The organism is Lysinibacillus sp. GW821-FHT14F06, from assembly GCF_058803665.1.
The window spans coordinates 1-57,671 of record NZ_JBXAPF010000017.1 but is presented as its reverse complement, the minus strand read 5'-3'; the positions used below and the strand labels follow the sequence as shown (position 1 = coordinate 57,671).

57 protein-coding genes and 2 pseudogenes (1 of these 59 running past the window's edge) are annotated in these 57,671 nt (G+C 38.2%); 9 read left to right on the top strand and 50 right to left on the bottom strand.

Annotated elements, in window-relative coordinates:
* Both AC1RNS_RS15605 and AC1RNS_RS15600 read right to left on the bottom strand, forming a co-directional pair.
* Positions 1 to 827 carry the 5' portion of an aminoglycoside 6-adenylyltransferase gene (locus AC1RNS_RS15605; protein ID WP_492993927.1) on the bottom strand. It extends 52 nt beyond the left edge of the window, so 827 of the gene's 879 nt are visible here — the first part of the coding sequence; its start codon is at positions 825 to 827; its stop codon lies off the left edge, out of view.
* A gap of 61 nt (positions 828 to 888) precedes the next feature.
* Positions 889 to 1,563: pseudogene (locus AC1RNS_RS15600) on the bottom strand (SDR family oxidoreductase).
* Between the two features lie 509 nt (positions 1,564 to 2,072).
* Between AC1RNS_RS15600 and AC1RNS_RS15595 the strand changes: the two are divergent.
* Positions 2,073 to 2,690, top strand: a complete 618-nt coding sequence (locus AC1RNS_RS15595; RefSeq protein ID WP_492993925.1) for an HAD hydrolase-like protein — start codon at positions 2,073 to 2,075, stop codon at positions 2,688 to 2,690.
* Between the two features lie 47 nt (positions 2,691 to 2,737).
* Here the strand turns inward: AC1RNS_RS15595 and AC1RNS_RS15590 are convergent, their stop codons facing one another.
* From AC1RNS_RS15590 to AC1RNS_RS15575, 4 genes are all read right to left on the bottom strand, one after another.
* On the bottom strand, positions 2,738 to 3,562 hold the full coding sequence (locus AC1RNS_RS15590) for a methyl-accepting chemotaxis protein (protein ID WP_492993923.1): 825 nt from the start codon (positions 3,560 to 3,562) through the stop codon (positions 2,738 to 2,740).
* A gap of 219 nt (positions 3,563 to 3,781) precedes the next feature.
* Positions 3,782 to 4,774, bottom strand: coding sequence for a VanW family protein (locus AC1RNS_RS15585; RefSeq protein ID WP_492993922.1), 993 nt, complete (start codon positions 4,772 to 4,774; stop codon positions 3,782 to 3,784).
* A 172-nt stretch (positions 4,775 to 4,946) separates the two neighbouring features.
* Positions 4,947 to 5,555 carry a CAP domain-containing protein gene (locus AC1RNS_RS15580; RefSeq protein ID WP_492993920.1) on the bottom strand — a complete coding sequence of 203 codons (609 nt, stop codon included), beginning with the start codon at positions 5,553 to 5,555 and terminating at the stop codon, positions 4,947 to 4,949.
* Between the two features lie 229 nt (positions 5,556 to 5,784).
* Positions 5,785 to 6,423 (bottom strand): transmembrane-type terpene cyclase, encoded by a 639-nt coding sequence (locus AC1RNS_RS15575; RefSeq protein WP_492993919.1) that lies wholly within the window; start codon positions 6,421 to 6,423, stop codon positions 5,785 to 5,787.
* 146 nt (positions 6,424 to 6,569) lie between these two features.
* Here AC1RNS_RS15575 and pgeF point away from each other — a divergent pair, with 146 nt between their 5' ends.
* A complete protein-coding gene (gene pgeF, locus AC1RNS_RS15570; RefSeq protein WP_492993917.1) occupies positions 6,570 to 7,334 on the top strand; it encodes a peptidoglycan editing factor PgeF in 765 nt (254 codons plus the stop codon).
* Between the two features lie 96 nt (positions 7,335 to 7,430).
* Here pgeF and AC1RNS_RS15565 read toward each other — a convergent pair whose 3' ends face one another.
* The 7 genes from AC1RNS_RS15565 to AC1RNS_RS15535 form a co-directional block, all read right to left on the bottom strand.
* Positions 7,431 to 8,795, bottom strand: coding sequence for an amino acid permease (locus AC1RNS_RS15565; protein ID WP_492993915.1), 1,365 nt, complete (start codon positions 8,793 to 8,795; stop codon positions 7,431 to 7,433).
* 289 nt (positions 8,796 to 9,084) lie between these two features.
* Positions 9,085 to 9,294: a hypothetical protein gene (locus AC1RNS_RS15560; protein ID WP_492993913.1), complete on the bottom strand. Its 210-nt coding sequence runs from the start codon at positions 9,292 to 9,294 to the stop codon at positions 9,085 to 9,087.
* Between the two features lie 30 nt (positions 9,295 to 9,324).
* The gene (locus AC1RNS_RS15555) at positions 9,325 to 10,836 is read right to left on the bottom strand and encodes an NCS1 family transporter (protein WP_492993912.1); all 1,512 of its coding nucleotides are present in this window, start codon (positions 10,834 to 10,836) and stop codon (positions 9,325 to 9,327) included.
* Between the two features lie 125 nt (positions 10,837 to 10,961).
* On the bottom strand, positions 10,962 to 12,224 hold the full coding sequence (gene preA / locus AC1RNS_RS15550) for an NAD-dependent dihydropyrimidine dehydrogenase subunit PreA (RefSeq protein ID WP_492993910.1): 1,263 nt from the start codon (positions 12,222 to 12,224) through the stop codon (positions 10,962 to 10,964).
* A gap of 13 nt (positions 12,225 to 12,237) precedes the next feature.
* Complete coding sequence (locus tag AC1RNS_RS15545; RefSeq protein ID WP_492993908.1) at positions 12,238 to 13,605, bottom strand: NAD(P)-dependent oxidoreductase; 1,368 nt, start codon at positions 13,603 to 13,605, stop codon at positions 12,238 to 12,240.
* Positions 13,606 to 13,702: 97 nt separating this feature from the next.
* Entirely contained in the window at positions 13,703 to 15,106 is a 1,404-nt protein-coding gene (gene hydA, locus AC1RNS_RS15540) for a dihydropyrimidinase (RefSeq protein ID WP_492993906.1), read from the bottom strand.
* Positions 15,107 to 15,150: 44 nt separating this feature from the next.
* Positions 15,151 to 16,395 carry a Zn-dependent hydrolase gene (locus AC1RNS_RS15535; protein ID WP_492993904.1) on the bottom strand — a complete coding sequence of 415 codons (1,245 nt, stop codon included), beginning with the start codon at positions 16,393 to 16,395 and terminating at the stop codon, positions 15,151 to 15,153.
* A gap of 139 nt (positions 16,396 to 16,534) precedes the next feature.
* On the opposite strand from AC1RNS_RS15535, the gene AC1RNS_RS15530 reads away from it, so the two are divergent.
* Entirely contained in the window at positions 16,535 to 17,704 is a 1,170-nt protein-coding gene (locus tag AC1RNS_RS15530; protein ID WP_492993902.1) for a PucR family transcriptional regulator, read from the top strand.
* Between the two features lie 266 nt (positions 17,705 to 17,970).
* Positions 17,971 to 18,149: pseudogene (locus tag AC1RNS_RS15525) on the top strand (methylmalonate-semialdehyde dehydrogenase (CoA acylating)); the annotation flags it as partial.
* A 74-nt stretch (positions 18,150 to 18,223) separates the two neighbouring features.
* Here the strand turns inward: AC1RNS_RS15525 and AC1RNS_RS15520 are convergent.
* From AC1RNS_RS15520 to AC1RNS_RS15500, 5 genes are all read right to left on the bottom strand, one after another.
* Complete coding sequence (locus AC1RNS_RS15520; RefSeq protein WP_492993900.1) at positions 18,224 to 18,574, bottom strand: DUF378 domain-containing protein; 351 nt, start codon at positions 18,572 to 18,574, stop codon at positions 18,224 to 18,226.
* Positions 18,575 to 18,814: 240 nt separating this feature from the next.
* Entirely contained in the window at positions 18,815 to 19,300 is a 486-nt protein-coding gene (locus tag AC1RNS_RS15515) for a methylated-DNA--[protein]-cysteine S-methyltransferase (protein ID WP_492993898.1), read from the bottom strand.
* On the bottom strand, positions 19,284 to 20,201 hold the full coding sequence (locus AC1RNS_RS15510) for a DNA-3-methyladenine glycosylase family protein (RefSeq protein ID WP_492993897.1): 918 nt from the start codon (positions 20,199 to 20,201) through the stop codon (positions 19,284 to 19,286). Before AC1RNS_RS15510 ends, AC1RNS_RS15515 begins: the two co-directional genes overlap by 17 nt.
* Positions 20,198 to 20,764, bottom strand: coding sequence for a bifunctional transcriptional activator/DNA repair enzyme AdaA (locus AC1RNS_RS15505; RefSeq protein WP_492993895.1), 567 nt, complete (start codon positions 20,762 to 20,764; stop codon positions 20,198 to 20,200). The genes AC1RNS_RS15510 and AC1RNS_RS15505 overlap by 4 nt, the downstream gene beginning before the upstream one ends.
* Before the next feature lie 13 nt (positions 20,765 to 20,777).
* On the bottom strand, positions 20,778 to 21,554 hold the full coding sequence (locus tag AC1RNS_RS15500; RefSeq protein ID WP_492993894.1) for an isocitrate lyase/PEP mutase family protein: 777 nt from the start codon (positions 21,552 to 21,554) through the stop codon (positions 20,778 to 20,780).
* Between the two features lie 229 nt (positions 21,555 to 21,783).
* Between AC1RNS_RS15500 and AC1RNS_RS15495 the strand changes: the two genes are divergently transcribed.
* On the top strand, positions 21,784 to 23,562 hold the full coding sequence (locus AC1RNS_RS15495; protein ID WP_492993892.1) for a sensor domain-containing diguanylate cyclase: 1,779 nt from the start codon (positions 21,784 to 21,786) through the stop codon (positions 23,560 to 23,562).
* A gap of 70 nt (positions 23,563 to 23,632) precedes the next feature.
* Here AC1RNS_RS15495 and AC1RNS_RS15490 read toward each other — a convergent pair whose 3' ends face one another.
* The 7 genes from AC1RNS_RS15490 to AC1RNS_RS15460 all read right to left on the bottom strand — a co-directional run bounded on the left by AC1RNS_RS15490 (position 23,633) and on the right by AC1RNS_RS15460 (position 30,810).
* Positions 23,633 to 23,839, bottom strand: a complete 207-nt coding sequence (locus tag AC1RNS_RS15490; protein WP_492993891.1) for a hypothetical protein — start codon at positions 23,837 to 23,839, stop codon at positions 23,633 to 23,635.
* Positions 23,840 to 24,010: 171 nt separating this feature from the next.
* A complete protein-coding gene (dinG, locus tag AC1RNS_RS15485) occupies positions 24,011 to 26,782 on the bottom strand; it encodes an ATP-dependent DNA helicase DinG (protein ID WP_492993889.1) in 2,772 nt (923 codons plus the stop codon).
* Positions 26,783 to 26,910: 128 nt separating this feature from the next.
* Positions 26,911 to 27,294, bottom strand: a complete 384-nt coding sequence (gene panD / locus AC1RNS_RS15480) for an aspartate 1-decarboxylase (protein ID WP_492444845.1) — start codon at positions 27,292 to 27,294, stop codon at positions 26,911 to 26,913.
* Position 27,295: 1 nt separating this feature from the next.
* Complete coding sequence (panC, locus tag AC1RNS_RS15475; protein ID WP_492993888.1) at positions 27,296 to 28,150, bottom strand: pantoate--beta-alanine ligase; 855 nt, start codon at positions 28,148 to 28,150, stop codon at positions 27,296 to 27,298.
* A complete protein-coding gene (gene panB, locus AC1RNS_RS15470; RefSeq protein WP_492993887.1) occupies positions 28,150 to 28,986 on the bottom strand; it encodes a 3-methyl-2-oxobutanoate hydroxymethyltransferase in 837 nt (278 codons plus the stop codon). The genes panC and panB overlap by 1 nt, the downstream gene beginning before the upstream one ends.
* 388 nt (positions 28,987 to 29,374) lie before the next feature.
* Positions 29,375 to 30,136: a CPBP family intramembrane glutamic endopeptidase gene (locus tag AC1RNS_RS15465; RefSeq protein WP_492993885.1), complete on the bottom strand. Its 762-nt coding sequence runs from the start codon at positions 30,134 to 30,136 to the stop codon at positions 29,375 to 29,377.
* Positions 30,133 to 30,810, bottom strand: a complete 678-nt coding sequence (locus AC1RNS_RS15460) for a TetR/AcrR family transcriptional regulator (protein ID WP_492993883.1) — start codon at positions 30,808 to 30,810, stop codon at positions 30,133 to 30,135. Before AC1RNS_RS15460 ends, AC1RNS_RS15465 begins: the two co-directional genes overlap by 4 nt.
* Before the next feature lie 208 nt (positions 30,811 to 31,018).
* Between AC1RNS_RS15460 and AC1RNS_RS15455 the strand changes: the two genes are divergently transcribed.
* The 3 genes from AC1RNS_RS15455 to AC1RNS_RS15445 are packed head-to-tail and all read left to right on the top strand — an operon-like array spanning position 31,019 to position 32,771.
* On the top strand, positions 31,019 to 31,339 hold the full coding sequence (locus tag AC1RNS_RS15455; RefSeq protein ID WP_054770306.1) for a PadR family transcriptional regulator: 321 nt from the start codon (positions 31,019 to 31,021) through the stop codon (positions 31,337 to 31,339).
* Positions 31,332 to 31,934 (top strand): DUF1700 domain-containing protein, encoded by a 603-nt coding sequence (locus AC1RNS_RS15450; protein ID WP_492993881.1) that lies wholly within the window; start codon positions 31,332 to 31,334, stop codon positions 31,932 to 31,934. Before AC1RNS_RS15455 ends, AC1RNS_RS15450 begins: the two co-directional genes overlap by 8 nt.
* Positions 31,935 to 32,771 carry a DUF4097 family beta strand repeat-containing protein gene (locus AC1RNS_RS15445; RefSeq protein ID WP_492993879.1) on the top strand — a complete coding sequence of 279 codons (837 nt, stop codon included), beginning with the start codon at positions 31,935 to 31,937 and terminating at the stop codon, positions 32,769 to 32,771.
* A 43-nt stretch (positions 32,772 to 32,814) separates the two neighbouring features.
* On the opposite strand, the gene AC1RNS_RS15440 is transcribed toward AC1RNS_RS15445, so the two are convergent.
* The 6 genes from AC1RNS_RS15440 to AC1RNS_RS15415 are packed head-to-tail and all read right to left on the bottom strand — an operon-like array spanning position 32,815 to position 37,677.
* Entirely contained in the window at positions 32,815 to 33,798 is a 984-nt protein-coding gene (locus AC1RNS_RS15440) for a biotin--[acetyl-CoA-carboxylase] ligase (RefSeq protein ID WP_492993877.1), read from the bottom strand.
* On the bottom strand, positions 33,776 to 34,954 hold the full coding sequence (locus AC1RNS_RS15435) for a CCA tRNA nucleotidyltransferase (RefSeq protein WP_492993875.1): 1,179 nt from the start codon (positions 34,952 to 34,954) through the stop codon (positions 33,776 to 33,778). The genes AC1RNS_RS15440 and AC1RNS_RS15435 overlap by 23 nt, the downstream gene beginning before the upstream one ends.
* On the bottom strand, positions 34,941 to 36,086 hold the full coding sequence (bshA, locus tag AC1RNS_RS15430) for an N-acetyl-alpha-D-glucosaminyl L-malate synthase BshA (protein WP_492993874.1): 1,146 nt from the start codon (positions 36,084 to 36,086) through the stop codon (positions 34,941 to 34,943). The genes AC1RNS_RS15435 and bshA overlap by 14 nt, the downstream gene beginning before the upstream one ends.
* 34 nt (positions 36,087 to 36,120) lie before the next feature.
* Positions 36,121 to 36,525, bottom strand: a complete 405-nt coding sequence (mgsA, locus tag AC1RNS_RS15425; protein WP_283871548.1) for a methylglyoxal synthase — start codon at positions 36,523 to 36,525, stop codon at positions 36,121 to 36,123.
* A 19-nt stretch (positions 36,526 to 36,544) separates the two neighbouring features.
* Positions 36,545 to 37,342: a 4-hydroxy-tetrahydrodipicolinate reductase gene (gene dapB, locus AC1RNS_RS15420; RefSeq protein WP_492993872.1), complete on the bottom strand. Its 798-nt coding sequence runs from the start codon at positions 37,340 to 37,342 to the stop codon at positions 36,545 to 36,547.
* The gene (locus AC1RNS_RS15415) at positions 37,342 to 37,677 is read right to left on the bottom strand and encodes a nucleotide pyrophosphohydrolase (RefSeq protein WP_492993870.1); all 336 of its coding nucleotides are present in this window, start codon (positions 37,675 to 37,677) and stop codon (positions 37,342 to 37,344) included. Before AC1RNS_RS15415 ends, dapB begins: the two co-directional genes overlap by 1 nt.
* A gap of 114 nt (positions 37,678 to 37,791) precedes the next feature.
* Between AC1RNS_RS15415 and AC1RNS_RS15410 the strand changes: the two genes are divergently transcribed.
* Positions 37,792 to 38,661 carry a YitT family protein gene (locus AC1RNS_RS15410; RefSeq protein WP_283871545.1) on the top strand — a complete coding sequence of 290 codons (870 nt, stop codon included), beginning with the start codon at positions 37,792 to 37,794 and terminating at the stop codon, positions 38,659 to 38,661.
* Between the two features lie 136 nt (positions 38,662 to 38,797).
* On the opposite strand, the gene AC1RNS_RS15405 is transcribed toward AC1RNS_RS15410, so the two are convergent.
* The 19 genes from AC1RNS_RS15405 to AC1RNS_RS15315 all read right to left on the bottom strand — a co-directional run bounded on the left by AC1RNS_RS15405 (position 38,798) and on the right by AC1RNS_RS15315 (position 57,246).
* Positions 38,798 to 39,472 carry a zinc metallopeptidase gene (locus AC1RNS_RS15405; protein WP_492993985.1) on the bottom strand — a complete coding sequence of 225 codons (675 nt, stop codon included), beginning with the start codon at positions 39,470 to 39,472 and terminating at the stop codon, positions 38,798 to 38,800.
* A gap of 60 nt (positions 39,473 to 39,532) precedes the next feature.
* Positions 39,533 to 40,129, bottom strand: coding sequence for a lipoprotein heptaprenylglyceryl N-acetyltransferase LhaT (gene lhaT, locus AC1RNS_RS15400; protein WP_492993868.1), 597 nt, complete (start codon positions 40,127 to 40,129; stop codon positions 39,533 to 39,535).
* A gap of 334 nt (positions 40,130 to 40,463) precedes the next feature.
* Positions 40,464 to 41,258: a c-type cytochrome gene (locus AC1RNS_RS15395; RefSeq protein WP_492993866.1), complete on the bottom strand. Its 795-nt coding sequence runs from the start codon at positions 41,256 to 41,258 to the stop codon at positions 40,464 to 40,466.
* A 41-nt stretch (positions 41,259 to 41,299) separates the two neighbouring features.
* Positions 41,300 to 41,974: a menaquinol-cytochrome c reductase cytochrome b subunit gene (gene qcrB / locus AC1RNS_RS15390; RefSeq protein ID WP_492993865.1), complete on the bottom strand. Its 675-nt coding sequence runs from the start codon at positions 41,972 to 41,974 to the stop codon at positions 41,300 to 41,302.
* Between the two features lie 19 nt (positions 41,975 to 41,993).
* The gene (locus tag AC1RNS_RS15385) at positions 41,994 to 42,500 is read right to left on the bottom strand and encodes a Rieske (2Fe-2S) protein (protein WP_492993863.1); all 507 of its coding nucleotides are present in this window, start codon (positions 42,498 to 42,500) and stop codon (positions 41,994 to 41,996) included.
* Positions 42,501 to 42,654: 154 nt separating this feature from the next.
* Entirely contained in the window at positions 42,655 to 43,104 is a 450-nt protein-coding gene (locus tag AC1RNS_RS15380; protein WP_492993862.1) for a DUF2487 family protein, read from the bottom strand.
* A 631-nt stretch (positions 43,105 to 43,735) separates the two neighbouring features.
* On the bottom strand, positions 43,736 to 44,293 hold the full coding sequence (locus tag AC1RNS_RS15375; RefSeq protein ID WP_427544396.1) for a ReoY family proteolytic degradation factor: 558 nt from the start codon (positions 44,291 to 44,293) through the stop codon (positions 43,736 to 43,738).
* Positions 44,294 to 44,307: 14 nt separating this feature from the next.
* Entirely contained in the window at positions 44,308 to 45,576 is a 1,269-nt protein-coding gene (locus tag AC1RNS_RS15370; protein WP_492993860.1) for a tetratricopeptide repeat protein, read from the bottom strand.
* A 96-nt stretch (positions 45,577 to 45,672) separates the two neighbouring features.
* Complete coding sequence (aroA, locus tag AC1RNS_RS15365; RefSeq protein ID WP_492993859.1) at positions 45,673 to 46,959, bottom strand: 3-phosphoshikimate 1-carboxyvinyltransferase; 1,287 nt, start codon at positions 46,957 to 46,959, stop codon at positions 45,673 to 45,675.
* 84 nt (positions 46,960 to 47,043) lie between these two features.
* Entirely contained in the window at positions 47,044 to 48,141 is a 1,098-nt protein-coding gene (locus AC1RNS_RS15360) for a prephenate dehydrogenase (protein ID WP_492993857.1), read from the bottom strand.
* Positions 48,138 to 49,238, bottom strand: coding sequence for a histidinol-phosphate transaminase (hisC, locus tag AC1RNS_RS15355; protein ID WP_492993856.1), 1,101 nt, complete (start codon positions 49,236 to 49,238; stop codon positions 48,138 to 48,140). The genes AC1RNS_RS15360 and hisC overlap by 4 nt, the downstream gene beginning before the upstream one ends.
* Before the next feature lie 21 nt (positions 49,239 to 49,259).
* Complete coding sequence (gene aroH / locus AC1RNS_RS15350) at positions 49,260 to 49,625, bottom strand: chorismate mutase (RefSeq protein ID WP_492993854.1); 366 nt, start codon at positions 49,623 to 49,625, stop codon at positions 49,260 to 49,262.
* On the bottom strand, positions 49,622 to 50,713 hold the full coding sequence (gene aroB / locus AC1RNS_RS15345) for a 3-dehydroquinate synthase (protein ID WP_492993852.1): 1,092 nt from the start codon (positions 50,711 to 50,713) through the stop codon (positions 49,622 to 49,624). Before aroB ends, aroH begins: the two co-directional genes overlap by 4 nt.
* 3 nt (positions 50,714 to 50,716) lie before the next feature.
* Complete coding sequence (aroC, locus tag AC1RNS_RS15340) at positions 50,717 to 51,898, bottom strand: chorismate synthase (RefSeq protein WP_492993850.1); 1,182 nt, start codon at positions 51,896 to 51,898, stop codon at positions 50,717 to 50,719.
* Between the two features lie 425 nt (positions 51,899 to 52,323).
* Complete coding sequence (locus AC1RNS_RS15335) at positions 52,324 to 53,094, bottom strand: CheR family methyltransferase (RefSeq protein WP_492993848.1); 771 nt, start codon at positions 53,092 to 53,094, stop codon at positions 52,324 to 52,326.
* Positions 53,095 to 53,177: 83 nt separating this feature from the next.
* A complete protein-coding gene (locus AC1RNS_RS15330; protein ID WP_283871531.1) occupies positions 53,178 to 53,408 on the bottom strand; it encodes a hypothetical protein in 231 nt (76 codons plus the stop codon).
* Positions 53,409 to 53,570: 162 nt separating this feature from the next.
* On the bottom strand, positions 53,571 to 55,196 hold the full coding sequence (locus tag AC1RNS_RS15325; protein ID WP_492993846.1) for a long-chain fatty acid--CoA ligase: 1,626 nt from the start codon (positions 55,194 to 55,196) through the stop codon (positions 53,571 to 53,573).
* 118 nt (positions 55,197 to 55,314) lie between these two features.
* Positions 55,315 to 56,082, bottom strand: a complete 768-nt coding sequence (locus tag AC1RNS_RS15320; RefSeq protein WP_492993844.1) for a 3-hydroxyacyl-CoA dehydrogenase — start codon at positions 56,080 to 56,082, stop codon at positions 55,315 to 55,317.
* Positions 56,083 to 56,097: 15 nt separating this feature from the next.
* A complete protein-coding gene (locus AC1RNS_RS15315; protein ID WP_492993843.1) occupies positions 56,098 to 57,246 on the bottom strand; it encodes a thiolase family protein in 1,149 nt (382 codons plus the stop codon).
* Positions 57,247 to 57,671: the final 425 nt, after the last annotated feature.

Sequence of the window (57,671 nt, the reverse complement as noted above, 5' to 3'; positions counted from 1 at the left end):
TCATCCACATACGCTCTAATATTCTTTTCGTATACTGGATATTCTACTTCGAGTCTTGCAGCCACATGCTGTGATGCCTTTGCGAATAAATCAAAGGCTTGAAATAACGCCTGCCATATAGCTTTTTTAGAGGTTAGCTCAAAGGTCCCCATTAATTGAGAAACTTCCTTTGCCTGTAAATATTGAGATAAATACTTATAACTTTTGCCAACACTTAAGCTAAATTCTGTTTCAAAGCCAACGCGCCACGATAGCATTCGAAGTAATTCTTCACGTAAAATATGTTCAAAATGGTAATTGGCAAAAAGAAGTTCATTGCGACAAATGCCTTTTACAACATAAGTTGAAACCATCCAAAATTCATTGCAACAATCATCAAATGAACGTGCACTTGGCTTTTGTACATGGTACGTAACATCTGTTGCCTCAGGAACATTTATACAGCGCTGGTCTTTATCCAGAATGATTTCTAAAAGTCCATCACTTTCAAGATAAAGCTCCAATTCTTCAATAGGAACTAGTGTCAAATCAATTTTTGAATGATCGGTAAATAACATTAAATAGGAAAACCAATTGCCTAGTTCTGGTGGAAATAATTCCATATCCTCTGGTGTTTGCGTTATTAATCGCTCGCCTAAGAAATCGATCCATTTATTATTTCCAAGAAAGGTAGCCATATCAGTTACAACAAAGGAAATATCATAATCCTGAAAATCATTTCTTGGCACATTGTGATTTGCTCTTGAGCCCTCCATTCCGACTACTCGAACTCGTTCATCATTATTGGCAAAATTTAACAGTTTATCAATAGGTCGATTATTTTCCATATACTTTCTCCCTTGCTAATATATCTATTATTATAGTAGCAAATATTCACTTACGTTTCCGTCATAATGCCACATTGACATGCAGTACCTGACCAGTAACAAAAGAAGAATCATCAGAAGCTAAATAAATATAGGTAGGTGCAAGCTCAAATGGCTGACCTGCTCGCTTCATCGGCGTTTCTAAGCCAAATGTTTTGACATATTCTGCTGAATAGCTTGAGACAATTAGTGGTGTCCAGATTGGACCAGGAGCAACTGCATTCACTCGTATTCCCTTACTCGCTAACTGTAAGGACAAAGATCTAGTGAATGAAACAATCGATCCTTTGGTGGAGGAATAATCGACAAGTAACGGAGCTCCAGCGTAAGCTGTCACGGAAGCAGTGGAAATAATTGCCTCACCCTGCTTCATATAAGGTAATCCTGCCTTTGTCATATAAAAATGCGAAAAAATATTGGTTTCAAACGTATCATACAATTGTTCATTTGAAATATCCAAAATGCTTTGCTGCGGAAATTGGTCACCTTGATATAAAATCAAGTATATCTAGCTTACCAAAACAGTCAATCGTTTTTCTTACTACTTTCTTAGAAAACTCAGGATGACGTAAGTCACTTCAATCAATAGAATGGACTGCCCATCTGCCTCCACCATTTGCTTTGTTGCTTCTGCATCAGATCGCTCATGTGGCATATAGGTAATAGTCATATGGGCTCCTTCCTTTGCAAACCCAATAGCAATAGCACGACCAATTCCACTATCTCCCCCAGTAATTATAGCGATTTTCCCCTGTAATTATCCGCTTCCCTTGTAGGCCAGGTTGTCAGAAATAGGAACTGGCTGCACAAGGAGCTGCAGCAACTGGCTCATCCTTTGTCTTTAAAATAAGCTTTGTATTAGCCCTAGTTAATGTAATACTTTCATTGTTTATGAAGAAAACACAGTAAATGAAACTCATATATGCAAAAACCAAAGACTTTTATTTGAAGTTCTTTGGTTTTTTGCATTTCAATAAAGGTATTTTTCTGTATTTCTTTAAAACGAAGCTTTTCATTATTCAATAGAGGCATTTTTCGATACAATATTTACCACAGTGATACATACTCAAAAAAATTACGCATCCAGAGTCATTTACCACCACCTGCTTCATATGCTATAGAATCATGTCATTATACGTTAAAGGTACGTAACATTTTCAAGCACTAAGCGTCTATACAACTAGAACATAAAGGAGAACATTTTCAATGAAATATATCATCTTTGATTTTGATGGAACATTGGCTGATTCTACGGCTGTATTTGCATCAGCTTGGAATACACTTGCACAAAAATATAAATTTAAAGGAATAGAGTTAAAGGAAATCGAATCATTGAAAAAATTATCCATAGCGGAGCGCAGTAAATTATTTGATTTTCCAATGTATAAATTACCCATGATTTTACCTCAATTTTATCGTTTGTATCGTCAGTCTTTAAATGAGGTACATCTTTATGAGGGAATCAAGGATGTGCTAATGGAAATTGATAAAAGAGGCTATAAAATCCTTATTATTTCGTCCAACTCTCAGGAAAATATTTTAGAATTTCTAAAAATGAATGACATTCATTGTGTATCAAATGTACTTTGCTCAAATCGTATTTTTGGGAAGGATAAAGTGTTGAAGAAATTTTTAAAGGACTCTAGTAGTACTGCATCAGACGTTTTATATATAGGGGATGAACAAAGAGATATTGTAGCATGTAAAAAAGTCGGGGTACCAATTATTTGGGTTTCCTGGGGATATGATTCTATTGAGGTGATTCAACAGGAAGAGCCTGAATATAAAGTAAATGCTCCACAGGAAATTTTAGATATTATTTAATCAAGAAGGGGGTATAGCCGTTAAATGAATTGGCTATACCCCTCTTTTTAATTTTTCACTTCACTAATGTGCATTAATTTTTCTGCTGTGCTATTAACACCTTTATAGGCATCTGTTAATTCATACATACTCGTAGAAAATTGTTGAGTAAATGCTGCAATTTGATTTGCTGATTCGTTAACTTGATCTATAGCTTGTTTAATACTCTCTAATTGGTTTGTAATGCTATCCGCACTTTCGGTACTACTTTGAGACATTTTTTGAATCTCAGTAGCTACTACTGCAAAGCCACGTCCATGCTCACCAGAACGAGCTGCCTCAATGGATGCATTTAGTCCAAGAATTTTTGATTTCATGGCTAAATCTTTAACTAAATCTACAATGGCATTAATTTGTTGAATATCACCAGTCATGGACTCTGAGAACCTAGATAGTTCCTCTAAGCGATTGGAAACATCTACACTTGCCTTTGCTAATTCTTCATTCGTTGCAGTCATTTCTTCCACTGAGCTCGATAGCTCGGTTGCTAGTAATCGCATATGATCCATTTTTTCATTTGAAAGGATGGCACTGATAACACCGATTACTTGTCCACCTTCAAAAATAGGCTGTGCAGATGCAATATAGGCCATGCCAAAATCCTCAGTACTTCGTTCTTCTCGAATAAATCTGCCCGAGCTAAGCGCCTTTTCAGTTGTTGTTCCACGATATTTATCTACAGGATCACCAACACAAACCTTTAAATCCACTTGTTTACCTGGCTTATAGGCAATGACTCTCTCTGTGTCTGCAACAATTATACAAGCATCTTCTGGATAGGTTACCTGGTAAAAATCGATTGAATCTATTGCTGCCTGTAGCTTTGCATGCATTGTCTTTTCCCCTTCCCCATTCACACGATTAAGGTTCATCCATCATATGAGGTGATAAAAAGCGTCAAAATATTTTTTAAGAACCATCAATAAAATATCCCCAACACATCTGCATGGCATATATGCTGGATGAACCACCATTATACTGAAATACCTCAATTTAACTATAGCATGACACTTTTAAAAAGACACCTTTGGCAGAGGTGTCTTAAGCATTAATTATGTTTTTTTCAATAATTCTACATATTTTTTTGCTGTCCTTATCTCCACAGTTAAAAAATTATCCCCATAAATAGATTTGATTAAAAATGGTACGTCACTTGTATTGTGAAACCTAAAATCTAAGCCTCCATAGGAAACCGTAGCATCCCTTCCCTTTGGCACATAGCCAACATCTAAGGAATGATGATGTCGTTCCACAAACTTAATTGGCAACTGATCTACTGCATTAAACAAGGTCGAAGAGGTTTGACAAATACCACCACCAATACCCATCACCACCTTCTTATTGATGATTTCTGGTGCAGGCTGATAACCATTGTCTTCATCTCTTGGTCCAACAACAGTGTTAAATGAAAAATAATCCTCGCTTCCGACAATAACATTATGAATTGCTTTAGCAGATAATTCGATGTTTTTATTTCTTCCTACATCAGCACGATTAAAATAAGTGGTATAGGATGCGACAATGGTTTCCTCCAAATAAGGAATATCCTCCAGATAATAACCGCTTTCTGTTATATAAAGCGGCATCACTACTTTACCACCAGATGCTGATGCCTCTAATATTCTAGCTACCAATTCTTTTTCTTTTAAAACCATTAAAGGACTGCCCTTTATTATTTTTCCATTATCATCCAGCCTATCAAGTATCATGCGTTGATCATAACCAGCTGTTTCTCCATTGCCTCTTGCCAATGCTCTTGCTAATTGTTCAATTTCCTTTGTATACGATGGCATATTTCTTTCGAAGCCCATTTCATTTGGAGTAATGGTCTGTATAACCGCATTTGTAGAGGGATCAACAATTTCTACAACAGTCTCCAATTGTTGCTTTTGCTCATACGTAACAGCCTGTTTGTTTTCCTTTTGTTCCTGCTCTAAATCTTGTACTTCTTGCACTTGTTGTTTCTCATTCTCTGGTTCTCCTTGACAACCGATTAGTCCAATAGTGCATAACATAAACAGTGTGACCATCCACTGTTTTTTCAATAGCAAGCACCTACCTCTAACGTTATAGTACAGAGACATCTTATTCGTTTAATAGTGATAGTGTGTTACTTTTTGTATTTTTTTATTTATTTTCAATATGTATGCGTACCTGAACCTTACATGTTTAAAAGAACTGCTCCTGCTTCAGACAGCAGAGAACAGTTCTATATTTTTATTGTTGAATAAACATTTGTGTCCAGTAGTTACCATCCTTCACATATCCTACGCCGATATGTGTGTAGTTTTTATTTAAAATATTAGCTCTATGACCAGCACTATTCATCCATGCTTTTACAACTTCCTCTGCTGAACGTTGTCCCATTGCAATATTTTCGCCAGCCGATTTATACGTTATTCCAAAGTTTTTCATCATTGTAAATGGTTTACCATAAGTTGGACTTGTGTGATCAAAGTACTTTTTATCGTGCATATCTTGAGATTTATATTTTGCCACTCGAGAAAGCTCCCATTCTTCTTTTAAGGCTGGTAGACCTTCTTTAGCTCGCTCTGCATTGACTAATGTTACAACTTCCTGTTCAACGCTTGCTTGCTCTTTCGTAGGAATATTAATTATTTGTCCTGGATTAAGTTGATCTGGATTTGCAAGTTGTGGATTTGCATCAATTAGTTCTTGTACACCTGTTTGTGTTTTCACAGCAATTTTCCAAAGAGAATCACCTGCTGCAACTGTATATGAATCGGCTGCCATCGCCCCGACTGGGATTAATAAGGATGCAGATAATACGGACACAAGTGCTGCTTTCTTTACTCTTTTAAACATGTTATTCATTCCTTCCTGATTGGCTCTATATTTATCGTAAATAGTTTCTAAGTATTAATCATCACTAAATATTTGGAAGGAATTTTACAATTGTATGACATAAGCTAAAAACAGGTACACAATGACTTATACAACGCTGTTCTCACAGTTTAGCTTTGTAACATTGTTGCAATATAATTGTAATTAGCATAAATTGCTAAAGTTTATTTAAACAAAAACAGACTATTCATTACCTTATTTTGGGTAAAAAAATCTTTTTTCGATATAGCCTATATATTAAAACAATATAGAGCCCATCATAAAAAAGAGTTGCAAGTGAGATAATGGTAATTAGGGGAGTTCGAAAGTACATATAAAAGCCTACTGCTGCAAATACAGTACCAAGCATTTTACAAACTGCTATGCTCATCGATTGACCACTGAGATTTCCTCGTTGTAGTAATAAGGCAATAAACAGCCCTGACATCATCAGATTTTGTGAGAATGCTGCATATTTTCCAGCTATATCATTAAATTCATGCATCATTACTAAAATAATAAAAAAGCTAGCACCGAGTGTTATGAAAAATGATGCATAAAATACTTTACTTGGAATTAATTTTCGATATTCTTTATGACCATACCTTAAATACTGCATCATTATAATAATGTCTAACATAAACCAAAGGAAGGTAATCATCCTTTGGAGATCGTTTTGTGGATACATAAAGGCAAAGATAAATTCCCATGAAATATTGGCACAAATGGCAGCCATCGGCATACCATACTTCTTATCCTTGAATCCCTGCTTGATAATGAGTATATATGTAATAATCCAAAATAGCCCCATGCCTAATTGACAAATTAATAAAAACTTTTCTTGAGCCATTTATACACACTCCTTCTATTCATGATTCTTCGATACTATATGTGAAGAAATCTATTCTTTATGTCTAAAAATATAATAGAAGGGTATAAGTATGAAGTGCCTATACATTCACAACTCAATCCTATATAGTAAGACGAGGTGATGATATGAAAACTAAAATTTATGTGGATAATGCCCCTTTTATTGCCGGCATTACCTTAAAAGATCAGCTTGAGCTAGAACAAAATAATATGGCATTGCATACTTGTGTGAATATTGCAGATGTGCTTGAAAATCGCAAAAATTTAGTAGCTTCGCTGCATTGCGACCTCAATCATTTTGTCTGTACACAGCAAACACATAGTGCTAATTTTTATTGTGTTACAGCCTCCGATAAAGGTCGTGGAGCTGAACAATTGGATACTGCCATTGCCAATACTGATGCACTTTACACACGTGAGCCGAATTTACTTTTATGTAGCTTTACTGCCGATTGTGTACCAGTTATTTTTTATAATGAAGTCAATGGGCTCATCGGTGTCGTGCATTCAGGCTGGCAAGGGACTGTTAAGGAAGTGACGTTGAAGCTTTTCCAGCATTTAATCAAGCAGGAGCATTGTCAGCCACAAGATTTTTATGTACAAATCGGTATGGCGCTGAGTCAACAAAAATTTGAGGTAGATACGGATGTCTATGAGAAATTCCACAATCTAGGCTACGCTGAAGATTTTATGTATTATAATGCTCAAACCAATAAATATCATATTGATAATCAACAAACCGTCAAAAAACAATGCGAGCTTGTTGGTATTCCTTCTAAAAAGATTCACATTGATGCAACCTGCACATATCTCAGCCCAAATGGTTTTTCCTACCGCCAAGACAAACAAGCTGGCAGACATTTAAGCTTCATTATGCGAAAAGAACAATAGTGAAAAGGGACAATCCACAATCGATTGTCCCTACTCTATTTATAATATGTTCTAGCAATGCAAGTAGTATATCCAAATAGACACACCCTTCTCACACTATTGACGCTCATGACGGTTTTTACCAATGCCAAATACATAGTAGCTTATCGTCACTAAAGCTAAGAAGATAATTCCCACGATTAATGAAACGCGGGTATCATCATTAAACCACATTCCGATTAGTACCATTACTAAAAAAGCGATTGTCAAATAGTTTGTAATCGGAGCAAATGGCATTTTGAACGGGTGCTTAGATAACTCTGTACCATGTATTTTTCTGAATCCTATTTGACTAATTAAAATAATAAACCAAGGTACCATTCCTGGTAAAACACTTGCACTATAAACATAGACAAATAAATTTTCTGGCGCTAAATAGCTTAAGATGACGCCTATCACTAGACCTACTAAAACACCTGCCGTCCCGAATAATGGTACACCATTATGAGAAAGCTTGGCAAAAAACTTCGGAGCTTGTCCATTCATAGCCAATGTATACAACATTCGACCAGCACTATAAATCCCACTATTACAGCCCGACATTGCCGCTGTAATGACGACAAAATTAATTATACCAGCAGCTGCTGTGATACCCACCTTAGCAAACGTAGCAACAAAAGGACTACCAATTGTCCCTAATTCATTCCATGGATAAACCGTCACGATGACAAAAATGGCACCGATATAAAAGATTAAAATACGCCAAATAATACTCTGAATCGCATTTGTAATTGTTTTTTGAGGATTTTTCGCTTCTCCAGCTGTAATACCAATTAGCTCGACCCCTTGATAGGCAGCAACTACTAATGATAAGGCAAAGAAAAAGCCTGTCCAGCCACCTGTAAAGAAGCCTCCATGATTCCATAGATTAGATAGCCCAATAGCAATGCCATCATTACCTATTCCAAAGAAAATAAGACCGATTCCCGCGATAATCATTAGAATAATTGTAACAATTTTAATCATCGCAAACCAAAATTCAAACTCACCAAATGATTTTACTGAAATAAAGTTAGCGACACCTAAAATGACCATTGCAATGAATCCTGGAATCCATGCTGGTAAATCTGGATACCAGTATTGCATATATGTACCCACCGCAATTATTTCTGACATACCAACAATAATCCATTGAAACCAGTTACTCCATGCTGTTAAATAACCAGCCAATGGATGAATATATTTATAGCCAAATGTTGCAAAAGAGCCTGTGCTTGGCTCCATATACAGCATCTCTCCCATAGCCCGCATTATAAAAAAGATAAAGATACCAGCTATGGCATAGGCAAGAAGCACGGAGGGACCTGTCCACTGAATAGCACTGGCTGAACCCATAAATAGACCAACGCCAATTGTACCACCTAGCGCAATCATTTGGATATGACGAGCCTCTAACCCTCTTTTTAATTCTTTGTTTACCACTCAAATAACGCCTCTTTCTTTGATGTTTTTCTAAGTTGAATAATTACTTTTTCTATAATAATAAATACACTCTAAAAATACAATTGTATTTTTAGGAAAAACATATATAAATCAAAATAAAAAAAGCATGAATTCGATTTAATATCGAAATCATGCTTAGCAATTAAGGGACACTTTATAAAGATATTCCACTTGAGTCAAATATTTTTCTTATTATATGAAGAAAGAAGTCTATATTTATTTTCTAAAAATGATGGAAAGTTCTAATTTACTAACACGCTTTTCTTTATTATTGTAACAATGTTTGCTCTTGAAGTTTGGCCGAGAAGTATTTACGGGCATCAGCAGTTAGAATTTGTTGCAAAACAGTTTCCTCCTGACGTGCAAACTCCACAAACATTCCACTTAAATTTTCATACACATATTTAATTTTGTAGCCGCTATCTAAAAAATCATCTATTTTTTGAATCTCCTCAGTGCTTTGTAAATGTTCTGACATGCAATCACCTCGTCCTCTCCGTTGTCTTATTTATTCAGCACCTTTTATCTCTAATAGTGGATCCGTTATGTCACCCTCATTTGGGTCAACTGATGGCGTAGGCATTTGTGACTGGGTGAAAAGTTCATCCAAATTATGCCCGACTGTTATCCCTAAATATTTTGCATCATTTGGGTCTTCTATTTCTGCTTGAGGATATTTTTTAAACCACCAATACTTTGCTAACACATAATAAACAAAAGCACCTACAAAGAATCCAACTAATGAAGAATAGGTTGAGAAGATATTTGCTACTGCACCACCTATCACCCAGGCAATCAAACCAGCTATGTTAAATCCATTGAAATATTTAAACTGCCCATCTAACTCATAAAGTGCCTTCACATGCACACGACGTTTACGAATTAAATAATAGTCAGCAAATAGAATACCAACTATTGCAGTTAAAATACCCCCAATAATTAATAGAACATTTACCATCACATCAAATAGGCTCCATGGTTGTGCAAGAATACCGATGATTCCAGCGATGACAACCCCTACCCAGAACGGTACTTTTGGTCCGCCAATATTGGAGAAAATAGTGGCTGCTGGCACAACATTGGCAGAGGTGTTTGTTGACCACTGGGCTAACACAATCATTAATAGTAAGATGCCTAATATAAATCCACTTGCGCTTTGCTGTAAAGCATTGATTGGATCAGCCGAGGCAACAGCCATATAACAAACAGCTCCAATTGTAACAATGAATGTGTTCGTAATTGGCATTACGATTAATGAGCCCACGAGCTGTGTTTTATTCCGTTTGAACCAATTACGCTCATTTTTAGGTGCTTTAAAAAAACGAGATAATGATGGCATATCAGCTGCGAGCGTTGACCAAAAGCCCATGTTTGCCATGACCACTACCATAAAAGCTGTAAAGGCAGCAAAGCCAGTTGTTGGGGTTTCTACCCACGTCCAAATATTTTTCCCTTGCGACGTGGCATTATCAGCCAATGTGTAATACATCCAGCAAGAAATCAAAATAATGACAGGTGCTGCTAAATCAGCGAAGCGCTCAATGGACTTAATGCCGAGTGATGTATTAAAGAGCTGAAGCGCCGCAAATACAAGGAAACAAATAAACCAATTATCAAAATCAAATAATAAATTTAAAATGCCATTTATTGCTAATGCTCCAAAATACGTATTAAGACCAAACCAACATGCGGCTGTTATGCCCCTTACAAGAGAAGGAATATGAGTTCCAAATGTGCCGAATGGTGCACGCATATAAACAGGGAATGATAATCCATGCTCAATACCTATATCACCAATTAACGTCATAAAGACACCAATCAAACAGGAACCTACCAACGTAGCTAAAATAACCATAGGTAAGGATAAATTCATAATTGCCGAACCGCCTATAGCAAAAGCTGCTAATACAATCGCCATTCCAATCCAAATCACCGCAAAACCAAATGTTCCAATATTTCTTTGTTGATGTGTCACTGGAAGTAAATCGGGGGATTTTAAATAATTCCCTTCACGTTCCATAATGTTTCTCTCCTTTTTTCTCTAATTTCCGTGACAACTTACTTGAAGTGCCTTCCTTCACCAAAAATACTGAAGGAAGGTGGAATTTCGATTTTTAATCTTTATTTAGAATAGATCAAAGGTCTTTATTTTGATAGACTGCTAAGAAGTGATTGGCGTTCATTCCATGTCATTGGCGGAATTGTGGATGTACGTTCAACCATCGAAATGGCACCATCGACAGGACAAACAATAGAGCATAAATTACAGCCTACACAGTCTTCCTCACGAACCTTTAACATTGGGCGACCATCCTCCGTATAAAGATCAATACATTGATGGGATGTATCCTCACAAGCAATATGACACTTATTGCAATTAATACAGACATCATTATTAATTTCTGCGACAATTTTATAATTTAAGTCTAAATCACCCCAGTTAGAATATCTTGGAACGGAGCGACCAACCAGATTCATCACTGAAGCTATACCCTTATCATCTAAATAATTATTCAGCCCATCCATCATATCCTCAACAATACTAAAGCCATGATGCATCGCTGCTGTACATACCTGTACGCCTGTGGCACCCATTAAAATAAATTCCGCGGCATCTTGCCAATTAGAGATACCACCAATACCTGAAATTGGGACATTGACTAAAGGATTGCGGGCACACTCTGCAACCATATTGAGTGCTATCGGTTTCACAGCTGGACCACAATACCCTCCATGTGCCCCTTTGCCAGCAACATGTGGAACTGTATTCCATGTATCTAAATCTACACCCGCTAAGCTGTTAAACGTATTAATCATACTAACAGCATCTGCTCCACCTCTTGTGGCTGCTTCTGCCGTTACTGTAATATCCGTAATGTTTGGCGTTAGCTTAACAATCACAGGTGTACGCGCCGCTTCCTTTACCCAGTATGTTTGCTTTTCCACCAATTCAGGGACTTGACCAGAGGCAGAACCCATGCCTCGTTCTGCCATCCCATGTGGACAACCAAAGTTAAGCTCAAGACCATCAACCCCCACATCTTCTACGCGTTTCACAATTTCATGCCACTTTTCCTGCTTTGGCTCCACCATTAAAGAGGCAATAATCGCGTGATTAGGAAACTTCTTTTTTGTCTCATAAATTTCTTGTAAATTCACTTCTAACGGTCGATCCGTAATCAATTCAATATTGTTGAAGCCTGCTACTCGCTGCCCATTATAACTAATAGCCGCAAAACGAGAGGATACATTTAAAATTGGCTCCCCTAATGTTTTCCACACTGCACCACCCCAGCCTGCTTCAAATGCGCGCTGTACTTGATAGCCTGAATTCGTTGGTGGTGCTGATGCCAGCCAAAATGGATTCGGTGATTGGATGCCCGCTAAGTTAATGCGTAAGTCTGCCATGTAAGTTCCCCCTTTATGCAATCTCACTTGGTTTTCTTAATCGTTCATGAATCTTGTATGCTGCATTTTTTCCTTGTTGCACAGCGGTCACCACCATCGCTTCACCCTGTCCATTGCCAAAAACAACATCTCCACATGCAAATACTTTGTCATTAGACGTTTGCATTGTCGTCTCATCAATATCGACAACTCCGTTTGTATGTGCCAAATCAAAGGCTTCAATTAATGAAACAAAACGAGTTTGCCCAATAGCTTTAATGACAGCATCCACTTCAATAATAAAGTTAGAACCCTTCACTTCTTCTGGTCTTTGTCGACCATCAGGACCTGCCTCACCAAGCTTCATTTTCACACATTCAATGCCAGTTACCCTGCCTGCCTCATTGCCAATAATTTTCTTCGGTGCAGTCAGCCATTTAAATTCCACACCATCCTGTTTCGCAAATTCATATTCAAATTTATACGCCGTCATTTCTTTTTGCGTTCTTCGATAAAGAATTTGAACATTGTCAGCACCTAAACGCACCGCACATGTTGCGCCGTCAATGGCTGTATTTCCAGCACCGATAACAGCTACTCTTTTCCCTACAATATCATTTGTAAGCGATTCCATTTTTGTTTTACGAACAAACTCAATTGCATCATGGACACCTTCTAAATCTTCACCTGCTATGCCTAAATTCGGCACAGCCCCCATACCAACAGCTAGAATAACACTGTCATATTGTGCCAAAATTTCATCTGCTGATATATCCACACCTATAGCTATATTTGTTTGAATATCCACGCCGAGCTGTTCAATTTGCTCTACTTCCCAATCTACAACATCATTTGGTAATCGGAACGCTACAATACCATATCTTCCTAAACCACCAGCCTTTTCTTCAGCCTCATAGATGGTTACTTGATAGCCAAAAAGACTAAGTTCACGTGCTGCCGATAAACCAGCAGGACCTGCTCCAACAATAGCTACTTTCTGTTCATTCCTTTGCTCTGGTTTAAGGAGCTGAGCGTTCGTTTCCATTGCCCAATCCGTCGCATAACGCTGTAACTCACCAATTTTTATTGGCTTTGTTGAAGAATGTAAGACACACGCCCCTTCACATAGTTCTTCCGTTGGACAAACCCTTGCACAGCTTGCGCCAATCGGATTTGCTTCTAATATAGTCGTAGCAGATCCCTTCATATTACCAGATGCGATTTTTTTTATGAAATTAGGGATTTGAATACTTGTCGGACATGCTTTAATACATGGTGCATCATAGCAATAGAGACAACGATTGGCTTCCTCAATAGCCTCATTCTTTGCCATCTTGTTTTTTAATTCCACAAAATTACGTCTAAGCTGCATGGTCATCGCATTTTCTTGAATCGGAACCATTCCACATCCCCCTTATGTGTTCATTTTTTCCGTACCCCATTACTAGACCGATTGCTTTGCTCTCCATCCAAAACAATCGGTCCTTTACTGAAGCAAGCTAAATATTTAGCGCTTCCGCTGCTACTTTTTTTAATGGACGTTTGATATATTGTCCGCTACCTAGTACACCTACAAATTCTTTATTTTTAATAACATATTCCCCACGTACTAGCACACTTACAGGCTCACCTGTTACTTCCCAGCCTTCATATGGATTATAGTCAACATTCATATGATGTGTTTTAGCTGATATTTGGCGTTTCGCTTCTGGGTCAAAAATAACGATATCTGCATCAGAACCGATAGCAATTGTCCCTTTTTGCGGAAATAGCCCAAATATTTTTGCGGCACTAGTAGAAATCATATCGACAAACTCATGGATAGAAATTCTGCCTTTTGCTACGCCTTCAGAATATAAAATACTAAAACGATCCTCAATGAATGGCCCACCATTTGGAATTTTCGAGAAATCATTTAAGCCTAGCTGCTTTTTGCCCTTAAAGCTAAAGGAGCATTGGTCAGAGCCAATTGTCTGAAGCTGTTTCGCCTTTAAGGCATTCCATAAATGTTCTTGATGATATTTCGGACGAAGTGGTGGTGACCAAACATATTTTGCTCCCTCAAAGCCCGGCTGTGCTAAGGCTGATTGATCGAGCGTTAAATATGGTGGACATGTTTCACCATAGACATCATAGCCTTTTTCACGAGCAGCAATAATTTCATCCATTGCTTCTTTACATGTTACATGTACAACATATAGCTTTGCTCCAGCAATATGAGCTAATTCAATAGCACGCTTTGTTGCCTCTCCCTCCAGTTCTGCTGGACGAGTCAGCGCATGATAAATCGGCTCCTTATGACCTGCACGTCTTGCTTCCTCTACTAGCTCATCAATAACAGAGCCATTCTCACAGTGCACCATCACTACTGCTCCAAGACCTTTGGCAATTTTAAAGGCTTTAAACAGTGTACGATCTGTCGCTTGAAATTCCTTTGCATAAGCCATAAAGACTTTGACAGAGGTAATACCCTCTTGCTCTAAAATTTTAGGCAGTTCAGCTTCGGTTTCAGGTGTTAAATCGCCAATCATCAAATGGAAGCCATAGTCAATCGCTGATTTTCCTTTGGCCTTGTCATGCCATTTTTTCACTGCTACTGATAATTTTTCTTCACCTGCTGTTAAGCAAAAATCTAAAATAGTGGTTGTCCCACCAAAGGCCGCAGCAATCGTTCCTGATTTCCAATCATCATCTGTCACCGTATTATTAAATGGCATATCTAAATGCGTATGGGGATCAATTCCACCAGGTAACACGAATTTACCAGTGGCATCAATTATTTCAGCGCCTTCATCGCTTAAATGTTGTCCGATTTGCACAATTTTTCCGTTATCAATTAAGATATCAGCCTCAAATACATCCGCAGCAGTAGCTACACGTCCGCCTTTAATGATTTTTTTCAAAGTGCCCCTCACCCTTCATCACAATATTAGAGATTTCTTGATTTTTAACGCAATGTATAGGTTTCACCTATACTAAACTTTGTTTGTAGTGTTAGAACTGTTTCTAGTAAAATATCAGCTCCCTTAGCACAATCCTCAAAGCTTGTTTTCTCCTCCTCACAATGACTTCTCCCTTGAATACTTGGAACAAAAATCATTGCGGAGGGAATCAAACTAGCCATATACTGGGCATCATGTCCTGCTCCACTAAACATGCGATGAGCAGAATAGCCAAACCTCTGACAAGCACTTTCTACTTCATTGCAAATAGCTACGTCAAAAAATACCGTATCCCTGCCCCAAAGCTTTACTGGCTGAATGCTACAACCCTCTGCCGTTGTGGGGAGTGCTTTAAGAATATCCTCCACCTGTTGCATTACCTCTGCCTTTTGATGGCGTGAATCGATTGTAAATGTTACTGTATTCGGGATTACTGTATGAATATTTGGTGAAACATTCATACGGCCAAAGGTATAAACTAGTTGTTCATCAATTTTTCCTAACTGGTCATGTAACTCCGTAATAATTGTCGATGCAACAATCATGGGGTCCTTCCGCATGGACATCGGCGTAGTACCAGCATGATTGGATTGCCCTGTAACCATAATTTCATAACAAATCATGCCAAGTACCCCCTCGACAACACCAATTTCATGCTTCATTGCCTCCAATACAGGTCCCTGCTCTATATGCAATTCTAAATAGGCAAGCGCTTTATTCAGACGATTTTCCTGCTTTCCCTCATAGCCACTTGCTCGTAATGCTTCTTGAAAGCGAATGCCATTTTTATCAGTGGATTGTAGCATCTTTTCTTTATCAAATTTCGACGTAATCACACCCGAGCTCATCATGGCCGGATCAAAACGAGCGCCCTCTTCATTCGTAAAATTAACAATCATAAGGGGAATGTCTAGCTCAATATCGTTTTCCTTAATTGTTCGAATGGCCTCAATCGCTGTTAATACCCCTAACACACCATCAAACTTCCCCCCCTTTTCTACTGAATCTAAATGTGAACCCATAACAATTGGAGGAATATCCTTTGTTCCTGGTAGAACGCCATAAATATTTCCCATATCATCAATCTTTATATCCATTCCTAAATCCTCACAACAATCGCAAAAATAGTTTCGTGCTAAAACATCTTCATTCGAAAGAGACAAGCGGGTTACGCCACCATTTTCAGTTGCTCCAAATTGACTAAATTGTTCAATTAACTCTTGCAATCGTCTACTATTACACTTATACATATGCAAGTCCCCTCTTTCACAGTAGTTAATAAACATTCTAAAATAGATAAAAATTGTGAGATATGGATAGTAAACTAAAAAAATCTGTGCATCTGCACATGATATATGGTAAGTTATGTTCATAATAAGGGGGGAAAATATGGGGACGATTCGCAAAATTGTAGAGGGAGTTCAATTCCCAATGCTCACATTAGTAGCTGGCCATAGCGGAACGTATCGAAGAGTGACTGGGATTAACGTAGTAGAGAGTAGCGATTTAATTATGTTTTGCAGACCCAATGAATTAGTCGTCACTACTGGTATTCATTTATCTTCACAGGGAGAATCATTAGAACAGCTTGTTAAACTAGCATTCTCTAAAAAAGTAGCAGGTTTTATCATTAATCTTGGACCATACATTCCAGATATACCAGAATCAGTCATCACTTTTGCCAATGAACATGATTTCCCTATTTTTCAAATGTCATGGAGTTATCGGATCGCCGATTTATTCAAAACAACCTTTCAATTTATCGCCAATCATCAGCAAGAGCTTTCAACTGAAGAAAAAGTCCTTTACAACTTACTTTTTCACTACAAGGACAACGACAACTTGCTAAAGAATCAATTATTACAGTTAGGATTTCCACAGGGAAGAGAGCTAGCCATCATCTCTTGTACAACCGTTGGAGGACAAGCTAGTATTGATCGCTATGAGGTCATGCTCCAATTTGCATTTCAAAATAGATATCACCGCTTCCTAAAACTAAAGCATAAAAATCACCTCATCTTTCTAATTGACAAAGCACAAATTCATACACCGAATACACCCTTCTCAAAAATAGTTGAAGAAATCTACGAAAAAATCACACTAAAAAATGGTTACTTAGATCTTATTATTGGTAAAGGAAACTACTATAAAGAGCTTGAAAATTTTTACAAAAGCTATGAAGAATCCTTAACTGTGATTCAATTAGCCAAGCTTCATAACAACCGTTTCTTGTACAAATATAAAGAAATAGGTGCCTATCAAATAATCATGGCTGTACAAAATCAAACGTTAATTAAATCTTTTAGCCAAGACATCTTGGGGCAACTCTATCACTACGATGATTTGCATGGTACAGATTATGTACAATTTTTACGCATTCTTCTTGAGGAAAACGGTAGTACTAGTAAGATTAGCGAACGTCAATTTATCCATCGAAATACTGTTCTGTACAAAATAAAAAAAATAGAAACTCTATTAGATATGGATTTGAACAATCCATTTACAAAAACAAATCTCTATATCGCATTTTTAATTGAAGATGTACTTACACATCATTAGCTTTTAACATATCAGAATTTTCAATTAATAGATTCCCCTTCTAAATCAATCTATGTATTCATATAAAGTACAAATGGGGGAAACTTTGTATGTTGTTGCCTCATAATAAATGAATGCTTGAAAACTACCTGTTTAGAAGGTGTGAGTATAGTGGCAAATGTAACAGGTCAAAATTGGCATACCAAAGATGAGCAGTACGTCTGACTGGGCTGTTGCATTGAAAAACATTGACATTATGGAAGAGGAAAATTTATTTGCATGCTCTTGTTGGCTATCATTATTTAGATGGCTGGAAACGCTCTAAATTCGGTGAAGGACATACGTTTGGACCTGATCAGGTTCCCTTCTTAACAAAAGCCAAAACTATTTCCGAAAAATGGCTAGAACAGGACAATGAATCTCTTCCTTCGACTTTCCAAGTAATAATAGCAAAAGCAGGACGTAAGCTCTTTTGCTTACGCCCTGTCTGGCACAAAAAAACTGAAGAACCAAAGGGTCACCAGTTTTTTAATTTTGCAACTACTTTTTGTTTTTAGACTTATTTACAGGCTCTCTTTTTTCTACTTTCTTCACTTCAGTTGTTTCTACTTCTGTGAAATCCGCCTCTTCTCCAGCCTCCATACCGTAACTTGGATTTCTGTCTATACGAGTATGTGGATCAAAGTCTTCATCCTCTTCAAAACGCTTCACAAGAATCGGTATGGTTATGATTCCGGCTATCCCAACTAATGCATAAATCCATCTTGACAATACCGCCGTTTGCCCACCGAACAAATAAGCCACTAAATCGAACCTAAAGAATCCAATGAGTCCCCAGTTGATGGCACCAATAATGACTAACACTAAGGCAATTCTATAAACTACACTCACGTCTACACCTCCTTCACTTGTAATAAGAAACCCTTATTGCTTCTAGACAAAAAAGTCCAGAAAAATTGTCATAACAGAGATCAAACTACAAATACTGATTGTAATCAAATCATTTATTTTGACGGTCTTATTTTTTGCAATAACCGCTGTTTTATACAAACAGCATAAAGGCTAAGTTCTGACTACAAGTAAAGATAGGTATAAATTTTTCCTTTCACATAATATCCTGAAATTTAGGAGTTATTTCGGCTTTTGCTTTGAGTTTTCATGCTGAAGTAGCCATTCTTTTCTCCATAGCCCGCCTTCATAGCCTGTTAATGTTCCATTTGAGCCAATTATGCGATGACAAGGAACAACAATACTCAATTTATTTTTTCCATTTGCACTGCCTACAGCTCTTACCGCTTTTTCATTGCCAATTGATACAGCAATGTCCTTATAGCTTGCTGTTTCACCATATACAATACTTGTTAAGGCATTCCATACACCTTTTTGAAAGACTGTTCCCTCAAAATCATAGGAAATGTTAAATTCTTGACGCTCACCAATAAAATACTCATGTATTTGCTGATGACACTCAATCAAGATTTGTGGTGTATCTTTATGAGGAACATTTATGAGCTGCTCCTGCTCTGAAAACATAATAGAAACTATATGTGTAGCTGTTCCCTCTATTTCAAGGATGCCAATAGGCGATTGATAATCTAATTTAGAGCGTTTCATCATATAAAGACCTCCATAGATAGAAAGTGGCATATGCCTGCCAGCCTGTCCAATGCATAGCGTAACTAGTTATTTCTTCAATCGTTGGCTTCTGATTTAGTGCTAATTGCTTTTTTAAAGCATTATGAAGCCCAACATCAGCAATGGGAAACGACTCAGGTTGCTGTAAGCATTTCATTAGCACATAATCAGCCGTCCATGCACCGACTCCCCGAATCGTTACTAAATATTTTTTCTTTTCTTCATAGTCTGTTTTTAAAAGTAATTTTTCTTTCAATAATTGTCCGCTTGCCATCATCTTAGCGATATCAATAATGTATTGTGATTTTCTAAGGGTAAATTGTAATTGACGTAAATCATCCACCTGAATTGTTGCAATCCTTTCAGGCGTTGGAAACAGCCAGTAGGTTTCTCCCTTAAACATCACGCTTTCTCCAAATTGCTCTACAAATCTTCTCTTTAATGTGTACGCGAATGATAAATTAATTTGCTGCCCACTAATTGCCCATACGAGTGCCTCAAATAAATCAGGCATACCAATTATGCGTAATCCATAATAGTTTTGTACAAGTGGCTTCAATATAATATCCTCTTTAGCCATTTTATAGAAACCGTTCAAATCTTTTTCTAAATCAAACCATTCCCAAATATACTGAGCAATTTCCTCGTGACTTCTTTCAGATGGAACTTGCATTGGAAACTCGACTTTGATTGAGTTTGATTGTAATTTTATTTGACATAAAATCGTAAGCTCTTTTATTTGCAGCAATTTATATAAAAAGTCATTCTTTATCCGATGCAGCACTTCCTGATTAGACCTTTTTAAGAAAATTAAACACTCTTGAGCATTGAATTCTTTTGGTGGATAAATTTCAATAAAGGTTTTCTGACTGATCCAATTCATTCTCTTAGCTCCTTTTCACGATATTCACTAGGAGAGCAATGTTTAACATGTCGAAACACTTTATAGAAGTTATAGGAACTTTGAAAGCCCGCTTCATAGCAAATTTCAAGATTAGAATAGCATGAGTTTTTTAAAAGATATGTTGCCTTATCTATTCGGATTTTTTCTAAATAACTTCGAGGTGTTTCACCAGTTTCTTGTTTAAATAGTCGCTCTAGATGAAATGGACTAATCCCAATATGATTCGCAATATCCCGCAAGGTTAGTCTTTGTTTATACCCATTGATTAAGTAGGATGTTACCTCTTTAATGAGCTGGGCATGGGGGGAATGCTCTATCTCAGGCTGGCATCTTTTACATGCACGAAAACCAGCATTCTCAACCATTTGTATTTCATCGTAAAATTCTACATTTATTTTTTTGGGCTTTCTCGATTTACACGAGGGACGACAATAAATTTTAGTGGTTTTGACAGCCGTATAAAAAAGACCGTCATATGTTTGATCACAAGCTATAATTTTTTCCCACTTTTCATCAAATGAAAGGTTAATTTTCGTGCCCACTATATTTCCTCCTTTATGTTAATTTTTCATATAAACATGCTGTATTTTTTTCCTCTAGTAATCGGGAAGCATTCATTTTCAAATAGGCGATTAGTTTATCTGATAACACATTGCTGAAGCTAAATCGTTTAACCCCTAATGCTTTCAGTTTATGACAATCCGTTAGTCCTGGTAAAGAGAGTAGATTAATAGGGGCATTTGTATTAGAAGTTATCTCCTTTATTTCCTCTTCATTGGATAATCCCGGAATAAATATACCACTCGCTCCACTCTCCACATAGGACTTAGCTCTTTGCATCGTTTCATTGAATGGCTCGTGCATCTGAAAATACGTATCTGTTCTAGCATTAATAAAGAAATTGTTATAACCTCGATTATCTAACATCATTCTCATTGCTTCCAGTAGGTGACAGTGCTCCTTTACATTTCGTAATCCTTTTTGCTTTTTTAATGAATCCTCAATGTTGATACCCGCAACACCGACATCTGCTGTTCTTAAAACATTTTCTAAAACGGTTTTCTGATCACTACCATAGCCTGCCTCAATATCTGCAGATACAGGTATTTTCAAATTGTCTGTCATGGTTTTAATAATAGACAAGTGGCGATCAAAATCAATTAACTCACCATCTGCATACCCCAATGAATTTGCAATGCCCCAGCTTGTTGTACCAATCGCTTTGAACCCTACTTCTTCTAATAGTAATGCAGATAATAAATCCCAGGCATTTCCTATTAATAAAAGCTCCTTATCTGCATGTAGTTGATGGAATTCCTGAATTTTTGACATTATGTAGCCTCCTACTATTATATTAGTCATCATATTATCAAGAAATATACATTCAACTCGTCCTCAATCTTGCTCTTATGGTCTGTTCATCTTTATGTTTTATTTCTTTTATTGTCGTTACTAACATAGAATAGAATATGATATATTTACATAAAAAACTTGATTGTTAGTAATCTTATTAAATTTATTTGCAAACTTTCTAGTATCAGAATGACAGGAGAAAAGCTGAATGATGAAAAATAAAATGGTGAAAAATAGCTTGATATTTTATTTTTTAATCACACTACTATTTTTGCCTATTTCGACAGGTCATGCTGTAGAGCAAACAGACCGTATTATTCTAGGTCAACATTATGATATTTTTCGTGATACTACCAATAAAGCTACCATAGAGGATCTAGTAAGTGGTACATATGACAATTCCTTTATTGCGAGTCATCAGGACTATTTATTTTTTTGGCATACAAAGGATACGATTTGGTTAAAACTATCAATTCAAGAGTTAATAACGGATAAAGAAGATTACTGGATTGAGATAACTGATAAGCTGGATAATATTGAGCTTTTCCTAGTAAAAGAAGACGGTTCCTATCATGTTCAAAAGAGAGGAATATCCAATATTGACGAACGAAACATTCAATATCGCTCCAATATATTTCATATCAATGATCCATCTATAAAAGAAATTTATCTAAAATTAGATGGGGTTATGCCATTAAGCGTAATCTCATATCTGTATACAACGGATAGCTTTATTAATAGTGTTATTGACTATAAACATTTAACAGGAACCTTTTATGGCTTTCTATCTGCACTCTTAATTTATAATCTATTTTTATACTTTTCATTAAAGGAGAAAGCTTATTTATATTATGTTTTATATATGTTTAGCTTTATTCTTTATCAAGCAACATTGAATTCTTTAGATATTGAATTAGTAGGGCAATTAGTACCTTCCTGGATTTTAATCAAATCCTTAGTCATTAGCGGTAATCTATTATTTTTGTTTATGCTGCTATTTTGCTTAGAATTTCTTGAATTAAAAAAATATTTACCAAGATTCCACATGGTAGGAAAGCTTCTTTTAGGAATAACTTTCCTTTCATTAATAGCTGTGTTTATTATTCCTGATGTTTCGATTGTTAATAATTTTACAACAACTTTTGCGGTAGTCGTCTTTGTATTTCTATGGATATGTGGTTTATTTGTATTGTTAAAAGGTCAAAAAATGGCTAGATTTTATATGATAGGTTGGACTGTTTTGCTCGGCTCCGTCATAGTTCAGGCATTAGCCTTTTTAAATATGATTCCTTTCCATCCACGAATTTTTGAGGATATTCCTGCTATTGGTGCCATGTTTGAATCCATATTTTTATCATTAGCATTGGTTGATAAAATCAATATTATTAAAAAAGAGCATCAAGGAATGCAGCAGATACTGAATGAAACTCTTGAACAAAAGGTACAAGAACGAACCCAAGAACTAGAAAAGGCAAAGTTGGAGCTTGAACACTTAGCAAACACAGACCGACTTACCCAAATTCCAAATCGAGTACGGTTAGATTATGTTTTAGAAGAAGCATTTGAACATGCGCAGCAGCAAGACATACCGTTATCCATCATTCTTCTAGATATTGATTATTTTAAAGCGGTAAATGATGGATTCGGTCATCAAGTAGGTGACATGGTATTAAAAGAAGCTGCTGGACTTCTTCAAGCCATCATCCGCGAACAAGATACCATTGGAAGATGGGGAGGCGAGGAATTTTTAGTGATTTGCCCCAAAACAACTCTTGAACAGGCAGTGCAGCTTTCAGAAAAACTTCGTCAGCAATTAGAAAATTATTCATTCCCTATCGTTAAACGAAAGACTAGTAGCTTTGGGGTAACTAGCTATCTTAGGGGAGATTCACTTCATACCTTATTATCAAGATGTGATAAAGCATTATATCAAGCAAAGGAACGTGGTAGAAACCGTGTGGAATTTTTAACAGATGATCCCCAGTAGAGGTTAAAATCACGCCATGCCAACTACAATATAAGATTCTTGCCCTCATTGGTTCTTTGAGGGCTTTTTATTATACAGAGTTCCTGCGCTTTTTGATCGGCTTTACCCGCTTTTTGATCAGCTCCTCTCGCTTTTTGATCAGCCCCTCTCGCTTTTCGATCGGCTCCTCCCACTTTTTGATCAGCCCCTCTCGCTTTTCGATCGGCTCCACTGCTTTTTGATCAGCTCTTCTCGCTTTTCGATCGGCTCCTCTCGCTTTTTGATCGGCTCCTCCCACTTTTTGATCAGCTCCTCCTGCTTTTTGATCGGTTCCACTCGCTTTCGTTCCCCGACGTATTAATCAGCATCACCTATTTTCTAATCAGAAACCACCTTTCCTTTATTATCAAACCCTCTTTCTTTCCATAAAAAAACCCCTTTAGCAATGGACTAAAAGGGGTTGTATCATTTATTTCTGCCAATGATTCAGTTCTTTCAACAGCTCTGGTAGCTGCAATTTTTTTACATCAATCGGTGGTAAAGCTTTGATAAATTCCTTACCATACGATTTTGTCGTAATGCGGCGATCAAGTATGATAAAGGCTCCTTTATCTTGAGATGAGCGTATCAGACGGCCAAAACCCTGTTTGAAGCGCATGATTGCTTCAGGTAATGATAACTCATTAAAGGAATTGCGACCTTGAGCGGTAATATGTTTTGCCCGTGCCTTAAATACAGGCTCTTCAGGAGAGGAAAATGGCAAACGTACCACAATAACGGATGCGAGCGCATCTCCTGGTACGTCCACACCTTCCCAGAAGCTGTTGGTGCCAAAGAGGACAGCATGGCTAAACTTTTGGAATGATTTTAGGATTCGCATGCGACTGCCTCCAGTTACGCCTTGTGCAAAGAGCATATAATCTTCAAGAAGTTCACTATCCTGAATCAACTCTACTGTTTTACGAAGCATATCTTGAGCAGTAAAAAGGACAAAGCATCGTCCCTCTGTCATACGCACTGTCCGAGTAATCGCGTGAGCAACCGCTTCAATATATTCATCCTGTGATACAAGTTGAATATCAGGCATATCTGTGACAATAAAGGCCTTGGCACCGGCATAATAAGCTGGGGGTGCTTGTAGCTTTGTTACTTCAACACTATCAGCAATGCCGAGCTGCCGTGTCACAAACCGCTCATTGCCTGGCACTGTTAACGTTCCTGAAGTCCAAATAATACTTGCCTGCTTACGAAGCGGTGCAAGCACTTTTTCGATAATCGGCGTAACATTTACTGGCTTCTTAAAAGCATGAAGACTGCCCGGAACACTTCGTACATCAAATTCTAGCCATACAGAATTTTCAGTCTGAGGGGATAGGAAAATTTCTTCCCATTCAGCAATTTTCACCTTCATCTCACGAATCCAATAATGCCACTCCGATAATAGGTAGAGCTCATTATTGTGCAATTGCTCAATATTATTTTCAAATATCTGACCTACTTCTATTGCTAAATCAAGCCACTGCTGTGTAAGCTTGCTCACCTTTAATAGCGGTTCTTTGACTAGTGGCACATCCTCTAAAAATAAGGTGTATTTGCTACTTGCCTGTTTCCTTTTGATTTGCTGCTGCATTTGAAAAACGGCTCGTTGTACAGTTTCATCAAATGTACGTTGCAGGCGAATAAATTGCGCATCTAATCGCTGTAAGCTTTGCATAGGGACTAGTTGTCTTTTCTTAGCAGCATGACTAAATTGCTGAAATAAAGCAGTTTCTTCCATTGTGCCAATTTGACCAAAAATATACTTCCACTGCGTATAGGAGAAGACAATTTCATCCTGCTGCATAGTAGCTTGAATAAATTGATGGGCTTCATCAATAATCCAGCCATCAATTTGAGTAAAGATTGGTGTTTGTCGTACTAAATCACTGAGCACCATAGAATGATTGGTCACAATACAGTCAGCGGTCTCACTATTTTTTAATGCTTGCTCATAGAAATCAAAGCCCCGTGATACTTTTTCATCAGGCATTTTACGGATTTTCTCGATAAATAATTGCCCTCCACCTGAAACATTGAGCTCACTCAGGACGCCTGTTTCGGTTTTAGTAAGCCAAACCAAAATTTGTAAAATCGTAAAAGTATCATCATAGGATTCATCTGCGTAGGCCATACATTGCTCAAAGCGTACAACATCAATATAATGCTGCATCCCCTTTAAAACCGCAATATTGACTTTTGTACCAAGAATTTTTTCGATCTTTGGTAGCTCCTCCTCTACAAGCTGCTCCTGTAAGTGTGAGGTATATGTGCTTATAGCGATTTTTTTATTCACTGCTTGCGCATATAAAATCGCAGGTAATAAATAGGCCACTGTTTTACCAATACCTGTGGAGGCTTCAATGACACATTCCTTTTTTGCATTCAAAGCCTGCCAAATGGTATCCATCATGTCAAATTGTGCAGGTCTTTCCTCAAAGTTTGACATAGTCTTTGCCATTAACAATGTTTTTTCAGCTGCTGTTTGTGGAAAAGATACAATTTCCGCATTGCTAGTTTGCTGTTTTCGCCCATCGCATATAGCTAAGTTTCGGTAGTAGGAAACATTTTCATTACCTGTTACATGCTGACGTTTAATTTGAAGAGCCTCAAAAAACAGTTGGGATATATTTGATTTTAATCTAAATGATCGTTTATGCATTTGCTCTAGGGTTAGCTGTGGAAGTGCGAGTAGCTCCTTCCAGCAATATTTAAAAAGCTCGGCCGTTGCCAGGGCATCATCATCCGCGCGATGTGCATTCGCTAAGGGTATATTTAAATCTGCTGCTAAATCACCTAGCTTAAAGCTTAGTGACGTTGGAAACAAGATTTTGGCAAGTTCAACCGTATCCATCTTTTTGCCCTGCCATTTCGATAAGCCAGCACGCTTAAATTCTGCTTGTAAAAAGGATAAGTCAAAATCTGCATTATGTGCGACAAACACACATTCAGCAAGCAGTTCATATATGTAGTCGGCATGTGCCTCAAACGGCAATGCATCCTTTACATCCTTATCCGTAATATGCGTTAAATCCTGAATAAAAGGCGGAATGGTTTTACCAGGATTAATAAATTTTGTAAAGGTACGCTCAATTTGCCAATCTTTCATAATTACAATGGCGATTTGAATCATTCGGTCCCCATTTGCTGGAGAATGACCAGTTGTCTCCAAATCAACAATTGCATATTTTTGACTTTCCATCATACATCTCAACTCACAGTTCACATTAGATAGATGAATTTTATCATATATTTGGTTTAGCAGCATCCCTTTGCCTTTTAAGAGTAGACATAAAAAAGAAGCATGCACAATTTGTACACGCTCCCTTTATGTTACAGTATTGTTGCCTCTGGCTCATGGGTAATCATTTCTTTAATTGAATTGCCCTCACCCATAATTGCCACAGTTGGCTTATGCTCTTTGGCCTCTTTATTATCTACATACACATAAGAAATAATAATGACAATATCTCCACGCTGTACTAGACGTGCTGCTGCTCCATTGACACAAATAACGCCTGATCCACGCTCTCCTGCAATAATATACGTTTCAAAGCGTGCCCCATTGTTATTATTCACAACATGCACTTTTTCATTCGGGAGCATACCTACTGCATCTAAAATATCCTCATCAATTGTAATAGATCCAACATAATTTAAATCTGCTTGTGTCACTGTTGCACGGTGGATTTTACTGTTCATCATCATTCTTAACATTTTATAATCCCTCTTTCACATTAAAGATACAATTATCAATTAAACGAGTGCTACCAATATAAACAGCCGCAGCCAATAATACTTGCTCAGTGTCAGCAGTGACTGGTATTAAATCTGGATACGCTAATAGCTCCATGTAATCTATCTTGCCACGTGTCTGTGCAGCAATATGTGCTTTTGCCTTCGTAAGAGCGGTCTCTGCTTCACCATTAGTTAAAAAGCTATCGCGGGCTAGCTGTAGTGCTTCATAAATGGCAGGTGCCTCCAAACGCTCTGCCTCATTTAAGTAGACATTACGAGAGGATTTTGCTAAGCCATCCTCCTCACGCACAATTGGTACGACTCGCATTTCTAACGGATAGTTAAAATCACGTACCATTGTAGCAATTATAGCAACTTGTTGGGCATCCTTCTGACCGAAATATGCTTTTGTTGGTTGTACTAGGTGAAATAATTTCGACACGACCTGTAAAACGCCATCAAAGTGGCCAGGGCGACTCGCGCCACAAAGAATGGTTGCTTGTTCACCCGCATGAATACGAATGCCGCCATCATAAGGATACATTTCCTTAACACTTGGTGCGAAAACGATATCTACCCCTGCTGAAGCTGCCAATTCCGTATCTCGCGGCAGGTCTCGTGGATAGCTTGCAAAGTCTTCGTTTGGTCCAAATTGCGTTGGATTAACAAAAATACTCATTACAACTACATCATTTTCAGCACGAGCTGTCTTAGCAAGAGTTAAATGTCCCTCATGTAAGTAACCCATCGTTGGAACTAGGCCAATTGATTGTTTATCTCGTTTCATTGCTTGGATTTCAACCGTTAGTGCTTGAATTGTTGTGACTACTTTCATTACTTTACGCCCCCATATAGCTGATCCAGTGCTTCCTCTTTCATCGTGAAGAAATGCTTTGGTGCTGGGAATGTTCCAGCTTTCACTGCAGTTACATAATCTGCAATACCACGACTTGCCTCGTTCCCCATTTCGCCAAAACGCTCTACAAATTTCGGTACATGATGGGAGCCGTAGCCAAGCATGTCATGATAAACCAATACTTGCCCATCAGCCTCTACTCCTGCACCAATACCAATCGTTGGGATGATTAGATTAGCAGATAGCAACTCTGTAAGCTGATGTGGAATACATTCGACAACAACAGCACAAGCTCCAGCCTCTTGGCATTTTTTTGCATCTTCTAGTAGCTTCGTTGCCTGCTCTGCAGTTTTACCCTGCACCTTATAGCCGCCAAGTACTCCTGCCGATTGTGGCAGCAACCCTAAATGCGCTACCACTGGAATACCAGCTGACGTTAATTTACGTATCGCTGGTATAACCTCATCAGCCCCTTCCAACTTAAGTGCATCCGCACCTGTTTCCTGCATCATGAATACAGCTGTTTTCAACGTCTCGTTTACATCACCGTGATAGGAACCAAACGGCATATCCACAACGACAAATGTGTCCTTTGCACCACGACGCACTGCTTTTGCATGGTGAACCATATCTGCTACAGTTACTGGCATTGTAGAGTTATAGCCCAGCACCACCATTCCTAGTGAATCCCCCACTAGAATCATATCAACATCCGCTTCCTCCGCGAATCTTGCAGCAGGATAATCATATGCAGTCAGCATAACAATTTTCTCACCTGCTCCCTTCATCTTTAAAAAATCTGAAGTAGTTTTCATCATGTAGTCCTCCTTTTTTAAGGAAAGAAAACAGAAAAAATCCTTCCGTTCCTAAATTGGACAGAAGGATAGTGTTTCGTTCATGGTCAAAATTACCTCCTACATTGCAATTCCCTAAGAGGCAGTAACTTGATTTTATTATAGGCATATTGAACGTTGTAATAGCCCATACCTTGAATCAGGTTACATTTTTGAACGTTCGTTTTCTTCCGTCCCTGTCTCTAAAAGATCAAGGCAGATATTTATTATTAATGGGTCTTACGCTTTTGAAGGTGCCGTTCACAAAGGATACTGCCCTTCAGCACATACTATAACAGATTTCCCTACTAATCTTCAATTATTATTTTCTTATAATTACATCTACTTTTTGGTTTCAGTGTATGAACCTCTATGATCTTACTATGTGCATACTCTTTTTTCGATAGGTTTCAAAAATGGCAAAAAGAAGGAATGCCAATAAAAAGATCCATAAGCCAGACGCCACATTTGTAACTGGAATAAAAACATCCCAAAGTGAATTTATGAAAGCATGGAAAATAATACAGAGAAAAATGCTATTAGTGAAAAGATAAATAACGGTTAATAAAAAGGATAACGCCAAAGCAGTTAAAGTGAACCATAGGAAATTCATAGTCATTTGATTAGAGCCCACGACAAACCATAATGGCAAATGCCAAATCGTCCAAATGGCACCTACCATAAATGTACTGAGTAATGGAGACCATCTTTTTTGTAAAGTCGGCTGTAAAAATCCACGCCAGCCGATTTCCTCTAAACCACCGCCAATGATCATAATTGGAAGTTCTATTAATGCTAGATACAGTGGTTTTTCCATTACCGCTCCACCCCAGAGAGTTGGTAAAAAGCAAGCGATAAATGCCAAGCTAATAACAAATATGTACCACGATAAAGGGTGTTTAGCATTTTTTATATTATGGACAAAAGAATGAAACTCTTCTTTCGTTGAATATTTCTTTTTCAACCAAATCTCACAAAATGCAGGCGTCACACCACCTAGAATAAATAATATTATCGAAATCGCATTGCCAAATTTTAAAAGGTTTAGCTGTGTTAAAATGGCTAAGCCTCCCCATAATAACCATGATGTAGCAAAGGTAAGGACTAGAAATCTTCTTATTTCTACTCTCAAAGCTCTGTCCCCCCTTCTTTAGAACCTAGTAGTAATAACACAGATTTACACAGTGTATTCATCAATTGAATTTCATCAAACTGCATTTGATCAATCGGTAAAACGCCATAACATTTTTGCAATAAAACATCTCTAACGATGCCATCAATAGAGGTAACCATAAAAATAGATAGGTCCTCAATCGAAATTGTTGGCTGGAAGTAGCCCGTAGATATTCCCTTATGAATGGCATTAGAAATATTGTGCATTAAATATTGACCACTTTCATTCTCAGTGATGTTTGACAAAATTTTCTCTTGCCTTGCTGGATTATTTGCAAATAAAATCGTGAGCTCAAATTGGAATTTTCCCACCGTTGATAAGTTTTCCTTTATATACTCCCCAAGAAAAGTAAATAATTGAATTATTGATGTTTTGGGGGAATCACTAGTATCCATTATTTCATCAATAACATGTTTATAATCTGCGTTAGCATTAGCTTGGTTAATGACATCAACAAGTATTTCATCCAAATCTGAATAATAACGGTAGATCCCTCCTTGGCTCATTCCTGAAGCTTTAATAATATCTCTCATCGTAATATCATAGAGTGGCTTCATTTTACAAACAGTTAAGGCAGATTCTAAAATCCTCATTTTCTTTTCCTTTACATATTCTTTGCTTACCTTTGGCACCTTATTATCCTCCTTTTCACAAAAATGACACTAGTATCATTTTTAGATTAATTTAACAACATTTTAAAGTCAAGAAATAAATGACAATAGTGTCATTTATTTTTTATAAAATTTGACATGTTAATGCTATACATCATATAATATCCACATACTATATGATGTATAATATAGAACCTTGTATAAGTAATCCATTGAGAGGTGGGAAAGGATGACATTTCAGCTTGGCTCAGCTTTGCTTGATGCTTGTGTGCTTGCTATTGTCGATAAAGAGGATGCATATGGCTATTTATTAACACAGCAAGTTCAGTCTGTGATGGATATTTCGGAATCAACGTTATATCCCGTGTTACGTCGATTACAAAAAGCAAACTATCTAACAACCTACGATCAGCCGTATCAAGGTAGAAATAGACGGTATTACCAAATTACTGAACAAGGTCGAATACGATTACTAGAGCTTTTAAAAGAGTGGAAGCTCTATAAGGAAAAGGTTGATTGTGTACTTTTAGGAGGTAATGTAAATGGATAGAGCAAGCTATTTAAAAAAGCTTCGGGGAAAATTACGTCGGCTTCCTGCGCATGAATTAGACGCTGCGCTTGCCTATTATGAAGAATACTTTGAAGAGGCTGGAGAGGAGAATGAACAAAAGGTTATTATAGAACTCGGCCCCCCTTCACAAGTTGCCTCACAAATATTAGCTGATTTTGCACTGAAAGATTTGGAGACTTCTTCAGAAAAATCAGCTAAAAAGAATATGACAGCCATTTGGCTCATTATTCTAGCTATACTGTCTGCACCACTTTCTCTGCCATTACTTGCAACGGCTATCGCACTTATTTTTTCATTAGGTGCGGTCATTATCAGTTTAATCTTTGCTATTGGGGCTGGCATCATCAGTATTTTTTTCGGTGGAATTGCCGCCCTTGTTTCAGGCTTTTTCATTTTAACAGAGGATTGGCCCACTGCTTTACTCTTTATGGGTGTTGGCTTTATCGTCACGGGTATGGGTGTATTACTCTTTCCAATCGTCGCTCGTTTTATCAAGAAAATCGTCCTTATTTCAGTTGAAACATTAGGGAGATTATTCCACAAAATAACGAAAAAACGAAAAGGGGGGTTGTAAATGACTTCCAAAAATACTCTTATAGCGATGACAATGATTGCCTTAGGCATTTTATTAGCAGTAGTCGGGTATTTTTCAGGTGGTAGATGGTTTTTTATCAAGGATGAGGATGGCCTGCATATACCAACCAATAATACATTAGTCAATCAATCACATGATTTGGATGCATTTACGAGTATAAATATAGTGAATGACTATGGCGATATTAGCATTATAGCAAGTGATAGCTACTATAAATTAGAAGCAAATGTACTTGAGCAACAAGATGTAACGTATCATATTGAAAATGAAACTTTAACGATTGAAACAAAAGCAAAGAAAAAGAATCGCATGCAATTTGGTTTTGTTAGCTTTTCTACACCTTCTATCAAAATCTATGTCCCAGCAGAAAAACAACTAGATATGATTGTGATAGACAGTAAATTTGGAGATACAGCACTGCAAGGATTACATTATCAACAGCTCAATCTTTTTCAAGATTATGGTGATATTACTTTTACTAATACGACTGGTGAAAAAACAGAGATTGCCCAGGACTTTGGGGATTTAACACTCCAACAATATTCTAGTAATGGCATCACCATCGACAGTAAACACGGTGATATAAATATGGATGGAACTTTAAATGGTCAAACCACTATTACCTCTAGCTTTGGCGATGCAACGCTGCACTTACAAAATAAGCAAAGTGAAATAGGATATGAATTAAAAACAAGTTTTGGTGATGTTTCGATCAATGACGAAGAACAAAGTGGCACGGTTACTCAATTGAACAAGGGTGATCATCAGTTGAATGTTTCCTTGTCACATGGTGATTTAGATGTGTCTTTAAAATAATGACATTAAAAAAAGCTGCAAGTTCATTCCTTGCAGCTTATTTTTATAAGATTTTTATATCGCCTGCATAGATTGTTCGGATAGTTCCATCATCTTGAGTAAGCTGTAGTACTCCATCTTCTGTAATTCCACTAGCAATACCTTCAAAACGTTCACGTATCGTCGTAACCTCAATGCGTTGACCAATTGTACAGGACATTTGCTCCCACAGCGCTTTTATACTGGTAAAGCCCTCTTTGACATACAACTCTGTAAATTGCTCTAAGTACTGTAAGATAGTTGCAACAAGTGCAGCACGGTTAATCTCCTCACCCGCTTCTAAGCGTATAGATGTTGCAATATCAGCAATATCTGGTGAAAAATCGGATGCCACCTGATTTGCATTAATGCCTATTCCTACAAGTAGAGCTTGTACAAGATCTGCCTCTGCCTGCATCTCCGTTAAAATGCCTGTACATTTTTTTCCGTTAATGAGTAGATCATTCGGCCATTTAATAGCTGGTTCAACCTGCTTATATAATGTTTTAATTGCCATTGTCACTGCAACTGCCACGACAAGTGTATAGGAAGAAGCCTGTTGAGGTGTAACATCTGGTCTCACAATAATAGTCATCCAAATGCCAGTACCATTTGCAGATTCCCACATACGAGCCATACGACCACGACCAGCAGTTTGCTCTTCTCCAATTATAACGGTACCCTGTGGTGCACCCTGCTGTGCAAGCTTATGAGCAATTGTTTGAGTTGAATCTACTACATCAAAATAGTGAATTTCACGTCCAAACTGTTTTGTATTTAAAAAAAGCTCAATTTGTGTCGGACTTAAACTATTAGGTACTCCTGTCAGCACATAGCCTTTTTTCTTAATTGTTTCAAATGTGTAGCCTTCCCCCTGTAATGTCTGCATATGCTTCCAAACTGCTGTACGCGACACACCAAGAGAATCTGCCAGCTCCTGACCTGAAACTGCTTCACCATTCGCTGCTAATATTCTTTTTAAAATTTCATCCTTCATGGAAATACTCATGCTCTATCCATTCCTTTATCTGTTGTCGGTCATTTTGTAGTTCGCCATTCACGACTGCTTCTAGCATCTTCTGTAATGCTTCTTTTACCCATGGTCCACCCTTTTTTCCAGACCATGTTAATAAGTCCGAACCGTTTACTACTAATTCCTGCTGATGTTTTATAGGAAGCTGAGCCTGTAATTCAGCTATACTTTGCAGTGGTTTGTGAACGCTAAGTTGTCTCAGCTCTGCAACATAGCTGGCTGTTTCAAGTTCTTGCTGCGTAAACATCAAGTAATCCATGTTCGACCAGCCTCTTTTTAAGGCATCTAAAGCAGCTAACACGGCCTTAACAAATCCGATTTCCTTATTTGATAATCGATAGTTCCGCAATATGTCTTGCCAGCATTCACCCTGTAACACCGTAAAATATGCCCAGCCCACCAGCTTATTTTCAGCCTTAAAATCACACCACTGATCAGCCTCAAAAGAACCATGCAAATAATTAGCTAAACCACTTTCTTCAAGAATTTTAATACCATTAAAAACATCTTTTCCTGTCCACATCTTATCAAGCTCTGCTTTAATGCGTTCATTTGCAATCCAGGAAATATCAGCGGCCTTGTTCTGTATCGCCTTCAATGTAGTAAATTCAATTTCAAAACCAAGCTGCGCTGTAAACCGTACCGCTCGAAGCATGCGTAATGCATCCTCAGTAAATCGAATCTGCGGATTACCTACAGCGCGAATAATACCAGCCTCAATATCCTTACGTCCACCATAAAAATCAACAAATGAGCCATCACGACGCATCGCAATGGCATTCATCGTAAAGTCTCGACGCTGTAAATCTTCTTTTAGCGAACGTACAAACCGCACTTCCTCCGGTCTACGGTGATCCGTATATTGCCCGTCAGTGCGAAATGTCGTTACCTCTACTGATCCGGCAGGCACGATAACAAGTACCGTCCCATGCTGAATACCTATATCAGCTGTATGATTAAAAACGATCTTTACTTCTTCTGGCATTGCATTTGTCGCCACATCTACATCGTGGGCAGGGCGGCTGAGTATTGTATCTCGCACCGCACCACCAACGATTACTGCTTCAAAGCCTGCGTTTTCTAATTGGTCTAAAACTGAATAGGCTGCTTGCCATTCTTTATTGTTTTGCATGATTTCTTTCCGCAACCTTTTCGTACAATTTTTCATATTGCTCAACGATTTTAGATGAATGGAATTTTTCATCGACAGCACGGATAGCAGCTTTACGGAAACGTTGTAATTTTTCTTCATCCTGCAATAAATTCACAGCGTATTCTGCTACAGCATCTGTATCTCCTAATTCTACTATATAACCATCCACACCATGATCGATCACCTCAGGAATTCCACCAACATCTGAGCCTATACAAGGCACTCCACACGCCATTGCTTCCAATAAAACTAACCCGAATGATTCCTGCTGTGAAAGTAATAATTTTAGGTCACTGATGGCATACAATTCAGCCAAGTTTTCTTGCTTGCCTAAAAATAAAACATCTTTTACATAATGACTTTCCTTTACTTGGTCCATCACACGATGTTTTTCTGGCCCATCTCCTACTAATAATAATTTTGCCTTCATATTCGCACGAATTTTCATAAATGCATCCACAATATGCGGAAGATTCTTAATTTTACGGAAGTTAGAGACGTGGATAATGACTTTTTCATCATCTTGAATACCAAATTGTTCCTTTAAATTACCTGAATTCCGAGGGAAGTATTCACGTTCATCTACAAAGTTGTAAATCGTTTCAATAGGTTTTATCGTATCTATCAATTCATAAGTTTGTTCCTTTAAAGCTTGGGATACTGTAGTAACAATATCAGATTTATCAATTCCATATTTTATGGCCTGTGATAGGGTGGAATCCTGCCCTAGCACCGATATATCTGTGCCATGTAAGGTTGTGACAATGCCAACATCTCGCCCGCTCATCTCACGTGCTAATACCGCACATACTGCATGTGGAATAGCATAATGTACATGCAATACGTCCAGCTCTTCATCCTTAATGACATCAGCCATCTTACTCGCTAAAGCGATATCATATGGCGGATATTGAAATACCGAATAGTTATTCACTTCAACTTCATGGAAAAAGACGGTTGGATATATTTTGTTCAATCGAAATGGTACGCTTGAGGTGATGAAATGAATTTCGTGTCCTCTCTCTGCAAGCATTTTTCCTAATTCTGTCGCAATGACACCAGAGCCTCCAACAGTTGGATAACAGGTAATGCCGATTTTTAGCTTTCTCATTCGATGATCATCCTTTCTAAATCACGTCTTTTTGTTAATTTCGTCTTTCTTGAATCAGTCTCCAATCCACAAAGCCCTCTTGCAGGCCTTTTAGTAATATTTCTGCTGTCCCCATATTTGTGGCGAGTGGCACTTGGTAAACATCACAGAGTCGGATAAGAGCAGAAACATCTGGCTCATGTGGTTGTGCTGTTAAAGGATCACGGAAAAAAATAACCATATCCATATCATTATTGGCAATCATTGCGCCAATCTGTTGATCTCCGCCAAGTGGACCTGAACGAAAACGTGTAACCTCTAAACCTGTAGCTTCAATTACTCGTTGTCCTGTTGTTCCTGTAGCATACAAATGATGTTCATTTAAAATATCTTTGTAAGCAATAGCAAACTGTACTAAATTATCTTTTTTACGATCATGTGCAATTAGTGCGATTTTCATAAAGAGTCCATCCCCATCTTTAGATGATGTTTTCTAAACCATATACAAGCTGATCCATTTTCATGACCTCTTCTACGCAAAAGGCTATGCCTGACATAAAAGAATTACGATTTAAAGAATCATGGCGAATCGTTAATAACTGCCCATCTCCACCAAATAAAACTTGTTGGTGTGCTACTAAACCTGGTAGTCGGACTGAATGTATACGCATGCCATCAAACTCTCCTCCTCTAGCGCCAGCAATCGTTTCTTTTTCTTCAGGATGTCCTTGCACTTTTGGTGCTCTAACCTCTTGAATCAATTGTGCCGTTTTAACAGCCGTCCCAGATGGTGCATCTAGCTTTTGATCGTGGTGCATTTCAATAATTTCTACATCCGGTAAGTATTTTGCCGCTTCCTTCGCGAACTTCATCATCAATATTGCGCCGATTGCAAAGTTTGGGGCAATAATGCAGCCAAGCTCTTTTTCTTTTGCAATTGCAGATAATTCTTCTAGCTGTCTATCTGTAAAGCCTGTTGTACCTATAACAGGTCGTACATTTAAATGTAATGCTTCTTTTGTATGGTTATATACGGCATGTGGGTTCGTTAAATCCACTAATACGTCTGGTGCCGTTGCTTCTACAAGATCATGCATTTCTGTAAATACAGGTACTGTATAGCTCGCTGGAAACATGTCTAAATCAGCTAACGTTTTTCCTACTTCCTTATAATCTAGTACAGCTACTAATTCCATTTTGTCATGTTTCATGACTGTATGTACAGCTTCTGCTCCCATTTTTCCCCTTGGTCCTGCAATTGCTACACGTATCGACATTATTCCTCATCCTTTCTAGTCCAGCGATCCTTATCTCTCGTTTCAAATTTATGTATAACGCGTAAAAGTGCTTCATCTAATTTAATACCTTGTGCATTGGCAAAGCAAACTAACACAAAGAAAAAGTCGCCTAATTCTTCTTCAATGCTATTAGTTCCCTCTGTACTCTTTTTCTTTTTTTGTCCATAAGCATCCTGTACCTCTCGTGATAATTCACCAAGCTCCTCTGTCAATCGTGCCAATAATTCAAAGGGTGGGAAATATCCTTCCTTAAATTGTCCTATATAATCATCAACACGCTGCTGTAAAGCTTGCATTGTCACTTGTTCATTCATTATAATCACACTCCTACATACCATCGTATAAAATTTACACCATTGTTGTCAAAAACAATAAAATGTCAGATAATAGATAGCACTACTTCATTTGTTTGAACTACAGGAGGATACATGCTAAAACAGATTAAAATTCGCAATATCATCGCAATTATGCTCGGAGCTGCCATTTTTAGCTTCGGCTTTGTCCACTTTAACATGCAAAATCAGCTTGGTGAAGGTGGCTTAAGTGGAATTACTCTTATCCTTTATTTTACACTAGGCTGGGACCCTGCCTTAATGAATTTACTATTGAATATCCCTATGTTTATCATAGGCTATCGTTTACTTGGAAAAAAGTCATTTATTTATACACTTGTGGGAACTTTATCGGTATCCGTATTCCTTAAAATTTTCCAAAAATATCAATTTACGATTCATTTAGAGGACGATATGCTACTCGTTGCTCTTTTTGCAGGTGTATTTGTTGGACTAGGGCTTGGCATCGTCTTTCGTTTTGGTGGAACGACTGGTGGTGTAGATATTTTAGCACGTTTGGGTCATAAATACTTTGGCTGGAGCATGGGTAAAACAATGTTCATCTTTGATGCCATCGTTATTATTCTGTCATGGCTAACATTTTTGGATGCACGTTCGATGATGTATACGCTTGTTGCGGTATTCGTTGGAGCTCGAGTCATTGATTTTGTTCAAGAAGGGGCTTATGCTGCACGTGGAGCACTCATTATCTCTGAAAAATCAAGTACGATTGCCGAAATGATTGCACTACGAATGGAACGCGGTATCACTATTCTAGAGGGGCATGGTCATTTTACAAAGCAACAAAAGGAAGTAATATACTGTGTGATTGGTCGAAATGAGGTAGTACGGTTGAAATCAATCATTCATGATGTAGATCCCCATGCCTTTGTATCCATTATAGAAGTTCGTGATGTTGCAGGAGAGGGCTTTACTCTTGATGATCAAAAACAGCCCTTACATTAAACAAGCAAGGACTTTTCATTAACAAAGTCCCCCTTCAAAGAATTCAAACTGCTAGCTATCTTGCGAGCAGTTTTTTTCTTTGATAGATAAAAAACTTGCCATAGTGGCGAATTCACCACTACAACAAGCTTTTACATTAATCATCACTACGCATATTTGTAAAGATTAACACTAAACGTAATAATTCTAAGACAGCTACCGCTGCCGCTGCAACGTATGTTAATGCCGCTGCACTTAACACTTTTCGTGCTGGACGCTCTTCTTCATTTGTAATAATACCTAATGAATTCATTTGCACTAACGCACGCTTTGATGCATCAAATTCAACTGGTAATGTTACTAATTGGAAAACTACCCCTGCTGCTAATAATATGATACCTAACAGCAATAAATTCGAAATACTTGTAAAAATACCAATCATCACAAAAAGCCAAGACATATTGGAAGAAATATTTGCTACTGGAACGAGCTTACTACGTAGTGTAAGCATAGAATAAGCTTCTTTATGTTGGATGGCGTGGCCTACCTCATGGGCAGCAACAGCAGCACCTGCAACACTCGCTTCATAAAAGTTACTTTCTGATAAAGCAACCGTTTTTGTTGCCGGATTGTAATGGTCCGACAAAACACCCTGCGTTGGAACAACTCGTACATCATATAAACCGTTCGCATCTAAAATCGCACGCGCTACCTCTGCACCTGTTTGTCCCTTCATTGTACGTTCTTTCGCAAACTTATTGTACGTGCCCTTGACCTTCATTTGAGCATATAGCGGCAGTAGCAATATAATCGCAAAATAAACAATATACATACCTGTTGACAATTTTCTAACCCCTTTCTACCTCGATACTATAATTCTATAATCAATACCCTATTTCAGCAAATATTTGCGCCACCTAATTGAGAAAATAGCTAAAAATATACATGCAATTGATAACCAAAACGTAAAATAGCCAATATAGTTAGTATAATCTGCTAAGTCACGGTACATGGGCATTTGTCCAAAAACATAATCAATCACATCATTATGTAATGTCCAAACCGCTGCCACAGCGATATGCCAATATGTAAAAACATATTTCCCAATATAAAGGATTGCTTGAACAGCCATTGCAAAATGAGAGCCTACCAGCATCCATCCTTGCCAGTCAATCGAGCCTGTTTCAATCAGGGTCCAAATATTCATAACATCTGCCCAAATTCCATATTTCACTAACGTGACAAGAGCAAGCACTTCCATCAATGGCCAACTCTTTCCCATAATCCAAACTAACAAAACAAAACAAAAGAATAAGCTGGCAGTTGGGCTATCTGGCACAAAAATATAAAAAATGGGCTTTGTTATTGCTAGCTGCCAACCATACCAATAATAGCCGTAGATCGTTCCAAGTAGATTAATAATGAGTAATACAACTAAAAATGATTTATGTGTAAGGAGATACCAGATATTTGCACGTGTAATTTGCATGTTTAACACCCCTTTATCTTGTGTCTTTACTAAGATGCCTTTTTTAACTGTAATTATGTATCCAATCGTCTTAATCGCCCGCTTTTGTAATGAGGTGACGTTATTTATTCTAACAAAACGGTACAAACTATTTAGCTCGCAAACTGTCAAGCTTCCAACTTTATTGATACAGAAGACAAATCTTGGGTAGCTATAGTAGAGATTTCAGCTCAAAGCTAAATGGATAAAATATTATTGTAACAAAATATATTTCACGGGAACTTTATTAAAGCTGAAACAGTCTCATATAAAGCGAGAAAAAAAGAGCCAGTTTCCTGACTCTTTTAAACTAAGCTTATTCTTTAGCTTTTAAGCTTGCAATAAATTCAGCTAATTGCTTCGCTTCTTCATCTGTACCAGCAAATGCACCAGGTGGCATATCACCGCGACCATTGTGAATAATATCTTCAATTTCTTCAGCTGTTAGTGTATTACCAACTAATTTTGGAGCAGCTGGACCACCTTTTAAGTCAGCAGCGTGACAACCGATACAAGATTTAGCTTGTTCACCAGTGTCACCATTCCAAATGGCAAATCCTGGTAGAGATTCATCGATATCAACTTCAACCTCTTCTACAATTGCTCCCATAGCTTTTTGAGCTTCCCAGTCGTGGTTAACAACTGACTCCCAAGTTAAGTAGAACATAGCAGCCAAAGTTAATAACATAAACGCAGTTGGTAACGGACGTTTAGATGGACGACGTTCTGGACCCTTGTCTAAAAATGGCATTAATAATAGCGCTCCAAATGCAAGACCTGGAATTACAAGGGTTCCAATAACTTGGTATGGACCAGAAGCAAATGAGTATTTTAAAAGTTGATACATAGATAAGAAGTACCAGTCTGGTAGTGGTGTATAAGCTCTAGTTGGATCTGCTGGCCCTTCAAGTGGTGATGGATGGGCAACTGTTAATAATAAATAAGCAATTAAGAATACAGCACCTACCATCCACTCTTTAAGTAAGAAGTTTGGCCAGAAAGCTTCCGTCTTACCTGGATACTCAGAATAATCCTTTGGAACGTTCGGCATTCTGTGACTCGCTTTAATACGAGAATCGCCGACAAATTTCATTCCTTTTCCGCGATGCATAGTGTCCCCTCCTTTTAAAGATCATCGAACCGTCAAGACAATTACAACGGTCCTGAAATTCCTTGACGACGAATCATGATAAAGTGCGCTGCAAGTAACCCAAACAATACTGCAGGTAAGAAGAATACATGAATCGCAAAGAATCGTGTTAACGTTTGAGCTCCAAGAATCGTAGAGTCACCCGCTAATAAGATTTTAATTATCCCACCGATAAACGGTACAGATGCAGCAATTTCGATACCTACTTTTGTAGCGAATAATGCTTTCATATCCCACGGTAATAAGTATCCTGTAAAGCCAAGACCCATCATTACCCCAAAAATACCTACACCAACCATCCAGTTTAATTCACGAGGTTTCTTATAAGAACCTGTAAAGAATACACGAAGCGTATGTAAGAACATCATTACAATTACTAATGAAGCTCCCCAGTGGTGCATACCGCGTACGATCTCACCAAATGCTACTTCGTTTTGTAAATAATAAACTGACTTCCATGCATTCACTACGTCTGGTACATAGTACATTGTTAAAAACATACCAGATAGAATTTGTATAACTGTAATGAAGAACGTTAATCCACCAAAACAGTAAACGAATGCTGAAAAATGATGTGCAGGGTTTACGTGCTCAGGCACTTCATGGTCTGCAATATCACGCCAAATCGGTGTAATATCTAGGCGTTCATCGACCCAATCATAAATTTTATTTAGCACTGTTGTCGTACCCCCTTACTTATTTAACTAGAGTATTTGCTTTAGTTGGACCAAGCATTAAGTAACCATCTTTTTCTGATACTTCATATTCATCCAACGGACCTGTAGGTGGTGTACCTGGAACGTTTTTACCGTTTTTCTCGTAACGTCCAGCATGACAAGGACAGAAGAATTGATCTGGGTGTGCTGAATCTTGTCCCCAGTTCACCATACATCCTAAATGCTTACAAACAGGAGATAAGGCTATAATTTGGTCGCCCTCTTTGTAAACCCATGCCATATTTGTTACTTCTGATTTGTACCATGCATCAACTTGTTCAAATTTTAAGTCAACTTTAACAGGTGTGTCAGTAATATCAGCGATTTTATGCTCTGTTTGTATAAAATCCCCACCGCCATGATTTTGTAGCACTGGGTCAATCGCAAAACGGACCATTGGCATCAGCATACCTGCCGCCATAAAGCCACCTACACCAGTTAGTGTATAGCTTAGGAATTGACGACGTGAAACTCGATTATTACTCATTTTTTTCCCCCCTCTAACTTAAAGGTCAGTCCAACGGACATACTTTTACAAATAGTAATACTAGGACATATCTATGATATATCAAGTCCATAGCTTGGTCAATATAGCATTCTGTGGAAAGCTGGAGAATGTGAACATTTATTGAAACAAATTGTTAAATCTGTGCCCATTTGGTCGAAAAAGTCGGAATCACTTGTCGTAGTTGATCCTCAAGAATAGAGTTTTTCACACCTTTATCCATGCTTTCTAATGGAATCGCTGGTAACCAAATAACATTTACTACTTCTCCAATATTTGTCCAAAAATGGTCACAAGTAATGAAGAACACATGCTTAAAACCAGCATTATGTAATTGTGATTCTAATTGCTGAGGCAATTCTTCATTTTTCATAGATGCACTATACGAAAATGGTGGCAACAGTATTAAACGACCTTTAAATTGCTGCTCAATAAATGATGTCAACGATAACAAAAAATCTGCTTCTGCTCCGCTCTGTTTCATTTTTTCAGAAGTTAGATCGATAGATACGAGTGGAACAATTGCTGTATCGATAAATTCCTTCTGCGCCATAAACGATGTCACATCGTTTGCGTTAAAATACATTCAACAAACCTCCTTATCTTACCAACATCAATTTCGCCTTGGCGTAATTGCGTCCGGATTTTGAATTGTGCCTAGACCTGCACGAGGGCCGACACGATTTCGGTCATTTCGGTAATGCCACAGGACGTGGCGTTTTGACCGATGCAGGTCAGTTAGCCGTTTTCGCAGGATGCGAAAATTTTAGGCTAACATCCTTTTATTCATTCCTTTGAAAATCCGTGAGATCCGCCGGAGGCTTTGGGCCAACAGATGTTTTTTGTGCGAAAGCGTAATGCTAACGCAGCGGCAGCAACATGATGTTGGTCACTCAGGCGTTTTCACAGAATGTGAAGATTTTAGACTGAGTTCCTCTATTTCAGTAGGGGTTTGGACACCCACTGAAAAGAAACCAAAACCGCATTCATCCACCATCTGTAGAGGTGGGAGTCTTCTGTATCTGCTACTGCCGCTACGCTTACGTGCATAAAACATCTGCCGCTATGCTTTCGATACAAAAAACATTTGCTGAATGAAGATAAAAATGCCCTTCTCCACTCTTCAATTAGGATAACCAATAAAAAGTGAAAACAATCATTCACTAGTTATGTTACCATATCGAGGTGGATAAAGGACATTCAATTTTTACCTATCACTAATGTAAATTAGCCGTTTCTTTTAAAGCTTGTAACAAATTGGACAATTCATAAAAGCGCTCTTCATCTCCCTGATCGAGAGCTTCATCAATTTGTGCGAGTAATTTTTCTTCTTGGAATACGAGTAAGCTGTTGGAAAGCAGCTCTTCTGCCAGTAAACGGTCTTTTTCACTTACAATAAGTGTTTCTGGCATATAAGGGTTTTCTTCAAGAACTGCTAAGTATTGTGCACTTGGTGGTATATTCGGAAAATTCAATTGTATATACATATCTTCTTGTTCATGTAAGCGTAAATCATGAAAGGATTTCTCAGCATCTGCTGTCATTACATTGCCTTTATAAAAACGAAATGGCACACCAGTTGAGTCAACAGTTGACATCACCATTGCTCTTGGGCAATAGTGTGCTTCTTCAACAAATCGGATTCGCTTTAATAGTTCATCATTACTTAAAAGGTAATTTAAAATCCATACACACTCACGACGTTTCAATTGATAATTTTTTAAAAACCATCGAACAAATGCTTTTTTATCGACAACTGATACAGAAGCAGTCATACCCACTCCCTCCTTTACTCAAATTCTAAGGATTCTAACTTCTCTTGCCACTCTGGTTCACCTGGTTGAATAGCTATTAATTGGCCGAGTACTTCCTTCGCTTCTGAACGCTTTCCTTCCTCTAACAAGAAGTAAACATATTTTTCTAAAAATGTTGCGTCTTCCTTAAAATCATTATATGCCAAATTGTAAAATTCGTATGCACGGTCGTACAATTCTAAATTTTCATATGCCTCAGCAGCAAATGGATATAAAGCGCTCCATTCAAAATCATTCTGCTGCAAAGTCTCAAATAATTCGATGACATCATCAAATCGTTCTTGCTGTGCCAAAAGAGAAATTAAGGCTAATACTGCCTCCATGTATTCAGGATCTAACGCAATCGCCTCACGTAAATACTGTTCTGCTTCAGCCTGTAGTCCATTTTTCAGCGCCATTTTGCCAGCAAATAAATATAAGGTTTTATCGAATTCATCCCGTTTTAAACCTTCCAGAATAACACTATAGGCTTTTTTATTATCTTCTGTCATAGCATAGCTTTCGGCGAGTAATAAATAGGCAGAAAAATAATCAGGATCTAATTCTTTTAATTCTTCTAATTGCTTAATTGCCATTTCATATTTTTGTGATTGAAATGCAGAATAAGCTGCGCCAAATAAAATATCTGGCTTTACTTCATCCTCAAGAGCTGCTAAATAATACTCTAAAGCTGTTTCATAGGCCGCACCAGCCCTATATACCTCAGCAAGGCGTTCAAGAAGGCTTACACCTGCAAATTCGCCTTGTTGTTCATTTAACTCTTCATATAGTCTCGCAGCCTCTGAAAAACGGCCTGTTTCAAATAATAGTTCTGCTTTAGCAAAATGCAATAACGGCTCATCAGGTAAAATAGCTAACGCCTCATTGATACGCTTTTCTGCCACCTCAAACAATCCTTGCATTTGGTAATAATCCGCTAAGACTAATAAAGCTTGTGGATATTCAGGGGAGGTCTCCTCAATTTCCAGTAATAAATCTAATGCATCATCCTCATCACCAAGCTCCATTAAAACATTTGCACGATCGATTTTTAACTGTGCTTCATCTGGGAATAAAAATTGTAAATGCTCCAGTACACGGTCAGCTTCTTTCATATACCCATACTGCATAAAAACCTCAGCTAGTGCATAAATTTCTTCGGGCAGCTCCTTCATTAAAAAAGATTCCATCAGCTGATCAATTAATGCTAAGTCCCCTTGTTCAAGCGCTTGCATCATTTCAGTCATCGCATTGTTCACAGTCATTCACCTATTCTTTCATTGATATCTTTATGCTACAAAACATTTTCTTTCGAAACAAGAAAAAACTCCCCAATTACTTGGGAAGTCTTTCACCATTTTTTACTTTACAGATTCGATATGCTCAAAAAATGTTGGGTAAGACACTGCAATACAGTCAGCGTCGTCTAATGTAACCGTTCCTTCTGTTATAAGTGCTGCTATGGCGCCCATCATACCGATACGATGATCTCCATATGTTCGAAGGCTAGAACCTTGTAATGGAGTTGGTCCCTCAATCATCATACCATCTTCCGTAGCTTCAATTTTAGCACCAAGTTTTCTTAATTCATCTACCACAGCCGCTATTCGGTCTGTTTCCTTTACTTTTAGCTCCTCAGCATCCTTAATGATGGTTTTGCCATATGCCTGTGTGGCTAATAAAGCAAGAATTGGAATTTCATCGATAAGTCGAGGAATAATCTCTCCCTCAATTGTAGTGGCTTTTAATGTTGACGTTTCAATTGTAATTGTTGCAGTCGGCTCTGACTGACTATCTTCATTTGGAATCACTGTCATTGAGGCACCCATATTTTGAAGAATTTCAATGATACCGTCGCGCGTTGGATTAATGCCGACATTTTCTAGCGTGATTTTACTATTTTGACAGATAGCACCTGCCACTAAGAAAAAGGCAGCTGACGAAATATCACCTGGTACAGACACATGTGTCCCTGTTAGAGTTTGACCTCCTTCAAATGAGATTACACCATCCATCACATCAATCTTTGCACCAAATTGACGGAGCATGCGTTCAGTATGGTCCCTAGAAATTTCCGTTTCTCGTACGATAGTGGTACCTTCCGCACGTAAGCCTGCCAGTAGAACAGCCGATTTCACTTGTGCACTGGCAACAGGCATATGATAATCAATCGCCTGTAACGGTGTCCCCTGGATAGCTAATGGGGTGTATTGACCATTCGCTCTCCCCGTAATGTGTGCGCCCATTTGACGTAAAGGATCTATGACACGACGCATTGGTCGCTTGCCGATTGATGCATCCCCCATCATTACTGAATGGACTTTGGAACCTGCTAAAATCCCTAACATTAGGCGTGTCGTTGTCCCTGAGTTGCCAGTAAATAATACCTCAGAAGGCTCTTGCCATGCGTCAATTCCTGGACTGTCTATGGAGACATTTGTACCTTCCACATCTATTTTTACACCGAGTTTACGGAAGCAATCAATTGTACTTAAACAATCCTCTCCTAATAAAAAGCCATCTACTGTCGTTTTACCTGTTGCTATCGCTCCAAACATAACCGAACGGTGAGAAACTGATTTGTCACCTGGGATCGTTAAAGTTCCTTGTAAGGAAGGTTTATTATATTGTAATACTTTTTCACTCATTGTTTTTCCCCTCCAATATGAAGATAGAAAGCGCCGTAATTCGACGCTTTCTTGTAAACAGGCATTTCCATAACTAAGAAGCACCTATGAAATATATGTTTCAAATTTTGCACGCCTTTGGATACAAGCCGCTGCACGTTCTCTGTCACTTTCATTTTGCAAGCTAATTACAAGAATCCCGAAAACATCTTCACGGGACTCTACGATACGTAGATTCGTAATACTGATTGCTTCATCTGCAAGCAGGCCTGTTACTTCAGAAATGACCCCTGGATAGTCAGGAACATCTACATATAAGTCAAATGAGGTAAACATTGCACCTGCACTTATCGGTAATTCATCTCTAAGCTCTTTCGCTACCGCAAAATAGCCTTCAATATCATTCGAACTCCCTTGTAGTAGAAGCTCCTTTACACGCCCCATTTCCTTTTCCCAGCCCTCTAGCTGTGCAATGAGTTCATCACGGTTTTGTAATGTAATATCTCGCCATAATATCGGATTGGATGAGGCAATACGTGTTACATCACGAAAGCCTCCTGCTGCAAGTGAACGTGTCATCGGATATTCCCCATTTTCACCACCTAATTGATGCACAAGAGAGGCAGCTACAAAATGTGGAAAGTGACTAACAACAGCTGTCATATGATCATGCTCGCGAGCTGAAACACTGACTACTTTTGCATGTGTGAATTTTAATAAACTTTCAAGCTGAGCCATGTTGATAATTTCTTCACCAGCTAGTGGTGTCAGCATATAATAAGCATTTTCAAAAAGATGGGCTTTCGCAGCTAATACACCGCTTTTATGAGAGCCCGCCATCGGATGCCCCCCAATAAAGGTAATGCCTAGCTCTCTTAATTCCCCAGCCTTTTGCATAATCATTTTTTTTGTACTTCCTGTATCTGTTACAATAACTTTTTTCTTTAATGGCCATGTTTTCAATTGTTCCATCCACTCAAGTGTTGCGTTTACTGGCGTCCCAAATATAATAACGTCTACGTCAGCAGCAACTGATTTGGGATCTACCACAATATCATGAACGATATTTAGCGTTTGAGCATGCTCACGTGTTTTAGCATCCATATCATAGCCAATAATTTTCGTTTCTGGCGCCTTCTGTAATGCCAAGGCAATTGAGCCACCAATTAGGCCAAGCCCAATAACGAGTACTTTGCGTGTCATGCAAAAACCCCTTGTTCTTTAAGGACATTCTCAAGTTGACCAAGTAACGCTTCATTTTGAGCCTCTGTACCGATTGTTACGCGGATAAATCCAGGTAATCCTAAAGCCTTTCCACTTCGGACTATAAAGCCTCGTTTCATCAGCTCTTGGAATACAACATCGCTATCAGCATTAATATTAAAGAAAATAAAGTTTGTATCAGTAGGAAAGTATTTTAAATTATGTTTTTTGCAAAATTCAATATATTGCTTTTTACCGTTTTCATTCGCCTCACGACATGCTTGTATATAGTCTTGATCACTTAAAGCGATTGCCGCAACTGCTTGGCTTAAAATAGTATTGTTAAATGGCGCTCTTACTGGGTCAAGCTTAGCAATGACATCTGGTTGTCCAATCGCATAGCCAACTCGGAATGAAGCAAGACCATATGCTTTTGAGAATGTGCGCATTAATAATACATTTGGATACTCGTCGATTAATGGTAGCGTATCTTTGTGTCCAGGATGTGTCACATATTCGATATAGGCTTCATCTAATACGACAAGGACATCATTTGGTACCTTTGCAAGAAAGGCACGTAGGTCTATATCCGGAATAACAACACCTGTTGGATTATTTGGACTACATACCCAAACAATGGATGTTTGATCATCAATTGCCGCTGCCATTGCATCTAAATTATGTGCACCTTCAATACATGGTATTTTTCGTACTTCTGCACCCTCTATTTCAGCATTATGCCAGTATTGAGAGAAGGATGGATCAGCCATAACTGTATTTACCCCTGGATACAACAAAGCACGTGTAATAATAGCAATGATATCGTCAGAGCCGTTCCCAAAAAGAAGCTGTGTTTCTTTCACACCTAGAAAATTTGCAACAGCCGTACGTAGATTTTGCGCATAGCCATCTGGATAAAGGGCATGATTCACTGCATTATTTTGTAAATAAGCTGTTACCTTAGGTGAGCATCCAAACGGGTTCTCATTCGATGCTAATTTAATGACTTCCTTTAAGCCATATTCACGTTGTACTTCTTCAATTGGTTTACCTGGCTTATAAGCTTGCATACCGTCCAATTGTTGTTTCCATTTCATCTCAAACATCTCCTCTACTTTTTAAGCTTGGGCTAAATCTGGTCTTAATTTCACTGCATCATTGAGATACAAGTGCTTTACATCTTTTTGTGCTACTTCTACATCAGCATGAATTAATACACGAATACATAATGGTAATGCATTCGGTACATCCATTTCATGTGTGCACATAACAGGAACATATTGCCACCCGTCCATTAATCGTACAGCACGTGCCGGAAATGCAGACGTAATATCAGGTGTTGTGGATATAAGGATTGAAGCGATATCATCCACCTCTACTTGATTTGCTGCTACTACCTCTCGCACTAATCTTGCTGTCTCATCCCATACAAGCTCTGGCTTGTCAGATTCAATTGTAATTGCTCCTCTAAGTCCACGAATCATACAAGCACCTCCGCTAATAGCTGTCGAAATTCTGCATCTACCTCTTTGCACTCTCCTAGATCAATCGGCTGCACAAAAGGTTTACCAACTTTTTCAAGCAAAACAAATTGCAAAATCCCATACTCCGCTTTTTTATCTTTCATTAAATACTCTGTCAATTGTTCAAAAGTATAATCATTTACAGCCTCAAATGGATAGCCATTCTTCACGGCAAAATGTAAAAATGACTTAGTAAAATGACGATCCAGCTCACCATATCGCTCACTTAATAATAAGCAATAAACAAGCCCAATCATAACTGCTTCACCATGCGCTACTTTTCCATAACCCGCTGCTGCCTCAATGGCATGTCCATACGTATGACCTAAGTTCAAAAACTTCCGTACAGATTGTTCTGTTTCGTCTTCTGCAACTATTTGAGCCTTCACTTCAATACCCTTTCGAAGCTGTATTGCTAATTCTTCTGTACTGAAATGAATGACAGTTTCGGCTGTCATTAATTCCTCTAACCATGCTGCATTCGAAATCATGGCATGCTTGATCACTTCTGCAGTACCCGAACGTACCTCACGTTCAGGTAGGCTCTCAATAAATACAGTATCGTAAATAACTCCCTCAGGTTGATAAAATGCACCAATCATATTCTTTCCTAGTGGATGATTAATGGCTGTTTTACCACCAACTGCTGAGTCATGTGCCAAAATGGTTGTTGGTATTTGGATAAATGGTATTCCACGCATAAATGTAGCAGCAACAAAGCCAGTTAAATCTCCAACAGCACCTCCGCCAAATGCAAAAACAAAGGATTTGCGAGAGCATTTTTGTTGTAATAAAAATGTCTGTGCTGCATTGTACTGTTCAAAGCTTTTGCATGCCTCGCCACTTGGTAAGACAAACACATTAAACTCATATGGGAAATTTGCCTTGAAATAATCTCCTTGAGCTGCCCATACATTGACATCTGTAAAAACAATGAGTTTATCAGCTTTTTGAAGCTTATCCTCAAATGCTTTTACTGCTTCCGCTAAAAAATTATGGCCAAGAACAACCTCATATTGATGTGATTTCGTTGCAACTGGTACTCGCATAAATCAGAACCCCTTTGTATAACGACGTTGTTCTTCAATTTGAGCTTTTAGTTGTGGTAATTGATCACTATGGTATTGCTCCAAAATAGCATTGGCAATTTCCCAGGCAATAACATGCTCTGCTACAACTGATGCTGCAGGTACTGCACAGCTATCTGAGCGCTCTACACTTGCTTTGAATGGTTCTTTTGTTTCAATATCAACGCTTTGCAAAGGTTTATATAATGTAGGAATTGGCTTCATAACACCACGTACTACAATTGGCATTCCCGTAGACATCCCGCCTTCTAAGCCGCCTAGGCGATTTGTTGCACGTGTATAGCCTTGTTCTTCAGACCAAATAATCTCATCATGTACTTCAGAACCTTTGCGACTTGCCATTTCAAAGCCAATTCCAAATTCAACACCTTTAAATGCATTAATAGACAGCATAGCAGCTGCTAATTTGGCATCAAGCTTACGATCATAATGAACATATGATCCAACACCAGCTGGTATTCCTTCAACAATAACCTCTACAACACCACCAATTGAATCACCAGCTTTTTTCGCTTCATCAATCGCCTCTACCATTTTGGCAGAAGCCTCTGGATCTACGCAGTAGCATGGGTCTGCTTCAACAATTGCACGAATTTCATCAGCAGATTTTCCCTCCACTAAAGATGTATCTGCCTTAATACCAATAATTTCTGTTACATGAGACACAATAGAGATGCCTAATTCATTTAATAAAGCTTTAGCCACTGAACCTACAGCTACACGAACAGTTGTCTCACGTGCAGAGGAACGTTCTAGCACATTCCTTAAATCACGATGTCCGTATTTCATGCCTCCTACTAAGTCAGCATGTCCTGGTCGTGGTCGTGAAATTTGACGTTTGATGTCTTCTGGATTCACATCTTCTGCTAATGGCTCTGCTCCCATAATTTTAGTCCAATGCTTCCAATCATCATTTGAGACTACGAGTGCTAAGGGAGAACCAAGTGTTTGTCCATGACGAACACCAGCAACTATTTCCACTGTATCTGTTTCGATTTGCATACGTCGACCGCGACCATGTCCTCCTTGACGACGCTTTAAATCGTGGTTAATTTTTTCTGCTGTAATTGGCAAGAGTGATGGTAATCCCTCAATAATTGTTGTTAATTGGGGGCCGTGTGACTCTCCCGCTGTTAAGTAACGCATAAACGCTTTCTCCCTTCAACTCGCTAAAGTATGTATTTTTCACTATAACATATATTCTCTAAAAAAACAGTCCTTTTGCAAATGTCTTTCAGTCTCTCGTTTATTGTTTACAAATTTTGAACTGTTCTAGCAACTTATGAATTTAAAGCAATTCTATCATTGAAAACACTATTTTAAATGCGAATATTCTGAACGTTTTACGTACATCTAAAACTCCATCTATATTCTCTACAAAATGAAGATAGATACTGCTGTCCATTCAATCGTAAATTGTGATTTTTTTCATTCGCTCATCTATTAAATAAAAAATACGCCTTTTGCTTATGTTAAGCGAAAAGCGTACGATTTCTCTATGTCCGATGCCTTCAAATATGTACATGACATTCATGTTGTCTATTGTACCAGTGCTTTTCTCATATTATTAATTATTTTCGTCTATAGAAGAACGTATCTTCTACGTCAAATTCATACCGTGATGGATTAAAGATTTGCTCTGTTGAACCAACAAACAAAACTCCATCCTTTCGCAATGCTTTACTAAAATTCCCATAAATCTGATCCTTTGCATCTTCTGTAAAGTAAATCATCACATTACGACACACAATTAAATCATAATTTGAATCGTAGGAATCATTCAGAAGGTTATGCTTTTTAAAGGTTACACAACGTTTAATTTCATCTTTGACTCTAAAAAAAGAGCCTTCTTGTTCAAAATATTTGGCTTTAATATCGTTCGGCACCTCTGCTAAAGAACGCTCTGGATATACACCTAACTTTGCCTTTTGAATGACATTTTCATCTAAATCTGTGGCAATGATTTGGATTTGAGATAAGGGTATTAATTGAGATAATACCATCACTAGTGAATACGGTTCTTCACCTGTTGAACAAGCAGCACTCCAAATTTTCAAACGCTTATTTGATTGCAATAATTTCGGGAATATTTTCTTTTGTAACACTTCCCAGCGTTTCCCATTTCGATAAAATTCAGAAACATTAATCGTCATGCGATCTAAAAATTCATTCATTAAATCACGATCTTGTTCAAGTGCCCTTAGAAAGTCTACAAAATTACGATATCCTTTTTTCTCATAGAGAGAAGTCAATCGTCTTTTCATTTGCGCTTCTTTATATAACGCTAAATCAATTCCTGTTTTGCGCTTTATACCTTCTATAAATTGTTCATAATCAGACATACGGTTATCTTCCCCTCTAGCGTCGTATTTCCATTATAGCGGAAAAGTGCCAATCCTGAAATAGTCTTTCATTGTAATCCAAGTTACTTATTTGAATTTTGTTTTTCCTCTAGTAATAACACTTTCGATTGCTCTAGTTCTAGACGCATTTTTTCTGTCTCCATCGTATATGTTTCTAATCTGAGTTTTTCCAACTCAAGCTCTTTATCGATAGACTTTAGTTTAATTTTTTGCTGTCTTGTGCGAGCGTCCGTAAAAATGCCAGCTAAAGAAATAATGACTCCTCCGATAATCGCAACAATTGCAATTGACAATACGTCCACATCCTTTCATTAATAATGATTATACGGCAAAATGGAAAAAATAGTTTCATTTTTTCTGTTCCTTCTTACATCAATTTATGAATATTTTTCCCTACTGAAAAATTCCCATAAAAAATGAAGGTAGCTCATCACCACCTTCAATGTCTTAGTCTATTATACCTCTACTCGATAATCCTTCAAATCTTCTCGTAACTTTGCCTTTAAGAATTTACCGACAGAAGTTTTCGGTACTTCATCTAAAAATACAACATCATCTGGAATCCATGTTTTATGGAATTGATTTTCTAAATCAGTTAGTAGCTCTACCTTTGTAATAGTGTCTTTATACTCAGGCTTCGGTACAACACATGCTAAAGGTCGTTCAATCCATTTTTCATGGGGAATTGCGATCACTGCCGCCTCAAATACTTTAGGATGTGACATTAAGGCATTTTCAAGCTCCACTGACGAAATCCATTCCCCACCACTCTTAATTAAATCTTTTGTTCGGTCTGTAATTTTTATATAACCGTCAGCTGTCATGACTGCAATATCCCCTGTGTAGAGCCAGCCATTTTTAAAGGCTTCGGATGTTCGTTCATCATTATAGTACTCTCCAGCAACCCACGGACCTCTAATTGTCAGTTCCCCCATTGTTTTGCTATCCCAAGGAACTTCACCATTTTCATTTACAACACGTGTTTCAATAAGCGGCACTGTTATGCCCTGTGTAATTCGTACAGCCATTTTTTCATCAGACGTATAATCTTCCATATGTGTTAAATATGTCGACAAGCTAACTAGTGGCGATGTCTCTGTCATACCATAGCCTGTAATGTAAGGAATTTTAAGCTCCTGTTCAAAGCCACGAACGAGCCCCTGTGGTGATGCAGATCCCCCACAAACAATTAAGCGCAATGAGGATAAATCACGTGAATTTTTTCGTTGTTCCTGTAATACACCAAGCCAAATTGTCGGCACACCAGCAGTGAGTGTAACCTTATATGTTTCAAATAAATCCAATAGCAACTGCGGGGTAAACATTGGTCCAGGTAGCACCTGTGTAGCACCAAATAAAACGCTAGCGAATGGAAATCCCCACGCATTTGCATGAAACATTGGAACAACAGGTAATACAACATCTCCTTCACTAATTGCAATACTATCAGAGAGCCCAGCAGCAATACTGTGAAGAACGATACTGCGATGCGTATAAACGACACCCTTTGGCATTCCTGTAGTTGCACTTGTGTAGCACATGCCAGCGGGTGTGTTTTCATCTAAATCCTCTGAGAATGTAAAGCAATCATTTGCATTTTTAAGCAATTCTTCATAGGAAAGGGCATTCGGTAAGGGAATGGTTTCCAGTATGACTGCATCCCCCATTACGATAAAATGCTTCACGGTTTTCAACTGAGAGACAATTGGTGCAATAAGCGGCACCAAGTTATCGTCAATGAGTAGTATTTCATCCTCCGCATGATTAATAACATAGGCCATATGTTCAGGTGCTAAACGAATATTAATCATATGCAACACAGCTCCTGCACATGGAACAGCAAAATAGGCTTCTAAATGTCGGTGGTGGTTCCAAGCAAAGGTACCCACCTTTGTACCACGTTCCATTCCAAGTTTTGTAAGGGCGTCCGCTAATTGACGAGTCCGTTTTACATAGTCTTTATAGGTAAACTCATGAATAGTTGTGGGGCTTGTCCGTGAATATATTTTTTTTGCATGGAAAAATCGTTCTGCTCGATTCAAAAAACTTGTTAATACTAAAGGTGTATCCATCATATGCATAATCATACTCTCCCCTTTGTTCACAAAATTTTTGAAACATCCATGGCTGACTGCTGCAAGCACAATATCTTGCTAGAAATGCTTAATGCTATAAGCACTAGCTTTTTTATGATATGCCTTACTTCGGCTGCATACGAATAGCTCCATCTAAGCGTATTACCTCACCATTTAATAAACCATTTTGGATAATACTTTCGACCAATAGTGCATATTCAGATGGTTTCCCAAGACGTTTAGGAAATGGCGTCATTTTTGCCAGTGCCTCTCGTGCTGGCTCTGGCAATGATGCAAACATTGGTGTCTCAATTAACCCTGGTGCAATCGTCATCACACGTACACCTATCTCTGCTAGTTCCCGAGCAATTGGCAATGTCATCGCTGCTACACCACCCTTTGATGCGCTATAGGCTGCTTGTCCTATTTGCCCATCAAACGCAGCTACCGAGGCAGTATTGATAATAACGCCACGTTGACCATCCTCATTCGGCTCATTATGCTGCATTTTCTCAGCTGCAAGACGAATAACATTGAAGGTACCGATTAAATTAACAGCAATGACCTTTTCAAATAGAGCAAGTGCATGCACACCACGCTTTGAAATTACCTTGCTTGCATCAGCAATACCTGCACAGTTAACTGCAACATTAATGGAACCGTACATTGTTAACGCTTGTTCCAACCCTACGGTTACATCCGCTTCTTTTGTTACATCAACGTGTGCATATCCAACATTGTCTCCCAATTCCTCTGATAGGGCATGACCTCGCTCGTCATTGACATCAAATATAACGGCTCTACCACCCTCCGCAACGATTTTTCGGACAGTGGCTTCCCCTAATCCAGACGCTCCTCCTGTTACAATAGCTATTACTTCATGACACTTCATCCACTACAACCCCTTTTACATTTTTTCAATAATAGTGGCATTTGCCATGCCCATACCTTCACAAATAGCCAGTAGTCCATAGCGTAAATTTTCCCGCTGCATTCTGTAGAGCATCGTAGTTAGTAGCTTTGTACCCGTTGCCCCTAATGGATGACCTAAAGCAATAGCTCCCCCATATGGATTGAGCTTCTCAGGATCTGCTCCAGTTTCATGCAGCCAAGCAAGTGGCACAGGCGCAAAAGCTTCGTTCACTTCATACGTATCTATATCTTCAATCTTTAAACCAGAACGTTCTAGTGCTCTTCTAGTTGCCTCTATTGGACCAGTTAACATGAGGGTCGGATCTGAACCGACAACAACTCTTGTGATGATTTTAGCAAGCGGCTGTATACCAAGTTCCTGTGATTTCTCTAAGGACATAACGACGACTGCCGATGCGCCATCACTCATTTGACTTGCATTACCAGCTGTTATTACACCATCCTCCTGAAAAACGGTTTTCAATCCATTTAATTTATCAACTGACGTCTCAGCTCTTGGTCCCTCATCAATTGAAAAAGTTGAAACAGAGCCATCCTCTTGTGTAAATTGAATTGGTAGTATTTCATCTGTAAAATAGCCAGCTTCCATCGCTGCTAATGCTCGTCTATGACTATTGTAGGCATAGTTATTTAGCTGCTCCTTTGAAAAGCTCCATTTTTCTGCCATTTTCTCTGCTGATAAACCTTGGTGAATAATGGCATAGTTATCCTGTAAGCGTTTACCCTCATGAGCACTCTGCATATTAGTACCCATTGACACCCTTGTCATACTCTCAACCCCACCAGCAATAACGATATCCATATCACCTGCCAAAATAGCTTGTGCTGCAAAATGCACGGCCTGCTGACTTGAACCACATTGTCGATCAATAGTTACACCAGGAACAGTCTCAGGAAAGCCTGCCATTAATAAGGCTGTTCGAGCAATGTTAGCACCTTGTTCGGCTGTTTGTGTCACACAGCCTAAAATAACATCCTCAACCTGATTCTTCTGGATTCCTGCACGTTGCACCGCCTCCTGTAGAACATCTGCCGCTAAATCATCCGCTCGTACATTGCTTAATGCTCCTTTTCTTCTGCCAACCGCTGTACGAACAGCCGCTACAATCACCACTTCTCTCATTATGAAAAACCCCTTTGCAACGTAATTCTCCTATTTCCTATCATCCATCACCCTAAAGTGTATTTGGAATTTATGAAATATATTCTTGATTATTAAACTATTAGAAAACTTTAATTATCAGAATATTATAGCATTTATTGTACATGAGTAAGAAGTTTTTAACAATTCTATATGTATCTAGAGATTTTATTCTCTACTTAATTAAGTTTGAGAATTCTATCCATTACTTTGAATGTTTTATTCATCAGTTTTGAGGCCCTATCCAGCACTTTAATGATTCTATCCGTCACTCCGCTAAATCAACGCAATAAAAAAGCAATCTCAAACTAAATTGAGATTGCCTCATTCTGTTGAAATACTATTATGTCAATGAAATCAAGGTGACAATTTAAAAAGTATAGCCCTTTTTCAAAACGAGGGGTTGA

Bases quoted from the DNA above. Each gene is read 5' to 3' on its own strand.
- AC1RNS_RS15595 (WP_492993925.1), top strand. From the start codon at position 2,073: ATGAAATATATCATCTTTGATTTTGATGGAACATTGGCTGATTCTACG.
- AC1RNS_RS15590 (WP_492993923.1), bottom strand. From the start codon at position 3,562: ATGCATGCAAAGCTACAGGCAGCAATAGATTCAATCGATTTTTACCAG.
- AC1RNS_RS15580 (WP_492993920.1), bottom strand. From the start codon at position 5,555: ATGTTTAAAAGAGTAAAGAAAGCAGCACTTGTGTCCGTATTATCTGCA.
- AC1RNS_RS15575 (WP_492993919.1), bottom strand. From the start codon at position 6,423: ATGGCTCAAGAAAAGTTTTTATTAATTTGTCAATTAGGCATGGGGCTA.
- pgeF (WP_492993917.1), top strand. From the start codon at position 6,570: ATGAAAACTAAAATTTATGTGGATAATGCCCCTTTTATTGCCGGCATT.
- AC1RNS_RS15560 (WP_492993913.1), bottom strand. From the start codon at position 9,294: ATGTCAGAACATTTACAAAGCACTGAGGAGATTCAAAAAATAGATGAT.
- AC1RNS_RS15555 (WP_492993912.1), bottom strand. From the start codon at position 10,836: ATGGAACGTGAAGGGAATTATTTAAAATCCCCCGATTTACTTCCAGTG.
- preA (WP_492993910.1), bottom strand. From the start codon at position 12,224: ATGGCAGACTTACGCATTAACTTAGCGGGCATCCAATCACCGAATCCA.
- AC1RNS_RS15545 (WP_492993908.1), bottom strand. From the start codon at position 13,605: ATGGTTCCGATTCAAGAAAATGCGATGACCATGCAGCTTAGACGTAAT.
- AC1RNS_RS15535 (WP_492993904.1), bottom strand. From the start codon at position 16,395: ATGTATAAGTGTAATAGTAGACGATTGCAAGAGTTAATTGAACAATTT.
- AC1RNS_RS15530 (WP_492993902.1), top strand. From the start codon at position 16,535: ATGGGGACGATTCGCAAAATTGTAGAGGGAGTTCAATTCCCAATGCTC.
- AC1RNS_RS15515 (WP_492993898.1), bottom strand. From the start codon at position 19,300: ATGATGAAACGCTCTAAATTAGATTATCAATCGCCTATTGGCATCCTT.
- AC1RNS_RS15510 (WP_492993897.1), bottom strand. From the start codon at position 20,201: ATGAATTGGATCAGTCAGAAAACCTTTATTGAAATTTATCCACCAAAA.
- AC1RNS_RS15500 (WP_492993894.1), bottom strand. From the start codon at position 21,554: ATGTCAAAAATTCAGGAATTCCATCAACTACATGCAGATAAGGAGCTT.
- AC1RNS_RS15495 (WP_492993892.1), top strand. From the start codon at position 21,784: ATGATGAAAAATAAAATGGTGAAAAATAGCTTGATATTTTATTTTTTA.
- dinG (WP_492993889.1), bottom strand. From the start codon at position 26,782: ATGATGGAAAGTCAAAAATATGCAATTGTTGATTTGGAGACAACTGGT.
- panD (WP_492444845.1), bottom strand. From the start codon at position 27,294: ATGTTAAGAATGATGATGAACAGTAAAATCCACCGTGCAACAGTGACA.
- panC (WP_492993888.1), bottom strand. From the start codon at position 28,150: ATGAAAGTAGTCACAACAATTCAAGCACTAACGGTTGAAATCCAAGCA.
- panB (WP_492993887.1), bottom strand. From the start codon at position 28,986: ATGAAAACTACTTCAGATTTTTTAAAGATGAAGGGAGCAGGTGAGAAA.
- AC1RNS_RS15455 (WP_054770306.1), top strand. From the start codon at position 31,019: ATGACATTTCAGCTTGGCTCAGCTTTGCTTGATGCTTGTGTGCTTGCT.
- AC1RNS_RS15450 (WP_492993881.1), top strand. From the start codon at position 31,332: ATGGATAGAGCAAGCTATTTAAAAAAGCTTCGGGGAAAATTACGTCGG.
- AC1RNS_RS15445 (WP_492993879.1), top strand. From the start codon at position 31,935: ATGACTTCCAAAAATACTCTTATAGCGATGACAATGATTGCCTTAGGC.
- AC1RNS_RS15440 (WP_492993877.1), bottom strand. From the start codon at position 33,798: ATGAGTATTTCCATGAAGGATGAAATTTTAAAAAGAATATTAGCAGCG.
- AC1RNS_RS15435 (WP_492993875.1), bottom strand. From the start codon at position 34,954: ATGCAAAACAATAAAGAATGGCAAGCAGCCTATTCAGTTTTAGACCAA.
- bshA (WP_492993874.1), bottom strand. From the start codon at position 36,086: ATGAGAAAGCTAAAAATCGGCATTACCTGTTATCCAACTGTTGGAGGC.
- mgsA (WP_283871548.1), bottom strand. From the start codon at position 36,525: ATGAAAATCGCACTAATTGCACATGATCGTAAAAAAGATAATTTAGTA.
- dapB (WP_492993872.1), bottom strand. From the start codon at position 37,342: ATGTCGATACGTGTAGCAATTGCAGGACCAAGGGGAAAAATGGGAGCA.
- AC1RNS_RS15415 (WP_492993870.1), bottom strand. From the start codon at position 37,677: ATGAATGAACAAGTGACAATGCAAGCTTTACAGCAGCGTGTTGATGAT.
- AC1RNS_RS15410 (WP_283871545.1), top strand. From the start codon at position 37,792: ATGCTAAAACAGATTAAAATTCGCAATATCATCGCAATTATGCTCGGA.
- AC1RNS_RS15405 (WP_492993985.1), bottom strand. From the start codon at position 39,472: ATGTATATTGTTTATTTTGCGATTATATTGCTACTGCCGCTATATGCT.
- lhaT (WP_492993868.1), bottom strand. From the start codon at position 40,129: ATGCAAATTACACGTGCAAATATCTGGTATCTCCTTACACATAAATCA.
- AC1RNS_RS15395 (WP_492993866.1), bottom strand. From the start codon at position 41,258: ATGCATCGCGGAAAAGGAATGAAATTTGTCGGCGATTCTCGTATTAAA.
- AC1RNS_RS15385 (WP_492993863.1), bottom strand. From the start codon at position 42,500: ATGAGTAATAATCGAGTTTCACGTCGTCAATTCCTAAGCTATACACTA.
- AC1RNS_RS15380 (WP_492993862.1), bottom strand. From the start codon at position 43,104: ATGTATTTTAACGCAAACGATGTGACATCGTTTATGGCGCAGAAGGAA.
- AC1RNS_RS15375 (WP_427544396.1), bottom strand. From the start codon at position 44,293: ATGACTGCTTCTGTATCAGTTGTCGATAAAAAAGCATTTGTTCGATGG.
- AC1RNS_RS15370 (WP_492993860.1), bottom strand. From the start codon at position 45,576: ATGACTGTGAACAATGCGATGACTGAAATGATGCAAGCGCTTGAACAA.
- aroA (WP_492993859.1), bottom strand. From the start codon at position 46,959: ATGAGTGAAAAAGTATTACAATATAATAAACCTTCCTTACAAGGAACT.
- AC1RNS_RS15360 (WP_492993857.1), bottom strand. From the start codon at position 48,141: ATGACACGCAAAGTACTCGTTATTGGGCTTGGCCTAATTGGTGGCTCA.
- hisC (WP_492993856.1), bottom strand. From the start codon at position 49,238: ATGAAATGGAAACAACAATTGGACGGTATGCAAGCTTATAAGCCAGGT.
- aroH (WP_492993854.1), bottom strand. From the start codon at position 49,625: ATGATTCGTGGACTTAGAGGAGCAATTACAATTGAATCTGACAAGCCA.
- aroB (WP_492993852.1), bottom strand. From the start codon at position 50,713: ATGCGAGTACCAGTTGCAACGAAATCACATCAATATGAGGTTGTTCTT.
- aroC (WP_492993850.1), bottom strand. From the start codon at position 51,898: ATGCGTTACTTAACAGCGGGAGAGTCACACGGCCCCCAATTAACAACA.
- AC1RNS_RS15335 (WP_492993848.1), bottom strand. From the start codon at position 53,094: ATGTCTGATTATGAACAATTTATAGAAGGTATAAAGCGCAAAACAGGA.
- AC1RNS_RS15325 (WP_492993846.1), bottom strand. From the start codon at position 55,196: ATGCATATGATGGATACACCTTTAGTATTAACAAGTTTTTTGAATCGA.
- AC1RNS_RS15320 (WP_492993844.1), bottom strand. From the start codon at position 56,082: ATGAAGTGTCATGAAGTAATAGCTATTGTAACAGGAGGAGCGTCTGGA.
- AC1RNS_RS15315 (WP_492993843.1), bottom strand. From the start codon at position 57,246: ATGAGAGAAGTGGTGATTGTAGCGGCTGTTCGTACAGCGGTTGGCAGA.